Below are 56,229 nucleotides of genomic sequence, written 5' to 3'. Positions count from 1 at the left end.
CGGTGAAGATCTCAAAAACCCGATTTCCAGTAGACCGTAAGGCTGCTCCGCTTAAGTGAACAGCATTACGGGTTTTAACCGGGGTTTTTGTGTTTCAGCGATCCGGGTCGATCAGGCAACCAGTGCCTGACGAGTACGATCGATCACGGCCTGCAGCGGTTCTGCGCTGGAGTATTGATCGGGGTACAGGCGTTCGCTGTGACGAGCGATGCCGTGTTCGTTGACCAGGGTAAAGCTGAAGCAGCCTTTGCGAGCGGCCATGATCAGGCAGTTCATTGGTGCAAAAGCGTTGGTGAGGGTGCGAATGGCATCCTGAGTGTGGATTTGAGTGGACATATTATTGGTGTTCCTACAAATGACACGGTTAAGAACCGTGCAACGTTAAAACGTTCCAGTGACGTTGATCACCATTGATCGAACGAAGAACCCGACTGGAACAAAGCAGCCAGTTTGAAGCGCTATTAAGTTGGCGCGCTTGGGCTGGCAGGTAGGTACTTAGGAGGGCAGGCAACACAACAGGGGCAAAGGTTCTGGGCCCGGGGTGAAGATCCTGATCAATTTGCAGGTTGGTTCTTTCAGAGTATTGAGACTTCGCGACACCCTTTGCATTGTTCAAAGGCTGTGTCGTCGCAAGTGATACCTGGAAACCATCGAGGTGGTCGATCCCTTTTTGTCGGCGGTGCCGTGAGGGAGTTGTTCGACCAGAATTGACTTTCAGCTTGGTACTAACGCCGCGGATAGTAACGGATTGAAACGATGAAAGGAAGTGTGCTAGGTAAAAAACTTTTCTGGCCTCGGTGCGTCGGTAACATGCCTCAGCCGCCTTCCGACCAAAAAACGCGGTTGATATAACCGCCAGGTGGGTAGTTGTGCACATTGGTTGCGCCCTGTGTAACCGCACTGACATACGCCCTGCAATGTCCCCGGGTGCCTGCAACTAAAATTTAAGTCAATGAAAAATCGAGCTTTTTTTTATTGGTGAAAAAATCGTCAGTTTGAGCGCGGCCCCCGTTCCATGGGCCTTTGCGGGAGTTACGTAACGGTTGTCCACTGAGTTATCCACAGCTTCTGTGGATTGTCCCAAGCGCTTGCTCTAGAACGGGCGTGCAGGCTTTTTTCAGCTTTACCTGTACGAAAAAAAGAGTAGAGTGGCGCGCCTTCCGTTCTGTCCCACAGTGCTTTATGAAGTTTCGCTCAGTATCACCTTCTGTTACCGACATCCCTCAGGTTGTTACCGCACCCAAGCGTTTTTCTCTGAAAGTTGCCTTGTGGTTGCTCGACAGCCCACGCCTGGGCCACAGCCCCAACGTCAAACACTTCGCCGGGCATTTGCTCAAGCAACCCGCTCGTGCTGGCGTAGTAGTAGCGCAAAGCCGTCTGGGCCAGTTGATGTGCCGCGAGTGCGGCAATGCCCGCGACCGCCGTATCGGCCACGAACTGCTGCGCCAGGCAGCCCGCGCCGGCGACCGCACCGCCCAGCGTGAACTGGGCCAGATCGAAGACTGAGCTGTCCTCAATGCGCAGGCTTGGTTAACCTTCTTCTTTTCGGGTGACGGCAGGAATCGCTATGGCTTTTGACTGGACCAGTGTTGCGCTGGGTCTCGCCGGTGCTGGATTGCCGCTGTTGGGCCTGTGCTGGCAGATTCAGCGCCGACTGAGCGCGCGGATGGCCGGCTGGGAATTGCTCGAAGAGCGCCTGGCCACCGCGCAACTGGCCCAGGAAGGGCTGGCCGCACAGCTGGACGCCAGCCGTGACGAAATCAGCGACCTCAGTCAGGCCAACGCCGCCAAACAGGCTGACCTGGCTGCGGTGCGCCGCGAAGTCGAACTGCTGCAGATCGACCGCGACAACGCCCGCGATGCCGCCCACGCCTGGAACCTCGACCGTTCCGCCAAAGAAACCGAACTGCGCCGCCTGGACGCCTTGTCCGCCTCCCTGCGCGCCGAACTTCGCGAGCAACAGGAAAGCCATCAGCAACGCCTCAGCGACCTGCAAGGCTCCCGCGATGAACTGCGCGCGCAGTTCGCTGAACTCGCCGGGAAGATCTTCGACGAGCGCGAACAGCGCTTCGCCGAAACCAGCCAGCAGCGCCTCGGCCAATTGCTTGACCCGCTCAAGGAACGCATCCAGTCGTTCGAAAAACGCGTCGAAGAAAGCTACCAGAGCGAAGCCCGCGAGCGGTTCTCCCTGGCCAAGGAACTCGAGCGCCTGCAACAGCTGAACCTGCGCCTGTCCGATGAAGCCACCAACCTGACCCGCGCCCTCAAGGGCCAGAAAACCCAGGGCAACTGGGGCGAACTGATCCTGGAGCGGGTGCTGGAGCATGCCGGGCTGGAAAAGGGCCGCGAGTACCAGACCCAGGTCAACCTCAAGGGCCCGGACGGCGAGCGCTTCCAGCCTGACGTGTTGATCATGCTGCCGGGTGACAAGCAGGTAGTGGTGGATTCCAAGGTCAGCCTGACGGCCTATCAACAGTACGTTGCCGAGGATGACCAGGCGATCGGCCAGGTTGCCCTCAAGCAACACGTCCTGTCGTTGCGCAACCACGTCAAAGGCTTGGCCGGCAAGGACTACAAACGTCTCGAAGGCCTGCACAGCCTGGATTTCGTGCTGTTGTTCGTGCCCATCGAAGCCGCATTTTCGGCTGCACTCCAAGCCGAGCCGAACCTGTTCCAGGAGGCGTTCGACCGCAATATCGTGATCGTCAGCCCGACCACGCTGCTGGCGACTTTGCGGGTGATCGACAGCCTGTGGAAACAGGAACGGCAAAGCCAGAACGCCCGGGAAATCGCCGAGCGCGCCGGTTGGCTGTATGACAAGTTCGTGCTGTTTATCCAGGACCTGGACGAGGTGGGCAACCGCCTGCAGCAGTTGGACAAAGCCTACAGTGCAGCACGCAACAAGCTGACAGACGGACGTGGAAACCTGGTGAGTCGCACCGAGCAACTGAAGCTGCTCGGTGCCCGCGCCAGCAAAAGCCTGCCGGCCGACCTGCTGGAAAGGGCGATGACCGATGAAGACGGCGTGGCGCAGTTGCCCGAATAGTCACCGGTCTCTGTGGAGCTGGCTTGCCTGCGATGCAGACATCTCGGTCCTCCAGATACACCGAGGCGATGCCATCGCAGGCAAGCCAGCTCCCACATGGGCTAAAGCGGCAGGTGACGGCTCAACAAGGCCCGCAACGCCGCCGGCTTCACCGGTTTGGCCAGGTAATCCAACCCGGCCGCATGCACCTGGGCCACCATCTCCGGCCGTCCATCGGCACTGATCACCACGCCCGGAATCGGCTCCGCCAGTTGCGCCCGCAGCCAGCCCATCAACTCGGTGCCGGTTTCGCCGTGGTCGAGGTGGTAATCCACCAGGGCCAGTTGCGGTCGCACACCCTCAGCCAGCAGCGCGGCACATTGCGCCTGGTCGCGCGCGGTCCAGACTTCGCAGCCCCAGCGCGTGAGCAAGCTGCGCATGCCGATCAGGATGCTTTCTTCGTTATCCACACACAGCACCTGCGCGCCACTCAACGGCTGGCCGCTTTCCTGCGCTGGCTTGGCAGGCGCGCTGACCTGGGTGCGCGCCAACGGCACGCGCACGCTGAACACGCTGCCCTTGCCCGGCCACGAACGCACGCTCAAGCGATGCCCGAGCACGCGGCACAAGCCGTCGGCAATCGCCAGGCCCAGGCCCAGGCCTTTCTCGGCGCGGGTCTGGTGACTGTCCAGGCGTTTGAATTCTTCGAAGATGACTTTCTGTTTGTCCTGAGGAATGCCGGGGCCGCGGTCCCACACTTCAAGGCACAACTCACCGCGCCGCCGGCGTACGCCCAGCAGCACCGGCCCATCGGCATACCGGAACGCGTTGGTCAGGAAGTTCTGCAACACCCGCCGCAACAATTTGATGTCGCTGTCGACCCGCAAACGACTGCCCCGTAGCCGGAAGCGCAAACCCTGTTCCTGGGCCAGCGCCTTGAACTCGGCGCCCAACGTATCGAACAGTTCATTGAGCACGAAGGGTTGGCGCTGCGGATTGATCTTGCCGTTTTCCAGGCGTGAAATATCCAGCAGGTCGCTGATCAGGTCTTCCGCCGAACGCAGTGAACTGTCCAGGTGCTGCACCAGTTGTCGGGCATCCGGCGACATGCCGTCGTTCTGGTGGGAGAGGGCGGCCGAGAACAGCCGGGCGGCGTTCAACGGTTGCATCAAGTCGTGACTGACCGCTGCAAGGAACCGGGTTTTCGACTGGCTGGCCGTCTCGGCGACACCCTTGGCATCCGTCAGGGCGACGTTGAGTTGCGACAGTTCGTGAGTACGCTCGGTCACTCGCTGTTCCAGGCCTTCGTTGGCCTCGGTCAACGCCTGCTCGGCTTCGCGGAACGCGGTGATGTCGGTGAAACTCATGACAAACCCGCCGCCCGGCATCGGGTTGCCGATCAGCTCGATCACCCGGCCATTGGGGAACAGCCGCTCGGAGGTATGCGCACGGCCTTGGCGCATCCAATGCAGGCGGCGCGCCACGTGCACTTCGGCTTCGCCCGGGCCGCACAGCCCGCGTTCGGCGTTGTAGCGAATGATGTCGGCAATCGGCCGGCCCACACTGATCAAGCCTTCGGGGTAATTGAACAGCTCCAGGTAGCGCCGGTTCCAGGCCACCAGCCGCAGGGATTGGTCCACCACGCTGATGCCCTGGGTGATGTTTTCGATGGCGCCTTGCAGTAGCGCCCGGTTGAACTGCAGCACTTCCGACGCTTCGTCGGCGATGCGGACTACGTCCTCCAACTGCATTTCCCGGCCTTCAATGGCGGCTTTCACCACCGCCCGGGTCGACGAAGCGCCGAGCACACCGGCCAGCAGGCGTTCGGTGTGGGCGATCCAGTCGTTGTCAGCGTTCTGGTTGGGGTTAAAGCCTTTGCCCTGGCGATAGGCGAAGCGCACAAAACTCTGGTGAGCCCGCTCTTCACCGACAAACCGCGCCGCGAGGCTGAGCAAATCGTTGATCTGTACCGAAAGCATCGAGCGGGCGCTGGCCCGTTGATTGATTTCCTGGCCGATAAAGCGCCCGGCTTGCCAATGCTCCGACACCCGCGTGCGCGACAGCATCGAGACCCACACGAACAGTGTGAAGTTACCCGCGAGGGAAAATATGGTGCCCAGCGTCAGGGAAGTCACGGACAAACCCAGCGGGTGCGAATGCAGCCACGTCATGCCCGGGAAAAGGCTGAACGACCAGCCGAGACTTTTCGCAGTGACCGGTAGGACCAAGGTGTAGAACCACAGGAATGTACCCGCCGCCAACCCGGCAAAGACCCCGCGTCGGTTGGCTTGTTTCCAATACAGTGCGCCGAGCATCGCCGGTGCCAGCTGGGTCACGGCGGCGAACGCAATCTGGCCAATGGTTGCAAGGCTGGCGGAGGAGCCCAGCAGCCGGTAACTGACGTAAGCCAGCAGCAGGATGATGACAATGCTCACCCGGCGTACCGACAGCATCCAGTGACGGAACACTTCGAATGGCCGCTCGGCGCTGGAACGGCGCAGCAGCCAGGGCAGCAGCATGTCGTTGGAGACCATGGTCGACAGCGCGATACTCGCCACGATCACCATGCCCGTGGCCGCTGAAGCGCCGCCGATAAACGCCAGCACGGCCAGCGCCGGGTGGGCTTCGGCCAGCGGCAGGCTGATCACGTAGGAGTCCGGTAATACCGAACCCGGCAGCAGCATCTTCCCGCCGAGGGCAATCGGGATGACAAACAGGGCGGCCAGGATCAGATAGGCCGGGAACACCCACTTGGCCAGCCGCAGGTCCTGCGGGTCGATATTCTCCACCACGGTGACGTGAAACTGCCGGGGCAGGCAGATGATCGCCATCATCGCGACGCCGGTCTGCACCACCATCGAAGGCCAGTTGACCGTCTCTTTCCAGTATTCCTCCAGCCGTGGCGCGAGCATCGCCTGGCTGAACAGATCGTCGAAACCGTCGTACAGGCCGTAGGTCACAAACGCACCGACGGCGAGAAACGCGAACAACTTGACCAAGGATTCAAAGGCAATCGCCAGCACCATGCCCCGGTGGTGTTCCGTGGCGTCCAGGTTGCGGGTACCAAACACGATGGTGAACAGTGCCAGCACCAGCGACACAATCAGCGCCGTGTCCTGGGAGCGGGTGCCCGTGGTGTCGGCGCTGGCCCCGATCAGCAGGTTCACCCCCAGCACGATGCCTTTGAGCTGCAAGGCTATATAAGGCAGGACGCCCACCAGGCAGATCAGCGCCACCACCACGGCAAGGGATTGGGATTTGCCGTAACGGGCGGCGATAAAGTCGGCGATGGAGGTGATGTTTTCCTGCTTGCTGATCAGCACCATCTTTTGCAGGACCCACGGCGCCAGCACCAGGAGCAGCACCGGTCCCAGGTAGATCGGTAAAAACGCCCACAACTGTTCGGCCGCCTGGCCTACGGCACCAAAGAATGTCCAGCTGGTGCAATACACCGCCAGCGACAGGCTATACACCCAGGCACGCATCCGCGGCGGCAATGGCGCATGGCGACGGTCACCGTAAAAGGCGATGGCAAACATAATGGCCATATAGGCCAGGGCAACGGCGGCGATCAGCCCGCTGGACAGCGTCATGAGAACTCCAGACATAAGAACGCCCGGGCATTCCCGGCCCGGGCGAACAGTCTCGCATGATGCTTGGCGTTAGTCAGTGTCGACCAAGGTCGGAGCGTGGTGCGATGTCGCAGCTTGTGTTCAGGCGCCGAAACCGCCGTCGATGGTCAGACTGGCGCCGGTGATATAGCCGGCCTCAGGGCCTACCAGGTAGGCGACGAAACTGGCGATCTCTTCCACATGGCCATACCGGCCTACGGCCATGAAGCCGATCAGGCTCTCGGCGAAATCACCACTTGCGGGGTTCATGTCGGTGTCCACCGGGCCTGGCTGCACGTTATTGATGGTGATGCCACGTGGCCCCAGGTCGCGGGCCAGGCCTTTGGTCAGGCCGACCAGCGCCGATTTGCTCATGGCGTACGGGCCGCCACCGGCAAACGGCATGCGATCGGCATTGGTGCTGCCGATGTTGATGATGCGGCCACCTTCACCCATGTGCCGCGCGGCTTCCTGGGTGGCGACAAACACGCTGCGCACGTTGATGGCGAGGGTACGGTCGAAGTCTTCCAGGCTGAAATCTTCCAGCGGGCCGACGGCCAGCACGCCGGCGTTGTTCACCAGGATATCCAGGCGCCCGAAGGCTTCGACGGTGGCGTTGACGGCGCTGCGGATGGCGGCGGCATCGGCGCTGTCGGCATGGATCGCCAGGGCTTTGCCGCCTTCGCTGATCACGCTGTTCTGCAATGCTTCGGCCTTGGCGGCCGAGCTGACATAGGTGAAGGCGACGGCTGCGCCTTGGGCGGCCAGGCGCTTGACGATGGCGGCGCCGATACCGCGGGACCCGCCCTGGATCAAGGCGACTTTGCCGCTGAGGTTCTGTGTGGTCATGTCGATCTCCAAAGGTGTATTGAGGTTGGAGTCGAGTATCGACCTCGTAAGGCGCCCTCGGTAGACCGTGATTGCTATAGTCTGTGTAAACCAAAAGTATAGAGTGGGCGATATGGAAAGCTTTGGCAGTATCGAATGCTTTGTGCGCAGCGCCGAGGGTGGCAGCTTTGCCGAAGCCGCCCGGCACCTGAGCCTGACCCCGGCGGCCGTGGGTAAAAGCGTGGCCAAGTTGGAAGTACGTCTGGGTGTAAGGCTTTTTCAGCGCAGCACCCGGCGCCTGACCCTGACCGAAGCGGGCAAGCTATTCCTGGAAGAAGTCAGTGGCAGCCTCACCACTATTCAAAACGCCGTGGCCAACCTGGCCAGCGCCGAAGGGCGGCCGGTGGGAACGCTGAAGGTCAGCATGGGCACGGTGTTTGGCAACCGTTATGTGGTGCCGTTACTGGGGGAATTTCTAAAGCGCTTTCCTGATATCAACCCCGACTGGCATTTCGATAACCGCCAGGTGGACCTGATCGGCCAAGGCTTCGATGCCGCGATCGGCGGTGGTTTTGAGCTGCCCCAGGGCGTGGTCGCGCGCAAGTTGGCACCCGCGCATCGAATCCTGCTGGCCTCACCGGAATACCTCGCCAAACGCAAGCCGGTACTCGCGCCCGAGGATTTGTCGCTCTGCAACGGCATTCTGATCCGTTCACCGCAAACCGGGCGCGTGCGCTCCTGGCAGCTCACCCACCGCAGTCGCGAACAGCGGCCGCTGGTGCTCAAGCCGCGCATGACCATGAGCGACTCTGGCGCTGCCTGCTGTGCCAGCGCCCAAGGTTTGGGGATTGCGCTGGTCAGCATGCCGATGGCGGTGCCGTATCTGGACAGCGGCCAACTGGTGCGTGTGTTGCCCGACTGGTACGTCGACGACGGCAACATCTCGCTGTACTACGCCGAACACAAGCTGCTGCCCGGCAAGACCCGGGCGTTTGTGGATTTCATTCTGGAGCAGTTTGTCGAACGCGAGCTGGGGCGGCGGTTCAGTGCCATTTGATCCTTGTGGGGATCAAGTGTGGGAGCTTCAGTGTCCGAACTTTCCGGGCCAGCCGATCACTTTCTTCGGCCTTGGCGTCGCATAAGTGCGGATCTTCGAGGTCGACAGCCCCAACCGCACCAAGCCTTCGGCAATGGTGACCGCCGAGGTCACACCGTCCACCACCGGCACACCCGTGCGGTAGCGAATCTGCTCATCCAGCCCGGCCATGCCGCCGCAGCCCAGGCAGATCACTTCGGCCTTGTCTTCGCTGATCGCCAATTCAGCCTGGCGCACGATGGCCTCCATGGCCCGCAGCGGGTCTTCTTCCAGCTCCAGCACTGCCATGCCACTGGCCCGCACCGACGCGCAGCGCTGGTATAAGCCGGCCAGTTTCAGCCGGTCCTCGATCAGCGGCACCGTGCGGTCCAGGGTGGTCACCACCGAATAGGCATGCCCAAGAAACATCGCGGTGCTGGCCGCCGCTTCGGTGATGTCCACCACCGGTACGTTAAGCAACTCCTGCAAACCTTCGCGGCCGTGCTCGCCGTAACCCGCCTGAATCACCGCATCGAACGGCTGGTCGTAGGCCATCACCCGGTCCATCACCGCGATGGCCGCCAGGTAGCTTTCGAAATTGCCTTCCACCGATTCGGCACCGAAAAACGGGGTCAGCCCGACGATCTCGGTGCCGGGGGACGCCACCGCCCGCGCCTGCTTGGCAATGGCCTCGGTGATGGACTCGGTGGTGTTGACGTTGACCACAAGGATGCGCATGGAATGTCCTTACTTAATGACTGACGTTATCGACTGCAATGCTTTCGCCGCTCACATCGGCGTAATACGGCTGGCGCTTGGCGAACAGCAGGTACAGCAGCCCTGCAATACCGGCGCCAATCAACCAGGAGAAGGGCGAGACGTGAGCGAAACCCGGCAGCAGGGCGAGGAGAATGGCGATCACCGCCGCAGGAATAAACGCCGCCACCGCCCGCAAATTGATGCCGCGGCTGTAGTAATAAGCGCCATTCGGGTCTTCGCTATACAGCTGCGGCACATCCACCTGGCTTTTGCGGATCAACCAGTAGTCGACCATGATCACCCCGTACAACGGCCCCAGCAGAGCGCCGAGCCCCGAGAGGAAATACACGATCACCAGCGGGCTGTTGTAGAGGTTCCACGGCAGGATCAACACCGCCACGGTGGCGCTGATCAGCCCGGCGCGGCGGAAGTTCAGGTACTTGGGCGCCAGGTTGCTCAGCACAAAGGCCGGCGCGACGAAGTTGGCCATGATATTCACCGCCACGGTCACAATCAGGAACGCCAGGCAGCCCAGAACCAGGAAGAAGGTGTTCGGAATCGCCGCGATGATTTCGGTGGGGCTTTCGATCACCCGGCCATTGAGGTGGAACTGCCCGCCGCACAGCAGCACGGTGATGGCGGCGAACACCAGGATGTTCACCGGCAGGCCCCAGAAGTTGCCGACCTTGATGGTCTTGCGGCAGGGTGAGGAGCGGGCGAAGTCGCAGAAATTCAGGATCAGCGTGCCGTAGATTGCCAGCCACAGAGCGCCGCCGGCGAAGATATTGCGCCACATCTCGCCACCGGTGAGTGGTTCGCGGATCGACCAGGCGATCTGGCCGCCGGCCTGGAAATACATCCAGCCGGCGAGTGATGCCACCGTCAGCAGAATCACCGGCCCGGCGAAGGCTTCATAGCGGCGCACCATCTCCATGCCATAGGCGAGGATCGCGAGCTGCACAAACCAGATCGCCACAAAACACGCCCAGCCCAGGGTCGACAGGCCGAGGATAGAGTTGTGGTCGTAGTCGGCAAAACCTGGATGAACCGCCGTCAGCAGCACGCGGAAAACCACCGAGGCCAGGTAGGTCTGAATCCCGAACCAGGCAATCGCAATCACTGCACGAATCAGCGCCGGAATCTGCGCGCCATGGATGCCGAAACTGATGCGACTGATCACCGGAAACGGCACGCCCGTCTTCTGCCCCATATAGCCCGACAGGTTCATGAAGAAGTACACCAGCGCCGCGCCGATCCCGAGGGACAGCAGAATCTGCCAGCCACCCAGGCCCAGTGCGTACAGGCCGATGGCGAAGGAATAGTTGGCGATGTTGTGCACATCGTTGGTCCACAAGGCAAAGATGCTGTAGCGGCCCCAGCGCCGGCCTTCGGCCTTGGTGGGGGCAAGGTCCTTGTTGTGCAGGCGCGGGCTGAGGACCAGCGGGCCGGGGCTCGTGGCCTCGGGGTTCAGGGTGGAGGAGGGCAGATCCAGTGCGATGTTATTGGAGAGACTTGTACGCATTCCGGCAGGCTCCTGGACACCAGCAGGAGAACGGCTGATGTCAAAGTGTATGTATCTTTTTTATTAATTGTATACAAAGCGTGTTTTGCCTTAAGCCACATACGTGCCAGATTTTTGCCGTGAAAATTATCAATTGATTTGGTTTTAAGCGTGATTGGAAATAAATAGCTGAATTTAAAGCGATATAAATTGACCGCTTGAACAGCTATTTATTTTGTAGCGCAGAGAGGGGCGGGGATTTAAGAAGAGGTGTGACGAGGAAGGATGTAACTTTTCGGTGCAGGATTTTATAAGTGCACACAAAAATGGCACCGATGGTGACATTTCTGTGTACAGGTTTTTCGGCCCAGGTGTTACGCCTTGCTGATGATGTTCCCGGCGTGCAACCCGCATTCTTTCTGGGTTGCTTCTTCCCACCACCAACGGCCTTCGCGTTCGTGCTGGTTCGGCAGTACCGGGCGGGTGCAGGGCTCACAACCGATGCTGATAAAACCGCGCTCGTGCAGGCTGTTGTACGGCAACTCCAGCATGCGGATGTAACCCCAGACTTCCTCGCTGGTCATCTGCGCCAGCGGGTTGAACTTGTACAGGGTGCGTTCCGGGGTGGAGAAGGCCGTATCGATTTCCAGCGCGGCCACCTGGCTGCGGGTGCCCGGGCTCTGGTCGCGGCGCTGGCCGGTGGCCCAGGCGCTTACGCCGGAAAGCTTGCGGCGCAGCGGTTCGATCTTGCGCACGCCACAGCACTCGCCATGGCCGTCCTTATAGAAACTGAACAGGCCCTTTTCCTTGACGAAGGGTTCCAGCTTGCTCTGGTCTGGCGAGATCAGCTCGATGTCGATCTTGTAGAACTCACGCACCTGCTCGATAAACCGGTAGGTCTCCGGGTGCAGGCGGCCGGTGTCGAGGCTGAACACCTTGACGTTCTTGTTCAGCTTCCAGGCCATGTCGACCAGCACCACGTCCTCGGCACCGCTGAAAGAGATCCACAGGTCGTCGCCAAACTGGCTGAAAGCCAGCTTGAGAATGTCCTGGGCGGATTTGTTGGCATAAGTCGCGGCGAGTTCAGCGACGTCGAAGACTTGGTTCATCAGGACGGTTCCTACAGGTCAATGGCGCTTAGCGCTCTATAGGGGGGCGATGGTAACAAAATCCCGCCTGCGTTGCGGCGGCCAGCATGAATCGCTAGAGTTCGGCAGTCCTTTTGCTCGCTCAACTCAATAACTTTAAATGGGAGTGTCTTGTGGAAATTGCCTGTCTCGACCTGGAAGGCGTACTGGTCCCGGAAATCTGGATCGCCTTCGCCGAAAAAACCGGTATTGAATCCTTGCGGGCCACCACCCGGGACATTCCCGACTACGACGTGCTGATGAAACAGCGCCTGCGCATTCTTGATGAACACGGGCTGAAGCTCTCGGACATCCAGGAAGTGATCGCCACCCTCAAGCCACTGGACGGCGCCATCGAGTTCGTCAACTGGCTGCGCGAGCGCTTCCAGGTGGTGATCCTGTCGGACACCTTCTATGAGTTCTCCCAGCCGCTGATGCGTCAACTGGGCTTCCCGACCTTGCTGTGCCATCGGTTGATCACCGACGAGAACGACCGGGTGGTGAGTTACCAACTGCGCCAGAAAGATCCGAAGCGTCAGTCGGTGCTGGCCTTCAAGACCTTGTACTACCGAGTGATTGCCGCTGGCGACTCCTACAACGACACCACCATGCTCGGTGAAGCGGACCGTGGGATCCTGTTCCATGCGCCGGAGAACGTGATTCGCGAGTTCCCGCAGTTCCCGGCGGTGCATACGTTTGAGGATTTGAAGAAGGAGTTCATTAAGGCGTCGAATCGGCAGTTGAGCGTTTAAGTTATTTGGCGTGGCTGATGGCCTCATCGCAGGCAAGCCAGCTCCCACATGTTGACCGCGCTCCCGTGTGGGAGCCGGGCTTGCCCGCGATGGGGCCGGTGTGGCCACTGCACCGCCTAGACCCCTGCCAGCAAACTCTCATAAGGAATGCGCAAGCCTTCATGCAGGCGTTTGATCATGGACAAGCTCAGCTTGCGCTTGTGGTTCAGCACTTCAGAAACCCGCCCGCTCGGACCTATGAAAGGCTCCAGGTCACGGGCGGTCAGGCCTAGTTGCTCCATTCGAAATTTAATTGCTTCTACGGGATCCGAAGGCGGCATTGGGTAATGCTCTGCTTCGTACTTTTCGATAAGTATCGCGAGAATTTCCAGCTCGTCACCCTCAGGCGAGCCGATTTCCGCTTCCCAAAGCTGCTCGACGCGCGCGAGCGCAGCGGTCAGGTCTTCCTGGGAATGAATAGGTTTGATGTTCATCACACGGTCTCCGCATTGATCTGATCGTACTGCGCGTGGGTCCCCACGAAGCGTATGAACGCAAGCTGTCGCTGATAATTGATCGCCATGATCACTCGATACTTGTTGCCGCCTATGTTGAATACAACCCTGCCCCCTTTGAGGATGCTCGCTGTCCTTAGCTCTGCTTTGAGGGCTTGTGGTGTTGGGTAGACTGCTTTTTCCATATGGCGATACAGCTCGACCAGCGGCGTTTTGGCATCCCTGTAACCGGGTTGGCTTTCCCAGAATATTCGCAAGGCAGACAGAGCGATTATCCGCATTCCTGCAACCTCCCAATTTGGGAGATAATAGGTGTGGTTAAGGGCAGATGCAATCTCGGAAATCTTTCCTGACAAGTAGGCAGTCGTTTCATGTGATCCTTCACAGACGGCTGGTGGACGGTTGAAGCCGGACGCTATCGTCCGACTTCAGCTCCGTCCACTTTGGTACTGATTCAGGTCTTTTCTGCTGCTTGGCTCCGCGTCGCAGAGCCAGGGAGGGGCTGCGTGCTACAGGCTTTCCAAGGTTTGTAACAACACCCGCACCTTGGTCATCGACTCCTGGTACTCCGCCTGCCACTCCGAGTCAGCGACAATCCCGCCGCCGCCCCAGCAGCACACCTGCCCATCCTTGACCAGCAGGCTGCGGATCGCGATGGAGCTGTCCATCTCGCCGCGCACGTCCAGGTATAACAACGAACCGCAATACAAGCCGCGTCGGGTCGGCTCCAGTTCGTCGATGATCTGCATCGCGCGGATCTTCGGTGCGCCGGTGATCGAGCCGCCGGGGAAGCTGCCGGCGATCAGGTCGAGGGCGTCTTTGTCGTCTGCCAGTTCACCGGTGACGCTGCTGACCAGGTGATGCACATTCGGATAGCTTTCGAGGCTGAACAGCTCTGGCACTTTCACCGAGCCGGTACGGCAGGTGCGGCCCAAGTCGTTGCGCAGCAGGTCGACGATCATCAGGTTCTCGGCACGATCCTTGGGGCTGGCCAGCAATTCAGCGGCGTTGGCCGCATCTTCCGCAGGCGTTGCACCTCGTGGCCGGGTGCCTTTGATCGGGCGAGTTTCCACCTGGCGCTGGCTGATTTTGACGAAGCGCTCCGGCGATAAACTCAATACCGCGCCATCATCCGGCAGGCTCTGGAACCCGGAAAACGGCGTCGGGCAGGCTTCGCGCAAGGCGCAGTAGGCCACCCACGGATCGCCGACGCACGGGGCGCGGAAGCGTTGGGCAAAGTTGACCTGGTAGCAGTCACCGGCCTGGATGTAGTCCTGGATGCGGGCGAGGGCGTGTTTGTAGGTGTCGGCTGTCACGTCCGGGGCCATTGGGCCTTGCAGCTTGAAGGCCGCCGATACACTGATGACCGGCTGGCCAAACAAGGTGATCAGGCGTTGCCGTTCGCTTTCCGCCAGTTTGGGATGGAACACCAGTTGGCTGGTCTGCGCCTGGTGATCGCTGATCAAGGCCCAGGCGTAAAGGCCGAACCGCGCATCCGGCAGGTGCAGGTCGTCCACGGCCAGGTGCGGCAGTTGTTCAAGATGGCGACCGAAGTCATAGCTCAGGTAACCGATCAGGCCACCGGCAAACGGCAGATCGTAGGGCGCAGGAATCGTGGCTTCACCCAGCAACGTCAGGTTTTCCCGCAAGCGTTGCAGAAAATCGCTGCCGCTTTCGTCCGGCAGTACCGCCAGTGTCGTCTCTGGCCAGGCGCTCAGCAGGTCATACCGACCACGCTCGGCAGCCGGTCGGCCGCTGTCCAGCAGCACCGCGCCGGGGGCATGGCGGATCGCTGCAAAGTATTCGGCAGGGTTGGCCCGGTAGGGCAGCGGGTGTACGGAGCAGGTCACTGGGTTTATCCCTCGACCGCCGGAATATGCCCAAACATCTCCTGCACAAACTTCACCCGCTCTTCCGGCGTTTCCGTCACGCCTGCGGCCTTCAGCTCTTCCAGTCGAGCCTCCACCGCATGGGTGCGCAAGGTCAGGCCGCAGTCGTTGGCGATCTGGATGTTCAGCCCCGGGCGAGCGTTAAGCTCCAGGATCAGCGGACCTTTCTCCTGGTCCAGCACCATGTCCACGCCGATGTAACCCAAACCGCACAGCTCGTAGCAGCCGGCGGCGAGCTTCATGAAACCGTCCCAGTTGGGCAGTTGCACGCCGTCCACCGCGTTGGTGGTGTCCGGGTGCTTGGTAATGATGTTGTTCAGCCAGGTGCCGCGCAGGGTCAGGCCGGTGGCCAGGTCGACACCGACGCCAATCGCGCCCTGGTGCAGGTTGGCCTTGCCGCCGGACTGGCGGGTGGGCAAGCGCAGCATGGCCATTACCGGATAGCCCATCAGCACAATGATGCGGATGTCCGGCACGCCTTCGTAGCTGATGCTTTTGAAAATCTGGTCGGGCACCACCCGGTATTCGATCAGCGCCCGGTCACGGTGGCCACCGAGGGAATACAGGCCGGTGAGGATGCTGGAAATCTGATGCTCGATCTCTTCATGGCTGATGATCTTGCCGGAGACGGTGCGATAGCGCCCTTCAAAACGGTCGGCGATCACCAGGATGCCGTCACCGCCGGCACCCTGGGCGGGTTTGATCACGAAGTCGCTGCGCCCGCCGATGATCTCGTCGAGCTTGTCGATTTCCTTCTCGGTGGAAATGACCCCGTACATTTCCGGTACATGGATGCCGGCGGCCATGGCCCGTTCCTTGGTGATGATCTTGTCATCCACGATCGGATACAGGCTGCGCTTGTTGTACTTGAGCACGTAGTCGGCATTACGCCGATTGATGCCCATGATCCCCCGCGCTTCCAGGGCCTTCCAGGTCTTCCAGAAGCCGAACATTACGAGTCAGCCTTGAGGAAGGCCTTGAAACGTACCAGTTCGGTGAGGCGGTAACCGCGATAACGACCCATGGCCAGCATGAAACCCACCAGGATCAACAGGATCGCCGGGAAGGTGAATACGAAGTAGATCAGCTCCGGCACGCTCATGATGATGTGGGCCAGGGATGCGGCGAACAGCGTACCGATCGCGACTTTCATCGCATGGCCGCCACCGCGTTCTTCCCAGGTGATCGACAGGCGTTCGATGGTCATGGTCAGGATCACCATCGGGAACAGCGCCACCGACAGCCCGCGCTCCAGGCCCAGCTTGTGGCTGAACAGGCTGATGGCCGCGATCAGCACCACCACGAAGGTCAGCACCACCGAGAGCCTCGGCAGCATCTGCAGCTTCAAGTGTTCCAGGTAAGACCGAAGCGATAGCCCCAGTGCCGTAATAATGGTGAACAGCACAATCCCGAAGCCCAACTGCGTCTCGCGGAACGCCAGGGCAATCAGCACGGGCGTGAACGTGCCGAGGGTCTGCAGGCCGATCAGGTTGCGCAGGATCAGGATCACCAGCACGCCAATCGGGATCATCACCATGATCATGAAGGTCTGCTGGGTTTGCAGCGGCAGGCCGTACAGCGAGTATTCGAGGAAGTTGGCGTCGGTGTTTTCGTCCGTCAGCTTAGCCAGGCGAATCGCGTTCATTTCGCTGTTATTGAGGCTGAAGGTCACCATGGCCTTTTTGCCGCCATCGACGGTGATCAGGTTTTCATCGCCGGTCCACCACAGCAGGCGGTCAGCCGGCAGGCCTTGTTCGCCGGTATCGGGGTTGAAGTACAGCCAGTCATTGCCATTGAAGCTGCGCAGCCAGAGTTCCGGGGTTTGCGGCTGGTCGGCCACCAGGCGGATGGTGTGCACCTTTTCCACCGGCACGTGGGCGATGGACAGCAGCAGCTCGACGATCTTGGCCTTGTGCGGCGTCGACGGGTCGCCTGCCAGCAGCAGCTTCACGTTGTCGTCACTGAGGTTGTTGGTGCGCTTGATGGCTTCGCTGATGAAGGTCTCGACGTCGGCCGAGTGCTGGCGAATCGGCGCCAGCAGGGCTTCGGCGGCAATCTTTTCCGGGCCTTCGACGGCGATGCTGTCGCGGAAGGTCGGGCCCTTGATCTTGACCTTTTCACCGCTATAGCGCTTGGTCAGTACCAGGCGGTAGTAGAGGGTCTGGTTGCCCTTGGCCCGGCGGGCCGACCAGGTGACCTTGCGGTTCCCGTCGAGGCGATTGACGCTGACGCCATAGTTATTCGAGATGAAGCTTTCGTTCAGGCTGACGAAGTCGCGGCTCAGGGGCGGCACGAACATCTGGATTTTCACCGGGTCCTTGGCACTGGCGACGAACTCGACCTTGGCGTCGATGTTCCACAGGTCGTCGGTGGCGTCCTCGGTGACGGGAATCCCCAGCACGAAAATCTGATAGGCGGTGACCGAAATGCCCAATACCACCAAAACGGCGATCAGGATTTTCAGGTGCAGATTAAGAGAGCGCATTCAAATTACTCAGCGGTATGAGCGTCGGTGGCGCAGGCAGGTTTGCCCGCCGCGTATTTAAGACTGGGGTCGACCAGCGCATCAAAGCGTTTCAGCGCTTCGGAGCCGATCAGCAGCGGGTATTGGAAGGCGCTGCGGTCAGTCAAGTTCACTTCGATACTGCGTAAAGCGGTGCCCATGCAGATGTCCAGGGCAATCACTGGACGGGCGGTGTAGTTCTTGTCTTCATCGGGGTCGTAGTCACCGGCGCGGCGCTTGATCTTGCTCACGCGGGCCAGGGGACGCTCGATGGGGTGGGAATGTGCGGTGTCGATGGCCAGGTAGAAACGCACCCAGGATTCACCGTTGCGCTTGAAACGCTTGATGTCGCGGGCGCTTAAGGACGCAGTCTTGGCGCCGGTGTCGAGTTTGGCGGCCACTTCCAGGTCAATGCCGGCCAACTTGGCGTATTCATTGAGCCCATACACGGTCTTCTCGGCAGCAACGCCAAGGCCCGGCATAAGCAGTAGAAGCAAAAGGGGGAAGGGCTTGAGTCTCATAAATCCTGACGCGGTGCAGTGCGATGTTCAATTCAAGGCGACTGGCATTGCTGCGCAAGCTCCCTCGTGCGCCTTTTCATCCAGGGATGTGAGGCAAAAGTGGCCGGCATTCTAACATGAAGGTTTTCTTGCGCCAGCGCTGGCAGCCGGCCATGCCCTGATAGGGTGCAAGGTGGGTTATTAGACGATTGTCGACAATATGTATTTATTCTTTGACTATTAGGGGCTGATTGGCTAGTTTTTGCGGCATTGCTTTTAAAGGTGTCGACAATATGCTGGATCAACTGGAAACCCCAGTGATAGCGTCAGACGATTCCCAGACCATGTCGGAGAACGTCTTCCGGCGTATCCAGGCCGCCATCGTCAAGGGCGAGATCGCCCCCGGCAGCAAGATCTCCGAGCCGGAACTGGCGCGCACCTACGGCATCAGCCGCGGCCCGCTGCGTGAGGCGATCCACCGCCTGGAAGGCCAGCGCCTGCTGGTGCGCATCCCCCATGTGGGCGCGCGAGTGGTGTCCTTGAGCCATGAAGAGCTGATCGAACTCTACGAAATCCGCGAATCCCTGGAAGGCATGGCCTGTCGCCTGGCCGCCGAGCGGATGACCGACGCCGAGATCGAAGAGTTGCGCCAGGTGCTGCACACCCACGAACGCGACGCGGCCTTCCAGGCCGGTGTCGGCTACTACCAGCAGGAGGGCGACTTCGATTTTCATTACCGGATAATTCAAGGCGCCGGTAACCGCACCCTGACCCAAATGTTGTGCGGCGAGCTGTATCAGTTGGTGCGCATGTACCGCATCCAGTTCTCCGCCACCCCCAATCGTCCACGCCAGGCCTTTGCCGAGCATCACCGCATTCTTGACGCGATTGCCGATCGCGACGGTGAACTGGCCGAGTTGTTGATGCGCCGCCATATCGGCGCTTCCAAACGCAACATTGCCCGTCACTTCCCGGACGGCGCTCCCCAATCACGAGGTGAGTCATGAGTTCCAATAACAACACTACTCCAGGCCAACGTTTCCGTGACGCCGTGGCCAGCGAGCACCCATTGCAGGTGGTCGGCGCGATCAACGCCAACCACGCGCTGCTGGCCAAGCGTGCCGGTTTCAAGGCGATCTACCTGTCGGGTGGCGGGGTGGCTGCCGGCTCCCTCGGCGTGCCGGACCTGGGCATCACCGGCCTGGATGACGTGCTGACCGACGTGCGCCGCATCACCGACGTGTGCGACCTGCCGCTGTTGGTGGACGTGGACACCGGTTTTGGCTCCTCGGCGTTCAACGTCGCGCGCACCGTCAAGTCGATGATCAAGTTCGGCGCGGCGGCGATCCATATTGAAGACCAGGTGGGCGCCAAGCGTTGCGGCCATCGCCCGAATAAAGAAATCGTATCCCAGCAGGAAATGGTCGACCGCATCAAGGCCGCCGTGGATGCGCGCACCGATGACAGTTTCGTGATCATGGCCCGCACCGACGCACTGGCGGTGGAAGGTCTGGAATCCGCCCTGGAACGGGCCGCCGCCTGCATCGAGGCCGGCGCCGACATGGTGTTCCCGGAGGCCATCACTGAGCTTGAGATGTACAAACTGTTCGCCTCCCGCGTGAAAGCGCCGATCCTGGCCAACATCACCGAATTCGGTGCAACGCCTCTCTACACAGTCGATCAACTGAAATCTGCGGATGTTTCCATCGTCCTGTACCCGCTCTCGGCCTTCCGCGCCATGAACAAGGCGGCCGAGAACGTCTACACCGCGATCCGTCGCGACGGCACCCAGCAGAACGTGATCGACACCATGCAAACCCGCATGGAGCTTTACGATCGCATCGACTACCACACCTTCGAGCAGAAGCTCGACGCGCTGTTCGCCGCCAAGAAGTAACGCGAGCGCTCACTAATAACTACAAGATTGGAGATAACCATGGCCGAAGCAAAAGTACTCAGTGGCGCTGGCCTGCGTGGCCAGGTTGCCGGGCAAACCGCACTGTCCACCGTGGGCCAGGCCGGTGCCGGCTTGACCTACCGTGGCTACGACGTGCGCGAACTCGCCGCCGACGCGCAGTTTGAAGAAGTCGCCTACCTGCTGCTCTACGGCGAACTGCCGACCAAAGCCGAACTGGCCGCCTACACCGCCAAGCTCGGCAAGTTGCGCGACCTGCCCCAGGCGCTGAAAGAAGTGCTGGAGCGCATCCCCGCCGATGCCCATCCGATGGACGTGATGCGCACCGGTTGCTCGTTCCTGGGCAACATCGAGCCGGAGAAGGACTTCTCCGTGCAGCGCGACGTGACCGACCGCCTGCTGGCCGCGTTCCCGGCCATCATGTGCTACTGGTACCGCTTCAGCCACGACGGCCAGCGCATCAACTGCGTGACCGACGAGCCGTCCATCGGTGGGCACTTCCTGCACCTGCTGCACGACAAGAAGCCCAGCGACTTGCACATCAAGGTGATGAACGTCTCGTTGATCCTCTACGCCGAGCACGAATTCAACGCCTCGACGTTCACCGCCCGCGTGTGTGCGTCGACCCTGTCGGACCTGTATTCCTGCGTCACCGCCGCCATCGGCTCCCTGCGCGGCCCGCTGCACGGCGGCGCCAACGAAGCCGCGATGGAGATGATCGAGCGTTTCTCTTCCGCCCAGGAAGCGGTGGAAGGCACCCTCGGCATGCTGGCGCGCAAGGACAAGATCATGGGCTTTGGCCACGCGATCTATAAAGACAGCGACCCGCGTAACGAGGTGATCAAGGGTTGGTCGAAAAAACTCGCGGAGGAGGTGGGCGACACCGTGTTGTTCCCGGTTTCCGAAGCCATCGACAAAACCATGTGGGAGCAGAAGAAACTGTTCCCCAACGCCGACTTCTACCATGCCTCGGCGTACCACTTCATGGGCATCCCGACCAAGCTGTTCACCCCGATTTTCGTCTGCTCGCGGCTTACAGGATGGGCCGCGCATGTATTTGAACAGCGTGCCAACAACCGCATCATCCGTCCGAGCGCCGAGTACATCGGCGTTGAGCAGCGCAAGTTCGTGCCAATCGAACGTCGCTGAGTGGAGAAACCGCTGATCTCGGGGTGAAACCGGATCAAAAATGTGGGAGCGGGCTTGCTCGCGAAGGCGGTGTGTCATTCAACACACATGGCGACTGTCACACCGCCTTCGCGAGCAAGCCCGCTCCCACATTTAGACCGTGTTTCACACTGGATCAGCAACGGTTCTTCCTTTTGCAACTACCGTGACCGAGTCCTGACGATGAACACTGAACACCGCAAACCGCTCCCCGGCAGCCGCCTCGATTTCTACGACGCCCGCGCGGCGGTCGATGCAATCACCCCCGGCGCCTACGCCACACTGCCGTACACCTCCCGCGTACTCGCGGAAAACCTGGTGCGTCGCTGTGACCCAGCGACCCTCAACGCATCCCTGAGCCAACTGATTGAGCGCAAACGCGACCTCGATTTCCCGTGGTTCCCGGCCCGCGTGGTGTGCCACGACATCCTCGGCCAGACCGCCTTGGTGGACCTTGCCGGCCTGCGCGATGCCATTGCCCTGCAAGGCGGTGACCCGGCCCAGGTCAACCCGGTGGTGCCGACCCAACTGATCGTCGACCATTCCCTGGCCGTCGAAGCCGGTGGTTCTGACCCGGAGGCGTTCGAGAAAAACCGCGCCATCGAAGACCGCCGCAACGAAGACCGTTTCCACTTTATCGAGTGGACCAAAAAGGCCTTCAAGAACGTCGACGTGATCCCGCCGGGCAACGGCATCATGCACCAGATCAACCTGGAGAAAATGTCCCCGGTGATTCAGGTGCGTGACGGCGTGGCCTTCCCCGATACCTGCGTCGGCACCGACAGTCACACCCCTCATGTAGACGCGCTGGGCGTGATCGCCATCGGTGTTGGCGGCCTCGAAGCGGAGAGCGTGATGCTCGGCCGTGCCTCGTGGATGCGCCTGCCGGAAAGTGTCGGCGTGGAGCTGACGGGCAAGCTGCAACCGGGCATCACCGCCACCGATATGGTGCTGGCGCTGACCGAGTTCCTGCGCAAGCAAAAGGTCGTGGGTGCCTGGCTCGAGTTCTTCGGCGAAGGCGCCTCCGCGCTGACCCTGGGCGACCGCGCCACCATCTCCAATATGGCCCCGGAATACGGCGCCACGGCGGCGATGTTCTATATCGACCAGCAGACCATCGCCTACCTCAAGCTCACCGGCCGTGAAGACGAACAAGTCACCCTGGTGGAGCAATACGCTCGCCACACCGGCCTGTGGGCGGACGACCTCAAGGGCGCGCAATACGAGCGTGGCCTGAGCTTCGATTTGTCCAGCGTAGTGCGCAACATGGCCGGCCCGAGCAACCCCCACGCCCGCGTCGCCACCAGCGACCTGGCGGCCAAGGGTATCTCTGGCCAGTGGGATGACGTGCCGGGGCAAATGCCCGACGGCGCAGTGATCATCGCGGCCATCACCAGTTGCACCAACACCAGCAACCCGCGCAACGTGATTGCCGCCGGCCTGCTGGCGCGCAATGCCAACAAGCTCGGGCTGGCCCGCAAGCCGTGGGTCAAGTCATCCCTGGCGCCGGGTTCGAAAACCGTCGCCATGTACCTCGACGAAGCCGGGCTGACCACCGAACTGGAACAACTGGGTTTTGGTGTCGTGGCGTTTGCCTGCACCACCTGCAACGGCATGTCCGGCGCACTCGACCCGGTGATCCAGCAAGAGATCATCGACCGCGACCTGTACGCCACCGCCGTGCTGTCGGGTAACCGCAACTTCGATGGCCGTATCCACCCGTACGCCAAGCAAGCGTTCCTCGCGTCGCCGCCGCTGGTGGTGGCCTACGCGATTGCCGGCACCATCCGTTTTGATATCGAGAAGGACGTGCTGGGCCTGGATGCCAACGGCAAGGAAATCCGCCTGAAGGACATCTGGCCGAGCGACGAAGAAATCGACGCAGTGGTCAAGGCGTCGGTCAAGCCGGAGCAGTTCCGCCAGGTCTACATCCCGATGTTCGCGATCCACGAAGACACCGGCCCGAAGGTCACGCCGCTGTACGACTGGCGTCCGCAGAGCACCTATATCCGTCGTCCGCCGTACTGGGAAGGCGCCCTGGCCGGCGCACGTCCGCTCAAAGGCATGCGTCCGCTGGCGGTGCTGCCGGACAACATCACCACCGATCACCTGTCGCCGTCCAACGCGATCATGCTTGACAGCGCCGCCGGTGAATACCTGGCGAAAATGGGCCTGCCGGAAGTCGACTTCAACTCCTACGCGACCCACCGCGGCGACCACTTGACCGCGCAGCGCGCCACCTTCGCCAACCCGAAACTGTTCAATGAAATGGTCATCGAAGACGGCAAGGTCAAACAGGGTTCGCTGGCGCGCCTGGAGCCGGAAGGCAAGGTCACGCGCATGTGGGAAGCCATCGAAACCTACATGGAGCGCAAGCAACCGCTGATCATCATCGCCGGCGCCGACTACGGCCAGGGTTCATCCCGGGACTGGGCGGCCAAGGGCGTGCGTCTGGCGGGTGTGGAAGCGATTGCCGCCGAAGGTTTCGAGCGTATCCACCGCACCAACCTGGTGGGCATGGGCGTGTTGCCGCTGGAGTTCCTGCCGGGCACCGACCGCAAGACCCTGAAGATCGACGGCACCGAAACCTACGACGTGATCGGCGAACGCACCCCGCGTGCGCAGCTGACGTTGTTGATCAACCGCAAGAATGGCGAGCGTGTCGAGGTGCCGGTGACCTGCCGCCTGGACACGGCTGAAGAGGTGTCGATCTACGAGGCGGGCGGCGTGTTGCAACGCTTTGCCCAGGACTTCCTGGAATCGGCTGTTACTGCCTGACAACTGTGGCCGGGGTTTGTGCCCCGGCCCATGAGGACCACCATGGCACACGTACCGCAGATCAAGATTCCCGCCACCTACATGCGTGGCGGTACCAGCAAGGGTGTGTTTTTCAATCTCAAGGATTTGCCCGAGTCCGCCCAGGTGCCAGGCACGGCGCGAGATGCGTTGTTGTTGCGGGTGATCGGCAGCCCCGACCCGTACGACAAGCAGATCGACGGCATGGGCGGCGCGACGTCCAGCACCAGCAAAACCGTGATCCTCGCCAAAAGTACCCGCGCCGATCACGACGTGGACTACCTGTTCGGGCAGGTGTCCATCGACAAACCGTTCGTGGACTGGAGCGGCAACTGCGGCAACCTGTCGGCGGCGGTGGGTTCGTTCGCTATCAGCGCTGGCTTGGTAGAAGCCGCGCGCATTCCGCACAACGGCGTGGCCGTGGTGCGGGTGTGGCAGGCGAATATCGGCAAGACCATTATCGCCCACGTGCCGATCACTGACGGTGCGGTGCAGGAAACCGGCGACTTCGAACTCGACGGCGTGACCTTCCCGGCCGCTGAGGTGCAGCTGGAATTCATGGACCCGGCGGCGGAAGAAGAGGGCGGCGGTGGCTCGATGTTTCCTACCGGCAACCTGGTGGATGACCTGGAAGTGCCGGGTGTCGGCACGTTCAAGGCGACGCTGATCAATGCCGGGATTCCCACCATCTTCATCAACGCCCAGGACCTGGGCTACACCGGCACCGAGCTGCAGGGCGCGATCAATGGAGACCCCAAAGCGCTGGCGATGTTTGAAACCGTCCGCGCCCACGGTGCGTTGCGCATGGGGTTGATCAAGCATCTGGACGAAGCGGCCCAGCGCCAGCACACGCCGAAAGTCGCGTTTGTGGCACGGCCTGCGGATTACGTGGCATCCAGTGGCAAGGCGATCAAGGCGGGCGATGTGGACCTGCTGGTACGGGCGCTGTCCATGGGCAAGTTGCACCACGCAATGATGGGGACGGCGGCGGTGGCGATTGGCACGGCGGCAGCGATTTCCGGCACGCTGGTGAATCTGGCGGCGGGCGGTGTGGAACGCAATGCCGTGCGGTTCGGGCATCCGTCCGGGACGCTGCGGGTAGGCGCCGAGGCCAGCCAGGTCAACGGTGAGTGGGTCGTGAAAAAAGCCATCATGAGCCGCAGTGCGCGGGTGTTGATGGAAGGGTTCGTGCGCGTACCCGGCGACGCTTTCTAACCTTGCGCCGTGCGGGACGCGGAGCGTCCAAGGCGGCATTCCCACGCAGAGCGTGGGAACGATCACAGGCAGGCACCAAGACCTGCCTTTTATAAAACTTCAACCCTGACCCTGAGGATGGACCGCACCTAACCCATTTTGGAGTACTGCCATGAGCGCCAACGTCGACCAGAACAACCGCCCCGACTACGACCAGGTCCTGCAGGACATCGCCGACTATGTCCTGAATTTCAGGATCGAATCCCGCGATGCCCTCGACACCGCCCGCAACTGCCTGATGGACACCCTCGGTTGCGGCCTGCTGGCCCTGCGTTTCCCGGAGTGCACCAAGCACCTGGGGCCGATTGTGGAAGGCACGGTGGTGCCGTTCGGCGCACGGGTGCCGGGCACCTCGTTCCGCCTGGACCCGGTCAAGGCCGCGTGGGACATCGGCTGCATCGTGCGCTGGCTCGACTACAACGACACCTGGCTCGCCGCCGAATGGGGTCATCCCTCGGATAACCTCGGCGGTATCCTCGCGGTCGCCGATCACCTCTCGCAAAAACGCGTGGCCAATGGCGATGCGCCGCTGACCGTGCGGGCCGTGCTGGAGGCGATGATCATGGCCCACGAAATCCAGGGCGTGATCGCCCTGGAAAACTCCTTCAACCGCGTCGGCCTTGACCATGTGTTGCTGGTGAAAGTCGCCTCCACTGCCGTCACCGCAAAACTGATGGGCGCCAACCGTGAGCAACTGCTGTCGGCACTGTCCCAGGCGTTTGTCGATGGCCAGGCGTTGCGCACTTATCGCCATGCGCCGAACGCCGGTTCGCGCAAGTCGTGGGCAGCGGGGGATGCGTCGAGTCGCGGGGTACGGCTGGCCGACATCGCCATGCGTGGCGAGATGGGTATTCCCGGTGTCCTGAGCGCGCCGCAGTGGGGCTTTTATGACGTGCTGTTCAGCCACACCAACAAGGACCTGGCGCTCAAGCCCGAAGACAAGCGCGCCTTCAGCCTGTCCCAGCCCTACGGCACCTATGTGATGGAGAACGTGCTGTTCAAGATCAGCTTTCCTGCCGAGTTCCACGCGCAAACCGCCTGTGAAGCGGCGGTCACCTTGTACCCGCAAATGAAGACTCGCCTGCATGAGATCGACAGGATTGTCATCACCACCCACGAGTCGGCGATTCGCATCATCTCCAAGGTCGGGCAGTTGGCCAATGCGGCCGACCGTGATCACTGCCTGCAATACATGACCGCCGTGCCGCTGGCGTTTGGCAATCTGGTGGCCGAGCAATACGAAGATGAGTTCCACGCGGCCCATCCGATCATTGATGAGCTGCGGGAGAAGATGGTCATCGTCGAAGACCCGCGCTATAGCCGCGAATACCTGGAGGCCGACAAGCGCTCCATCGCCAATGCGGTGCAGGTGTTCTTCAAGGATGGATCCAGCACCGAACAGGTGGCCGTGGAATACCCGATTGGCCACCGTCGCCGTCGGGTGGATGGTATTCCGTTGCTGGAAGACAAGTTCAAGGCCAACCTGGCGACCCGGTTTACCGCGCAGCGCAGTGCCGAGATTTTTGCGCTGTGCAAGGATCAGGCACGGCTTGAGGCCACTCCGGTAAACCGGTTTGTCGACCTGTTCGTCATCTAAAAATGATCGTTACTGATCGTTCCCGCGCTCTGCGTGGGAATGCATCCTGTGACGCTCCGCGTCACCATTGCGCAGGACTCAAGCCTTGCGCCAGCAGTGGAACGCGGAGCGTCCCTGGCGGCATTCCCACGCAGAGCGTGGGAACGATCAATGTGTCGAGATCACGCCGTTACATGCTGCCTTCCACATCATCCAGGCTGAATGTCTCGGTATGGTCGTCATAGGAGAAAATCTCCGCATACCGTCCCCACGCCACCACGCTTTCCAGGGTCTTTTCCACAAAAGCTTCCGTCATCGAGTCTTCCAGTTCCTGCTCGAAGCGCACCCGTGGCGCCCGATGGCCGCTGCGTTCAAGCAACACTTGGTGAATGCGCGCGGCCAATGGCACGTGGCGGATCAAGTGTTCGGCGAACAGGGTTTTACGCTCCTGGGTGCCGTAGTCGGCAAACAGTTTGCCGGCGTCGGTGAGGGTGATGTCGGCACCCTTGAGCTCGGCGAAGCCCAGATGCTCAAGCATCTCCGCCACCGGGAACAGATCATCGACTTCCAGCAAGCGCCGTTCGGCCACGGTCGGCAGGCCGGCATGGCCGTTGTAGGGCTCGGCGGCCAGGGTTTCGATCAAGCCGGCCATGAGGTTGGTGGAGACTTCCGGCAACAGGCTGCCCATTTTCAGCTCAGGCAAACCTCTGCTCGCGTCGGCGCTACGGCGGTCGGTCATCAGGGCATAGATGTCGTCGACCATTTGCCGGAAGGTCGGGTCCAGGCGGTTGCGCGGGTGCGCAAACGGCACCTTGATCTCGGCCACTACCCGTCCAGGGTTGGACGACAGCACCAGGATGCGGTCGCACATCAGCACCGCTTCTTCGATGTTGTGGGTCACGATCAGGATTGATTTGATCGGCAACTGCTTGCCGCTCCACAGATCCAGCAGGTCGGTGCGCAGGGTTTCAGCGGTGAGCACGTCCAGCGCCGAGAACGGTTCGTCCATCAGCAGCAGGGTCGGGTTGACCACCAGTCCGCGGGCGAACCCCACGCGTTGGCGCATGCCGCCGGACAGTTCACGGGGGTAGGCGTTTTCAAAACCGTCCAGGCCGATCAGGTCGATGGCCGCCAGGGCGCGCCTGCGGGTTTCCTTGCGCTCCACCTGCAAGGCTTGCAGGCCTGCTTCAACGTTTTCCAGCACGGTCAGCCACGGGAACAGCGCAAAGGTCTGGAACACCATGGCCACGCCTTCGGCCGGGCCGTTGAGCGGCGCGCCGTTGTAGCGTACTTCGCCCGACGACGGCTGGATCAGCCCCGCGATGATGCGCAGCAAGGTCGACTTGCCCGAGCCGGAGCGACCAAGCATGCCGACAATCTCGCCCTCGTGCAGGCTCAAGTCCACGCCGCTGAGGACTTGCAGCTCGTCTTTACCTTTGCCGAACACCCGGTTCACGTTTTTCAACGAGTAGATTTCCGGGGTGTCGGCGGCGTGCTCGGTATAGGTAGTCATCACAGCGAATCCCATCAATTCAGACGAAGTTTGTTTTCAGCCATGGCGTACATCGGCCGCCACACAGCACGGTTGAACGCCACCACGAAGATCGACATCACCACCACGCCCAGGGCGATCTTCGGGAAGTCGCCGGCCGCGGTGGTTTGGGCGATATAGGCGCCCAGCCCGTGGGCGACCACATTGTCCTGGCCCCAGGACACGTACTCGGACACGATACTGGCGTTCCAGGCACCGCCCGAGGCGGTAATCGCGCCGGTGACGTAGTACGGGAAAATCCCCGGCAGCATCACTTTGCGCCACCACAACCAGCCGCGAATGCGGAAGTTGGCGGCGGCTTCCTTGAAGTCATTTGGGAAGGCGCTGGCGCCGGCGATCACGTTGAACAGGATGTACCACTGGGTGCCCAGCACAATCAGCGGGCTCAGCCAGATATCCGGGTTGAGGTTGTAGTGCAGGATCACGATGACGAACACCGGGAACAGCAGGTTTGCCGGGAAGGCCGCGAGAAACTGCGCCAGCGGCTGGATTTTTTCCGCCAGGGCCGGGCGCAAGCCGATCATCACGCCCAGCGGCACCCAGATCAGTGAGGCGATCAGGATCAGGCCAGCCACCCGCAACAGGGTGATCAGGCCCAGCACAAATACATGGCCGACTTCGGCGAGGGTCACTTCGGTGCCGACGTACTGCACGATGTGATACAGCGCATAGGCGGCCAGCAGCGCGATGAGTGCGCCCCACACCCAGTCGATCACTTTTGACGCCCTTGGTGTTTCTGCCGGCAATGCCTTGAGTGCACCGCCCGCCAGGCTGAAGCGTTTGTTGCCAATGCGGCTGATGGCGCGGGTGACAGGCCGCAGGATGCGCTGGACGATGCGCGTGCGCTGGATCAGGTTCAGCAGCCAGGATTGCGGCGCGGCGCCCTGGGAGGCGGTGGTTTCCATGCGGAATTTATCGGCCCAGGCCACAAGCGGGCGGAACAGGAACTGGTCGTACATCAGGATGACGACAATCATCGCCAGGATCACGTAACCCACGGCGTGCAGGTCTTTCTGGGCAATCGCCAGGGCCAGGTACGAACCTACGCCCGGCAAGGTGATGGTCTTGTCGCCGACGGTAATGGCCTCGGAGGCGACCACGAAAAACCAGCCGCCGGACATGCTCATCATCATGTTCCACACCAGCCCCGGCATGGCGAAGGGCACGTCGAGCTTCCAGAACCGCTGCCAACCGGAAAGTCGCAGGTTGGTCGACACCTCCACCAGGTCGTGGGGCAGCATGCGCAGCGACTGGTAGAAGCTGAACGTCATGTTCCAGGCCTGGCTGGTGAAAATCGCAAAGATTGCGGCGAACTCCGCGCCGAGCACGCGCCCGGGGAACAGCAGCAGGAAGAACGTTACCGTAAACGAGATGTAGCCCAGTACCGGTACCGATTGCAGGATGTCGAGCACGGGCACCAGCAGTTTTTCGGCGCGCCGGCTTTTGGCGGCCAGGGTGCCGTACAACAGCGTGAACACCAGTGCTGCAACCATCGCCGCCAGCATGCGCATCGTGGTGCGCATCGCGTACTCCGGCAGGTTGGCCGGGTCGAGGGAGATGACTTCACTTTGCAAGGTGGCGATGGGCGCCCAGGTTTCCCGGGCCGTGATGGAGAAAAACAGTAAAAAGCCGATCACCAGGGGCAGGGCGACCAAGTCCCAGCGGTTGGGCAGCAAGCGCAACGTGGACGCAGGGATATAGTGGCGGAACACTCTGTTCATAGGCAGTCAGTCCTGCAGCGTTCAGGTTCAGGGGCGTGATGGGAGTGAGCTTAGCTGCTGCACGAATGACCCACCGAGAAGGAAGGGCGCTGTTTTCGCGAGTCAGGGGCAACGAGGCGTTGCTGGCGGGATTGTACGTTTCTGAATGTTACAAGCACATAAATTTGCTGTCAGTTTCCTGTACGAACGGCGTCTAGGGCGTTGGCACCCTAGCCGCCGCACGGCCGCTATTCGAACCGCAGAATCACCCGGCGGTTGTGCTTGCTCTTCTTCTCGATTTTTTCACAGAACACCCGGCCGATTTCCTCGGTATTGGTCACATGGGTGCCGCCACAGGGCTGGATGTCGATACCGGCAATTTCGATCACCCTTACTGAGCCCTGGATCACCGGTGGTGCCACCGCCTGGGTGCGGGTGATCTGCAGCAGGGTCGAATACTCCGAGGCGGGCATCGACAGGGTTTTTACCGTGTGAGCCTGTTCGATCAAGGCATTGAGGTCGCGGGTGATGCTCTCTTTGTCGAGGGTCATTTCCGGCAGGTCGAAATCCAGGCGACCCTTGTCGGCACCGATGCTGCAACCGGTCACCGGGGCATCGATGATCGAGCACAGCAGGTGCAGGCAGGTATGCATTTTCATGTGCTGGTAGCGGCGCTCCCAGTCCAGGCTGGCGTCCACCTGCATTCCGGCGACCAGTTGTTCAGGGCACTGTTCTACCTGGTGCCAGATGATTGAGCGCAGCACCGGGTCGCGCACGGTGCCGGTGATGTCGACGCGGCTGCCGTCGGGCAGGATGAAGTGTCCGGTGTCGCCCGGCTGACCGCCACCTGTGGGGTAGAACAGCGTGTGCTCCAGGGCGATCCCCTGTTCGCTGACGGCAATCACCCGCGCACTGAAAGCATTCTGGTAAGGCGCGCTGTCGAACAGCGCGAGGGTTTCCATGGTGTGCACAGACATGTTCAACCTCCGACGATCAGTGGGCTGGCTTGCAGCAGGCGACGAACCATCGCGCTCAAACCAGGGGGAGATAGCAGGGTGATTTCAAATTCGGGCCCGGTCACTTTCAGGTTCAGCGGCAGGCGCGGCGGGTAGGCCGTTGTCTCGATATGGCGCAGGCGGAACTGCAGGTGATGGCGTTCCTTGACCGTCGGCTCCAGCAGCAGGCCGGGCAGGGGATGGAAGTCGGCGTCCAGCACCGTCACTTTGTGGCTCGCATTGACCTCGCCTACCACATGCAGGCGTTCGTCGAGGGCAAACGCGCCGAGGTAATTGCTGTGGTCCGACTCATCGTTTTTCTGGAGCTGGATCTGGTTGACCACCTTGACCTTGGTGCCGGCCGGCACGTCCTGGGTGATCACGCAGGATGGGCTGATAAACACGTTGTCGCCGATCAACACATAACCGAGTACCCGAGCGCCGGAACCGACTTCCACGTTGTTGCCCAGCCGTGGGTGACGCTTGCCGTCCGGGTTGTTGGCGATCCCCCGGGCGCCAAGGGTCACGCCGCAGAGGATGTAGCAGTCGTTGCCGATCTCGCAGGTTTCACCGATGACCGTGCCGTAACCGTGGTCCAGCACAAAGCGTCGGCCGATCCGTGCGGCGGGGTGAATTTCGGCGCCGGACAGAATCTTGCCCTGGTTGCTCAGCTTCAGGGCGATGGTGGAAAACACGCCGTTGTTCGTGTCCGGGAAATTCCACACCAGGTGCGCCAGCCGGTAGTACAGCACGGCCTTGAACGAGGCGTAGGACTCCAGGATCAGCTCACCGCGCCCACGGGACGCCGGGTCGCGCCAGGCATAGGCGATCAGATCTTCGGCCACCGCCTGGGCCGCTGCCTGGATCAGCGGCGCAAGATGCGCCTCCAGCTGCTTCAACTGCGCAGGCGTAAGCGTGGTGATGAGGTGGGTGAGCAACTCATCGTGCAGCTGTTGCATGTCGATAAAGCCCCCCATGGAGGCACCCCCGCAATAGTTGTTATTCAAAACAGGGCAAATAGCTGTCGGCACTGTCGTAGACCATGGTCAGCACAACGGTATCGGTGGGCAGCTCCGGCGCCAGCTTGGCGATGGCTACCATGTTGGCGGCCGACGACAGCCCGAGGCTGATGGCATCGGTGCGCATGATGCGTTTGATCATATCGAGGCATTCCTGACGCGACACCTTGAGCATTCCGTCAATGATCGCGACGTTGAGAATGCTCGGGATCAACCCGATGGACAGGCCCTGGATATGGTGCGGCGCGTGGCGGTCGCTGAGCAGGTCACATTCTTCCGGCTCCACCCCCATCACGCGGATTGCCGGCCAGGTGCTCTTGAGGGTTTCGCCGATGCCGGTGATATGGCCGCCGGTGCCGATGCCGCTGACGAAGTAGTCGACCCGCAGCTCGCCGAAGGCGCGGATGATTTCCCGGGCGGTGGTGTCACGGTGGGTCTGCGGGTTGGCGCCGTTGCGCTGCTGGTTGAGCATCACGTAGCTGGGGTTTTCCAGCTGCAGCTCCATGCACTTTTCGCCGTGGGAATTGTTGCCCTGGCGGCTGTCTGACAGCACCACCTTGGCACCATACAGCCGCAGCAGTTTCTGCTTCTCCGGGCTGTAGTTGTCGGGGATCACCAGCACCACTTTGTAGCCCAGCACGTTGCCGGCCATCACCAGGCCGATGCCGGTGTTGCCGCCGCTGGGTTCGATAATGGTTTGCCCGGAGCCGCGAATCAGAATGCCCCGGCGCTCGGCGTCGAGGATCATCCCCAGGGCGATGCGCGCCTTGTGGCTGCCGCCGGGGTTGAGGGATTCCAGCTTGGCGTAGACCTCGATGCCAAGGTCTTCGGAAAACTGTTCCAGGCGCACGATGGGCGTTTGGCCAATGGCGTCGAGTATCGAGTTATGCAACATCAAGTAAGAACCCATGGCCGCTGATCAGTACAAAGGCATGTCGGGTTCGACGTCGCGAACCCAGTGTTTCATGCCGCCTTGCAGTACTTTGGTGTTGACGAATCCGGCGGCCAGCAACGTGCTGGCGGCTTGCTCCGCGCGGGTTCCGGCGTAGCAGATGAGGTAGTGGGTGTTGTCACGGCTGAGGTTGGCGAGTTGCCCGTCGAGTTCGGCCAGCGGGATATGCACCACCCCCGGCAATTTGCACACTTCCAGCTCGCTGGCGTCGCGCACATCCAGCAGTACGTCGGCCTTACTGTGTTGTTCCAGCAGTTGCTTGAGCACCCGAGGCTTGATGTAGCGCTCTTCGGCCAGGGACGGTTGGCTTGGCATCGCATCGGCGCAGACGGCGGGTGCGATGCTTTGGGTGTGGCGCAGTTCGGAACAGCACGGGCAGTCGGCGCGGCGCTTGAAGCGGATCTCGCTGAACTTCATCGCCAGCGCATCAAAGCGCATCAGCCGGCCCGAGAGTGGTTCGCCAATGCCGATCAACAGCTTGATCGCCTCGGTGGCCTGGATCATCCCGACCACCCCGGGTAATACGCCGATGACACCGCCGGCGCTGCAGTTGGGCGCCAGTTCCGCCGGCGGTGCCTGGGGAAACAGGCAGCGATAGCACGGCCCGCCTTTATAGTTGAGCACGCTGATCTGCCCGTCGAAGCGATAGATGGCGCCGTACACCAACGGCTTGCCCAACTGCACGCAAGCGTCGTTGACCAGGTAGCGGGTTTCGAAATTGTCGGTGCCGTCGATCACCAGGTCATAGGCGCCCACCAGTTCCAGGGCGTTGTCGGTGTTGAAGGCGGTGTCGTAGGTGTTGATCTGAATGTGGCTGTTGAGGTCCTGCAAGCGTTGCTTGGCGGACTCCACCTTGGGCAGGCCCAGGGTGCTGTTGCCGTGGACGATCTGGCGTTGCAGGTTGCTGCTTTCCACCACGTCGAAATCCACCAGCCCCAGGGTGCCGATGCCGGCCGCCGCCAGGTACAGGCTGATGGGCGAACCGAGGCCGCCGGTGCCGATGATCAGCACCTTGGCTTTCTTCAGGTTCAGTTGGCCTTCGCGGCCGACGCCGGGCAGGGTGATGTGGCGCACGTAGCGCTGCACTTCCTCGTTGCTCAGTTGGTCGACGTCCATGCCGCCGGAGGTGGCCAGCAGCACTTCGATTTTGGCCTTTTCGGGCAACCGGTCGTTGGCGTCGATCAGTTCCTCTTCGGCGGTGAACAGGAAGTGTTCCTTGAGCTGGTTATTCTCGTAGAGCAGGTGCGCCCGCAATTGCGGGTGCTCGATGCAGAGGTTTTCAATGACTTCGCGCAATGTCGATCCGGCACCCTCGAGGGTCGATGCTGGCAGCTTGGCCACGCGGACCAGGATGTCGGGGAAAGAGACAGCGTTCATGCACAACTCCGTTTGCAGGTCGTTGAAGGGGGTTTGGGCGAAGCGCTTGCCATCCCAGGCAAACAGTTTTGAACCTTGGGTCTTGCCCTGGCGAACATCGACCACCAGGTAACTTACGGGGTAGATCGGCTCGCCCATGAAGAGGGCCTTGTCCTGGTCTTCGTCGCTGAAATACGCGCCGACGTCAGGGTGGGAGTGGTAGATCACCACCACCGGGTTATCACTGCGAAACGCCTTGTTCATCATGAGCGTGTCGGCCACCGAAAAGGTGTAACCGTTGGCTGCACTGCGTGAATACATCTCGGGGTTCTTGCGGTGCAGCTCGTTCTGGATGTTGCTGCCCAGGTGCACGGTGCCATCGGCGAAAACGAAACCGCAGCATTCCTCGGGGTAGCTGCGGTCGGCGTGGGCGTAAATCTGCTCCAGGGCGGTTGGGCTCAGGACCTTCATCTCAGTTTTTCTTCGCCAGGAGCTTTTCGATGGGCAGCTTGGTGATGGCAAAACCGGCCAGCAGGATCGCCGAATACATCATCAGGTCCTTGGAGATCTGCACGCCTTCGTACCAGGCACCGATGATCACCGCGAACACCGGGAAGATGATGAACACGAAGGACAAAATGATCGGGCTCAGGCGCTTGAGCAGCATGAAATACACGATAAACCCGCCCACCGACGCCACCAGGCCAAGGTAGAACAGCGCACTCCAGGAGCGCAGAGTGATGTCTTCGAACGTCGGGGTTTCAAACCACAGCCCGGCGACAAACAGCATCAGCCCGGCGATGCCGATGGGCAGGGTGTTGTAGGTGATCACGCTGATGGCGCTGCCTTGTTTCTTGGTAATCACGTAGCACAAGGCATGCATGATCGCGGCGGCCAGGATTGCCAGCACCCCGAAGAACTCGGCATGGTCCAGGTGCAGGCCCTGGCTCTTGATGATCATGTACAGGCTGCCGAAACCGATGGCGATACCGACCACTTGGGAAAAGTAGATGCGCTCGCGCAGGAACAGCGCGGAGAAAATCAGGATAAACACCGGCATGCAGCTGAACAGCAGCGCGGTGAGTCCAGACGAGACATGCATCTCGCCGTAGTTGAGCAAGTAATACGGAACGCTGAAGTAGGACAGCGTCACAAACACGAAGAACCAGCGGCTTTCCCGGGGAAACAGAATCGGCTCGCGGCGCACCCAGGCGAAACACAGGAACAGCGGAAACGCGATCAAGAACCGCAGCCCGGCAGAGGTCAGCGGCGGCACGCTCTCCACGGCGATCTTGATGCCCAGCCAGGTGGTGCCCCAGCTCAGGCACACGATCAGGAACATCACACTGGTTATCAGCCCAGCCAACCACTGCTTGTGAGTTTTTGTTTTTTCAGCATTTTCGAGAACGGCGGACATTGGCATCGTGACATTGCTTCCATGAGACCGAATTGACCTCTATATTGAGTGCCTTGATTCGGTGATTGAACCCGTAAAAGCACACTATTAGGGCGAAAGATGGCTGTCAAAACAAATATTGACATGGTGTCAATTATGCGAGAAGGACTCTCCAACGGGCAGGGTGTGAAGTACAAGCGCCTGTCCGATGTCATGGAGCGGGGCATTCTTGAAGGCTTGATTGAACCGGGAAGAAAGCTGCCGCCTCATCGGGTGCTTTCCGACAATCTGGGGGTCACTATCGGCACCATCAGCCGAGCCTACGGTGAGCTGGAGCGGCTGGGGCTGGTGGTGGCGCGCGTGGGTGACGGCACCTTCGTGCGCAAGCGTGGGATGGAACGCCAGCGGGATGAAGGCTTTCGCAACTTCAGCGACGAGCCGCGGCAATACTTTGATATGAGCCGCAATATGCATATCCCGGGGCAGGAGACCACGTTCCTGGCCCAGAGCTTCCAGACGCTGGCCACCAACGCCAAGTTTTTGCAGGACATCAGTGCCTACACCCCGGATGCCGGCCTGCCGCGCTACCGGGCAGCGGGTGCCCAGTGGCTGGTGCAGCGGGACTTCCATCCGATTCCCGAGCAAGTGATCTGCGTGAACGGTGGCCAGCATGGGCTGCTGTGCGCACTGATGGCACTGTTACGGGCGGGGGACACGGTGGTCACCGAACAGTTGACCTACCCGGGGCTGATCACCGCCGCGCGCATGCTGGGAATACGCCTGATCGGCCTGGAAATGGATGAAGAAGGGCTGCTGCCAGGGGCGCTGGATGAAGTCTGTCGCAATCACCGGGTTTCGGCGTTGTACTGCACGCCGACCATCCAGAATCCTACGACAGCGGTGCTGTCGGTCGCGCGCCGTGAGGCGCTGGTCAAGGTCTGCCGTGAACACAACCTGCTGATTCTTGAGGACGAGGCCCACGGTGTGCTGGTGGAAGACCGCCCGCCGCCCCTGAGCCATTTCGCCCCGGAGCGTACGATTCTGATCAGCAGCCTGAGCAAGGCGGTGTCGGCGGGGTTGCGCGTTGGGTACGTACACGCACCGCCGGCGCTGGTCAGCCGGATTTCTGCGGCCTTGCGTTCCACCTGTTGGATGGCCACGCCGGTCACCCTGGAATTGGCCACGCAGTGGATTGAGAACGGCACGGCAGAACACCTGCTGCACCAGCAGATTCAGGAAATCAGCCGCCGCAAGGCGTTGGTTGAAGGGTTGTTGATCGGGCTGGAGTACCGCACTCACCTGAACAGCCCGCACTTCTGGATCGAAGTCCCGGAGCCGTGGCGCGCGTCGGAAATCGAGGCGGAGTTGAAGCAGAACAATTACCTGATCGCGACAGCCGAGGCGTTTGCGGTGGGGCAGACGGCGGTGCCGCAGTTTATCCGGGCGAGTATCTGCAATACGTCGGGAGATGATCAGTTGCTGCTGGATGGGTTTGATGCGCTGGCGACAGCGCTGGGGCAGGGGGGAGGGCGGTTTCACCTGTGAACCCAACAGCTTGTTGTGAACATGGCCTCTGTGGCGAGGGAGCAAGCTCCCTCGCCACACAAGCACCTTGGCCAGAGAGCGTATTTACTTAAACCGCCGCTCCACCCCTTTCTCCACCAGAATCTTCGCCGAAATCTCTTCCACCGAAAAATGCGTGGAATTGATGTGCGCAATATTTTCCCGGCGGAACAGGTTTTCCACTTCCCTCACTTCAAATTCGCACTGCGCATAGCTGGAGTAACGGCTGTTGGGCTTGCGCTCGTTACGGATCGCCGTCAGCCGGTCCGGGTCAATGGTCAGCCCGAACAGCTTGTGCTGGTGCGCGCGCAGGGCGCTTGGCAGTGTCAGGTGCTCCATGTCGTCTTCGGTCAGCGGGTAGTTGGCCGCGCGAATCCCGAATTGCATGGCCATATAAAGGCAGGTCGGCGTCTTGCCGCAGCGGGACACGCCCACCAGGATCAAATCAGCCTTGTCGTAGTAGTGGGTGCGGGCGCCATCGTCGTTGTCGAGGGCGAAGTTCACCGCCTCGATCCGCTCCATATAGTTGGAGTTGTGGCCGATGGAGTGAGATTTTCCGACGGAGTATGACGAATGTTCACTTAACTCTTGTTCCAGCGGCGCCAGGAAGGTAGAGAAGATGTCGATCATGAAACCATTGGAGGTGGCGAGGATCTCACGAATGTCCTGATTGACGATGGTGTCGAAAATGATCGGACGAAATCCGTCTTTTTCGGCGGCCAGATTGATTTGTTGTACCATGGCCCGCGCTTTATCCACGCTATCGATATAGGGTCGCGTGAATTTGCTGAAGGTAATGTTTTCGAACTGCGCCAGCAGGCTTTGACCCAGGGTTTCGGCTGTAATGCCGGTGCCGTCGGAGATAAAGAAAGCAGATCGTTTCATTTGAGCCTTGGGCCTTAAGCTGATGACGAATCTTGGATATGATAGGCGCGATTTTGCCGTCCCGCAGTGGGCCGCATTCTCACTTATTTTCCAGGTCCAGGCCACAAACGCCGGTAACTGCTCCTACTGAGCCGCCGGCGTCCTGAGCTTTTCCAACACAGAAAGTGGAGAGATCACCTTGGTAGAGTACGTAGTTTCCCTCGATAAGCTCGGCGTCCATGATGTAGAGCACGTAGGGGGCAAGAACGCATCCCTGGGCGAGATGATCAGTAATCTTGCGGGCGCCGGTGTATCGGTGCCAGGTGGTTTTGCCACCACCGCCCAGGCTTACCGTGATTTCCTCGAGTTGAGCGGCCTCAACGATCAGATCCACGCCGCCCTCGATGCGTTGGACGTCGATGACGTCAACGCCCTGGCCAAGACCGGTGCCCAGATCCGTCAATGGATCATGGAAGCCGAGTTCCCCGAGAAGCTCAACGCCGAGATCCGCACCGCGTTTGCCACGCTGTCGGCCGGTAACCCGGACATGGCCGTCGCCGTGCGCTCCTCGGCCACCGCCGAAGACTTGCCAGACGCCTCCTTTGCCGGCCAGCAGGAAACCTTCCTGAACATCCGCGGCGTGGAAAACGTGATCCGCGCGGCCAAGGAAGTATTTGCCTCCCTCTTTAACGATCGCGCCATTTCCTACCGCGTACACCAGGGTTTCGACCACAAGCTGGTGGCCCTGTCTGCCGGTGTGCAGCGCATGGTGCGTTCGGAAACCGGCACCGCCGGCGTGATGTTCACCCTGGACACTGAATCGGGCTTCCGCGACGTGGTGTTCATCACCGGCGCCTACGGCCTCGGCGAAACCGTCGTACAAGGCGCGGTGAACCCGGACGAATTCTACGTCCACAAACACACCCTTGAAGCCGGCCGCCCGGCCATCCTGCGCCGCAACCTGGGCAGCAAGGCGATCAAGATGATCTACGGCGACGAGGCCAAGGCCGGTCGCTCGGTGAAAACCGTTGATGTCGACAAGGCCGAACGCGCGCGTTTCTGCCTGACCGACGCCGAAGTCAGCGAGTTGGCCAAGCAAGCGATGATCATCGAGAAGCACTACAAGTGTCCGATGGACATCGAATGGGCCAAAGACGGCGACGACGGCAAGCTGTACATCGTTCAGGCCCGTCCTGAAACCGTGAAGAGCCGCACTTCGGCCAACGTCATGGAACGCTACCTGTTGAAAGAAACCGGCACCGTGCTGGTGGAAGGCCGTGCCATTGGCCAGCGCATCGGCGCCGGCAAGGTGCGGATCATCAAGGACGTGTCCGAGATGGACAAGGTCCAGCCTGGCGACGTACTGGTCTCCGACATGACCGACCCGGACTGGGAACCGGTGATGAAACGCGCCAGCGCCATCGTCACCAACCGTGGCGGGCGCACCTGCCACGCGGCGATCATCGCCCGTGAACTGGGGATTCCGGCAGTGGTGGGCTGCGGCAACGCGACCCAACTGTTGAAAGACGGCCAGGGCGTGACCGTATCCTGCGCGGAAGGCGACACCGGCTTTATCTTCGAAGGTGAGCTGGGCTTCGACATCAAGCAAAACTCCATCGACGCCATGCCGGACCTGCCGTTCAAGATCATGATGAACGTCGGCAACCCGGACCGCGCCTTCGACTTCGCGCAGTTGCCGAACGCCGGTGTGGGCCTGGCCCGCCTGGAGTTCATCATCAACCGCATGATCGGCGTGCACCCCAAGGCGTTGTTGAACTACGACGGCCTGCCGCCGGACATCAAGGAAAGCGTCGACAAGCGCATCGCCGGCTACAACGACCCGGTGGGCTTCTACGTCGAGAAACTGGTGGAAGGCATCAGCACCCTGGCGGCGGCGTTCTACCCGAAAAAGGTCATCGTGCGGCTGTCGGACTTCAAGTCCAACGAATACGCGAACCTGATCGGCGGCAAGCTCTACGAGCCGGAAGAAGAAAACCCGATGCTGGGCTTCCGTGGCGCCTCGCGTTACATCAGCGAAGCCTTCCGCGACTGCTTCGAGCTGGAATGCCGTGCTCTCAAGCGCGTGCGCAACGAAATGGGCCTGACCAACGTCGAAATCATGGTGCCGTTCGTACGCACCCTGGGTGAGGCAAGCCAAGTGGTGGACCTGCTGGCTGAAAACGGCCTGTCCCGTGGCGAGAACGGCCTGCGCGTCATCATGATGTGCGAGTTGCCGTCCAACGCCATCCTGGCCGAAGAGTTCCTGGAGTTCTTCGACGGCTTCTCCATCGGCTCCAACGACCTGACTCAGCTGACCCTGGGCCTGGACCGCGACTCGGGGATCATTGCCCACCTGTTTGACGAGCGTAACCCTGCGGTCAAGAAGCTGTTGGCCAACGCCATCCAGGCGTGCAACAAGGCTGGCAAGTACATCGGGATCTGCGGCCAAGGCCCTTCCGATCACCCGGACCTGGCCAAATGGCTGATGGAACAGGGCATCGAAAGCGTCTCGCTGAACCCCGATTCCGTACTGGAAACCTGGTTCTTCCTGGCTGAAGGCCAAACGCCGGCGTAAAACGCAGCACCCAAAAGTGCCGGTCAACCTTGCGGTTGGCCGGCATTTCTCATTCTGTACAGGGCGGAACTCCTTCCGGACGCCGCCCTTTTTTGTGCAAGAGCATTATGCAAAGCAGCAGCAACCTGTTTCCCGTCGCCTTGATCAGCGCTGAGCGTCGTGGCGACCTGAGTGAAGACGTGTATCGGCTGAAACCCGGCAACAGCCCCGACGGCACTGTCGAGCTGGCCGTGACCCGCCTGGGCCTGGCTGATGTCCCGGAAAACCGGGGCGTGCCGGTGGTTTTGTTGCACGGCAGTTTCTCCAACCGACGCTTCTGGTATTCGCCCAAGGGCATCGGCCTGGGTGCCTACCTGGCGCGCGAGGGGTTCGACGTCTGGATCCCGGAAATGCGCGGCCATGGGCTGTCCCGGCGTAATCAGGCCTATGCCAAAAATCGCGTCGCCGACTATGCGCGCTACGATTTGCCGGCTATTGCGGCCTTTGTGCGTGAGCAAAGCGGGCAGATTCCCCACTGGATCGGGCATTCCCTGGGTGGCACGACCTTGGCTGCCGCCCTGGGTGGACAGCATCTGGGCGCGCCGGCGGTGGCCTCGGTGGCGCTGTTTGGCTGCCAGGTCAGCCGCACCCATTGGCCGTTGAAACTGCCACCGGTGGAATGGACCGGCCGGCTGCTCTTGAAGCGTTTTGGCGAGTTGTCTGGCTCCCGGCTGAAACGTGGCCCAGAGGACGAGCCGGCGGGCGTTTTGATTGAAGCCATGCGCTGGAATGGTCTGTTCGGCCGTTTTGGCGAAGGGAAGCAGGACTGGTGGAAAGGCCTGGCAGATGTTGACGTGCCGCTATTGGCGGTGGGCGCTGCCGGCGATCACCAGGACCCGGACTGGGCCTGTCGCAAGCTCTTCGAACAGATCGGCTCCGAGCATCGCCAGTACCTGTGCCTGGGGCGTCAGCAAGGGTTCAGCGGGGATTTCGGGCATGTTGAGATGCTTGTCAGCAAGGCCGCACAGGCTGAGGTGTGGCCGTTAGTGAGGCGTTGGTTGAACGATCCGCTCACACCTTTGATGGAGGCGCAGTCTCAGGAACTCGCAGCAGTTTGAGCGCAAGGCTCTATCAGGGGCGTTTCGCTTGTTTGCCGTAGCGGCTAAGATATGACGCGTTGGGTGGTTCTGGTCATATTCAGTCGTGCAGTGGGTCTTGCGTTGCTGTCCGATGGGCCCGACTATTCGACCCGGATTAAAGAACCTTCACGGCAAAGCGTTTCCAGATGTAAGTAAACAGTGGGATGTTTGACACCTTCTTTCACCTACAGGAGTTTCTCGATGAACCATTACCTTACCCCCGACCTGTGCGATGCCTACCCGGAGCTGGTGCAGGTGGTTGAGCCGATGTTCAGCAATTTCGGCGGCCGAGACTCCTTTGGTGGCGAGATCGTGACCATCAAGTGCTTTGAAGACAATTCCCTGGTCAAGGAACAAGCCGAACTCAACGGCACCGGCAAGGTGCTGGTGGTCGATGGCGGTGGTTCCCTGCGCCGCGCGTTGCTGGGCGACATGATCGCCGAGAAAGCCGCGAAAAATGGCTGGGAAGGGCTGGTGATCTACGGCTGCATCCGTGATGTCGACGTGATCGCCCAAACCGACCTGGGCGTGCAGGCCCTGGCCAGCCATCCAATGAAGACTGACAAGCGCGGTATCGGCGATTTGAACGTGGCGGTGACATTCGCCGGCGTTACTTTCCGCCCAGGTGAGTACGTGTACGCTGACAATAACGGCGTGATCGTGTCCCCCAGCCCGCTGAAAATGCCTGAATAAACAGCAGTAGCCGACAGGGGTGAGGATGTTCGAGGAAGAAAACGCGCAGTGGGGGCTGGTGCATGCCCTGGTGCTGGACGGTAAAGGTGGTGCGCGTTCGATTGCCCGGACAGAGCTTGATGAGCTGCAACTGCAGCCTCAGGAAAGCCTGTGGCTGCATTGGGATCGTAGTCACCCGCAGACCCAGACCTGGTTGCGCAAATCCAGTGGCTTGAGCGAGTTCGCCTGTGACCTGCTGCTGGAGGAGAACACCCGTCCGCGCCTGTTGCCACTGCCGGACGCTGAACTGCTGCTGTTTTTACGCGGGGTGAACCTCAATCCCGGCGCCGAACCGGAAGACATGGTCTCGGTGCGGATCTTTGCCTCGGCAGCGCGGGTGATTTCCCTGCGCTTGCGCCCGTTGCGCGCCACCGACGAGTTGCTGGTGCAACTGGCGGACGGCAAGGGGCCGAAGACGTCCTCGGAACTGGTCCTTTATATGGCGCAGTACCTGACCAACAAGGTTCAGGATCTGGTCAGCGACCTGTCCGAAATCGTCGATATCGAAGAAGAAAAACTGGATGCCGACGAACGGTATACCCCGGAGCATGGCAGCGTTTTGCAGATCCGTCGGCGTGCCGCCGGGCTGAAACGTTTCCTGTCGCCGCAGCGGGATATTTTCGCGCAGTTGACCCGGATCAAGTTGCCCTGGTTCTGTGACGACGATGCTGACTACTGGAACGAATTGAACAACAGCCTGACCCGTTACCTGGAAGAGCTGGAATTGGCTCGGGAGCGCGTGGGGCTTGTGCTTGAGACCGAAGACCGGCGTTTGAGCCTGCGCATGAACCGCACCATGTACCGCTTCGGAATCATCACCGGGATCTTCCTGCCGATGAGTTTTCTCACCGGTTTGCTGGGGATCAATGTGGGGGGGATTCCGTTCTCTTCCAGCCCTTATGGATTCCTGATTGCCTGCCTGATGATGGTCTCGGTGGCGCTTGGGCAGTGGTGGTTGTTTCGACGGTTACGTTGGGTTTGAGCTGAATGTGACCTGAACATGGAAAGAGGTCATGTGACCCGAAGAATTTTACCCTCGTCTTTTAAATCACTTGCGAGAGGTCTTTTATGCACGATCCGTTCGAACAGTCTTTGCGTGACATGCTGAATGCCTCGCCGTCCAACCGGGACGACGATGCTTGCCTGGGTCGCGTTTTGAAAACCGCCAACCGCCAGGTCGGGGCGGGGGACCTGTTCGGTCTGCTTGGTCGCTGGTTGCCGGCGTTGATGATGGCCTTGAACAATGGTTCGGCCCATGTTTCACCGGTTTCCCGTCGTAAACCTCTTGCTCGCACTGCTGATAAGGCTGAATGAATATGGAACTCGATCTCTGGACTCAGAGTCTGGTAACTGCAATGACTGCGTTGTGGACCAAGGTGGCGAATTTCATTCCCAACCTGTTTGGTGCACTGGTGGTGGTGCTGCTGGGTTTCGTCGTGGCCAAGCTGCTCGACACCCTGCTCTCCAAATTGCTGGCTAAACTGGGTCTTGATCGATTGATGGGTGGTACCGGCCTGACCAAGATTCTGGGGCGTGCCGGGTTGCAGGTACCGATCTCGACATTGATCGGCAAGATCGTTTATTGGTTTGTTTTGCTGATTTTTCTGGTTTCTGCGGCTGAATCCCTTGGACTTGAGCGAGTTTCAGCTACTCTCGACATGCTGGCGCTGTATTTGCCGAAGGTATTCGGTGGCGCGCTGGTGTTACTGGTAGGGGTTTTGCTGGCACAACTGGCCAATGGCCTGGTGCGCGGTGCGGCTGAAGGCGTAGGGCTGGATTACGCCAGTGGCTTGGGTCGAATTGCCCAGGGCCTGGTGATTATTATCAGTATTTCGGTCGCGATCAGCCAGTTGGAGGTCAAAACTGACCTGCTGAACCACGTGATTGTGATTGTTTTGATTACCGTTGGTCTGGCCGTTGCGCTGGCCATGGGGTTGGGAAGCCGGGAAATTGCCGGGCAGATTCTTGCGGGAATCTATGTGCGTGAGCTATATCAGGTTGGGCAACAAGTGCGTGTGGGCGAGGTCGAAGGGCAGATCGAGGAGATCGGCACGGTCAAGACGACAGTGCTGACGGATGATGGCGAACTGGTGTCGCTTTCAAACCGGATCTTGCTGGAACAGCATGTGACTAGCCGCTAACCCGGCGAATCCTGCTAATGTACGCCGCCGCGAACCTGGGTATCCAGGCTGTGGCGGACATTGACCTGACTGTCGGCACGATTTGTTTTGAATAAAGCCCAAACGCTGTCCACGCGCTATGACCCCCGTGAGCTCTCTGATGAGGAGTTGGTCGCGCGCTCGCACACGGAGCTGTTTCACGTAACACGCGCGTATGAAGAATTGATGCGCAGGTATCAACGCACTCTGTTCAACGTTTGTTCAAGGTATTTAGGGAACGATAGAGATGCGGATGATGTCTGTCAGGAAGTGATGCTCAAGGTGCTATACGGCCTGAAGAACTTCGAGGGCAAATCGAAGTTCAAGACATGGCTCTACAGCATCACGTACAACGAGTGCATCACGCAGTATCGGAAGGAACGGCGAAAGCGTCGCTTGATGGACGCTTTGAGTCTGGACCCCCTTGAGGAAGCGTCTGAAGAGAAGACGCCAACCTCGGAAGAAAAGGGCGGACTCGATCGCTGGTTGGTGCATGTGAATCCGATTGACCGGGAAATTCTGGTGCTACGATTTGTCGCAGAGCTGGAGTTTCAGGAAATCGCTGACATCATGCATATGGGTTTGAGTGCTACAAAAATGCGTTACAAACGCGCTCTTGATAAATTACGTGAGAAATTTGCGGGCAGTACTGAAACTTAGTGCGTGGCAAATATCTCTTACGTGTAGGCAAGTTCTGTTAGACTTGTCGCCGAGTTGTCCCCCGGTATGTGGGACTGCTTTACAATCACCAGATGGGGATTTAACGGATGAAACTGAAAAACACCTTGGGCTTGGCCATTGGTACTCTTATTGCTGCTACTTCCTTCGGCGCTCTGGCACAAGGTCAAGGCGCAGTTGAAGGCCAGCTGTTCTACAAAAAGCAGTTCAACGATAGCGTCAAGCATATCGAAGACGGCTACAATCCTGGCGCAAGCATCGGTTACTTCCTGACCGACGACGTGTCGATCAACCTGAACTACGACACTACCAACCACACCCGTTCGAACGACGGTACTGGCAACCAGAAGATCAAAGGTGATACCGGCAGCGTTACTGCCCAGTACCACTTCGGTCAAGCTGGCGTCGACTCCCTGCGTCCATACGTAGAGGGCGGTTTCGGCCACCAGAGCCGTACCAACGTACAGGCTGATGGTCACAGCGGTCGCGATCAGTCGACTCTGGCTATCGCTGGCGCTGGTGTGAAGTACTACTTCACCGACAACCTGTTCGCACGTGCTGGCGTTGAAGCTGACTACGCTATCGACAACGGCAAGTGGGACTACTCCGCACTGGTTGGCCTGGGCGTAAACTTCGGCGGCAACGCTGGTAAAACTGCTCCAGCTCCTACCCCAGCACCAGCTCCAGAGCCAGTTCCAGAGCCAGAAGCTCCGGTTGCTCAGGTTGTTCGTGTTGAGCTGGACGTGAAGTTCGACTTCGACAAGTCGGTTGTTAAGCCTAACAGCTACGGCGACGTGAAAAACCTCGCTGACTTCATGAAACAGTACCCACAAACCACCACCGTTGTTGAAGGTCACACTGACTCCGTCGGTCCTGACGCTTACAACCAGAAGCTGTCCCAGCGTCGTGCTGACGCTGTTAAGCAAGTCCTGGTCAAAGACGGTATTGCTCCTAACCGTGTAAGCTCGGTTGGTTATGGCAAATCCCGCCCAGTTGCTGACAACGCAACTGAAGCTGGCCGTGCTATCAACCGTCGCGTAGAAGCCTCGGTAGAAGCACAAGCAGCTCAGTAATTACTGAGTTGTAGAAAAAAGCCCGGCTTAGGCCGGGCTTTTTTTCGCCTGCAATTTACCTCAGGCGGTGGCGCTGGCCAGGGCCTCAACCGCTTGTGTCGCCTGGGCAACCCGGCCAATCACCAGGATCGCCGGGCTCTTGAGCGCAAATTCGTGCGCATCTTCCTGCATCCGGGCAAGACTGCTGCGGCACTCACGCTGATGTGGCAACGAGGCGTTTTCAATCATCGCCACCGGCATGTCATCGCTCATGCCACCTTCCAGCAACTGCTGGCGAATCTCCCCCAGCTTCGCCACCCCCATATAGATCACCAGCGTCGTGCCGCCCTCGGCCAGTGCCCGCCAATTGATGCTGCTGTCGTCCTGAGTGTGGGCCGTAACCAGCGTGACGCCTCGGCTGACACCCCGCAACGTCAGCGGGATATCACAGTTCGTCGCCCCGGCCAGCCCCGCAGTAATGCCGTTGACCAACTCCACTTCCACCCCTTGCTGCCTGAGCCACGTCGCTTCTTCGCCGCCGCGACCGAAAATGCACGGATCGCCACCCTTGAGCCGCACCACGCATTTGCCTTGTCGGGCATAGCGCAACATCAGGCGATGGATAAACGCCTGCGGCGTGGAACGACAGCCGCCGCGCTTACCCACGGTGATCAGCCGTGCAGTGGGGCAATGCTCCAGTAGCGCCGGGTTGACCAGGTCATCAATCAGCACCACATCGGCTTCCCGCAGGGCTCTCACCGCTTTGAGTGTCAGCAACTCCGGATCGCCGGGACCTGCGCCCACCAGCCAGACTTTTGCGCTCATATGCTTCCCTCACACTGTGATCGCGATTGGCTGCGTGCCGCTCGCCAATAGCCGTTTGATTTCCGGCACACAGGAGCCGCATTGCGTACCGCAACCCAACTCCTGCTTCAGCCCATTCAGGTCCAGGCCCCGGGCAATGCCGGCGCAGACCGCGTTTTCGCTGACGTTCTTGCAGTTGCACAATGTCTTGTTGCTGGTGGAACCACCCCCCGGTGGCGCACTCAATGGCGCCAGCAGCCAACGTCGTAACGTGTCATCGGTGCGGCCTTCCAGCCACAGGCTTTGCAACCAGTGGCGAGCCAGGGTTTCGCCGGCCAGGCGGATTGCGGTGATACGGCCCTTTTCAATTTTTACCCGCTTGCCAATGGAGCGCCGCGGGTCGTCGTAGGCCATGACCGGACCGTCATTGAGGCCCAGCAACTGGTCAATCTGCTTGAGCAGCTCAAGTGCAGGCGCCTCGTGATGCGCCGCACGAATCAGCAGGGCAGGCCGCTCGCGCCCGGTCAGGCTCAGGCTGACGTAGGCAAAGCCCTCACATAGCGGTCGCAATGCTTCGAAGTGTTGCTGCACATCGCCCTCGATCAGCGCAAACAAGTGCCAGGCCAGTTGCACCGCCTCCAGGCGCACGCCGCTATGTTTGAGCTCCGGCTGCTTGGACAGCGGATCGAACGCCGGCTGGGTGAGCGCATTCACACCGCCTTTGAGAAAGCGGTCGCCCCAGTGCATCGGCAGGAACGCCTGACCGGGACGCACGCTGTCATCACTGCCGACGGCGACAATCACGCTGCCGCGCCGACTTTTCAGGTTGATCAGGTCGCCTTCCTTCAAACGATGCCGGCGCAGCTCGTCCGGGTGCAGGCTGAGCAACGCTTCACTGACATGCCCGAACAGCTGCGCAGCGGTACCAGTGCGGCTCATGCCATGCCATTGGTCTCGAAGGCGCCCGGTGATCAGGGTCAGAGGGAAGCGCGCGTCACGCTGCTCCTTGGCGGCGCGATAAGGGTCGGCGATAAAGTGCGCCCGGCCAGTCTCCGTAGGGAAAATCCCGTCGGTGTACAGCCGTGGTGTTCCGCTCACCGCGTCGGCCGGGAAGGGCCATTGCTGGGGGCCGATCCGGTCCAGCAGGGCGTGACTGATACCCGAGAGGTCCAAGTCGCGCCCACAGGTCAGCAATTTGTATTCATCAAAGATCTGCGCCGGTTGCTCAAAGGCAAAAAGACCCGGTTTTCCGGGACGAAGACGCCGCTCCAGGCGCTGGGCAAAATCCACGGTGATTGCCCAGTCCGGCCGCGCCTCTCCTGGTGGGACGATGGCCTGCCGGACGTGGGAAATGCGCCGTTCAGAGTTGGTGACCGTCCCTTCTTTCTCGCCCCAGCTCGCTGCGGGCAACAACAGGTCGGCGAAACGCGCTGTCTCGGTTGTACGAAAGGCTTCCTGTAGCACCACGAACGGACATGCCTCCAAGGCCTGGCGTACGGTGTTCTGGTCGGGCAGGGATTGTGCGGGGTTGGTGCAGGCGATCCACAGGGCCTTGATCTTGCCAGCCTGCATCTGTTCAAACAGTTCGATGGCTGTGAGCCCGGTGCTGGCGGGAAGTTGTTCTACACCCCAATACGCAGCCACTTCTGCCCGATGTTCAGGATTGGCAGCCTCGCGATGGCCCGGCAACAGATTCGACAAGCTTCCTGTTTCCCGTCCACCCATGGCATTCGGCTGACCCGTCAGGGAGAAAGGTCCACAGCCAGGACGGCCGATGGTGCCGGTCGCCAAATGCAGGTTAATCAGCGCACTGTTCTTTGCGCTGCCTGCGGTGGACTGGTTCAGCCCCATGCACCACAACGACAGGAAGCTCGCCGAGGTGCCGACCCATTCTGCGCACAGCCGCAATTGCTCGACACTGATCCCGCACAGCTGCGTAACCATCTGCGGCGTGTAGTCGTGAACCAGGCGTTTGAGCTCCACCAGGCCGTTGGTGTGGGCCTGGATAAAGTCGCGGTCGATCCAGTCTTCCCACAACAACAGGTGCAAGATCCCATGGAACAACGCGACATCCGTACCCGGCAGGATCGCCAGGTGCAGGTCCGCCAGGTCGCAGGTGTCGGTGCGCCGGGGATCAATCACCACCACCTTCATCTGTGGCCGACGAGCCTTGGCTTCCTCCAGGCGTCGGAACAACACCGGATGTGCGTAGGCCATGTTACTGCCGACGATCATCACGCAGTCGCTCGACTCCAGGTCCTCATAACTGCAGGGCGGCGCATCAGCCCCCAGGCTGCGCTTGTAGCCGACCACCGCCGAAGACATGCACAGCCGCGAGTTGCTGTCGATATTGTTGGTGCCCACCAGCGCTCGCGCGAGTTTGTTGAAGCTGTAGTAATCCTCGGTCAGCAATTGCCCGGAGATATAGAACGCCACGCTGTCCGGCCCGTGTTCGGCGATGGTTTCGGCGAACACATTGGCCGCGTGCTCCAGGGCGGTGTCCCAGTCCGTGCGGGTACGGGCCAGGCCCTTGCCGAGTCGCAGTTCCGGGTACAACGCACGGGCCGTAAGGTCCCCGGTGAGGTGCAGGCTGGAACCCTTGCTGCACAATTTTCCGAAGTTGGCCGGATGGCTCGGATCGCCACTGACACCGAGAATTTGCGAGCCATCATGTTCGATCAGCACGCCGCAACCGACCCCGCAGTAGCAGCAGGTGGACGCGGTGGTCTGGCGGTTCATCAACCGGCGTCCCGCAGCGCCAGCATCACCCGGCCGTTTTCCACGCGGGCCGGGTGGTGATGGGCGCAGCCGACGTCCGGTGCCTGGGCTTCACCGGATTCCAGGTCGATCTGCCAATTATGCAGCGGGCAGGCGACGCGCTTGCCGTAGATCAAACCCTGGGACAGTGGGCCGCCCTTGTGGGGGCAGCGGTCGTCGAGGGCGAAAACTTCGTCGTCACTGGTACGAAAAATCGCGATGTCGCCTTTGGGCCCGGTGATGATGCGCGAACCCAGGGCGTTGATTTCTTCGAGGGCGCAGATATCCAGCCAGTTCATGCCGGCACCTCCAGCAGTTTGACGGGGATGGTGTCGAATTCCTTTTTCAGCAGTGGCTGTTCCAGGCGTTCTTTCCACGGGTCTTGTTCGAACGACAGGGAGAATTGCAGGCGTTCGTTAAGCGCCTGACGCCGCGCCGGGTCTTCCAGTACGGCCTTCTTGATGTGCTCCATACCCACCCGTTGCAAGTAGTGCACGGTGCGCTCCAGGTAGAAGGCTTCTTCCCGGTAGAGCTGTAGGAAAGCGCCGTTGTATTCGCGCACTTCTTCGGCGGTTTTCAGCTTCACGAAGAACTCGGCCACTTCGGTCTTGATCCCGCCGTTACCGCCGATGTACATCTCCCAGCCGGAGTCGACGCCGATAATTCCCACGTCCTTGATCCCCGCTTCCGAGCAGTTGCGCGGACAGCCGGACACTGCCAGTTTCACCTTGTGGGGCGACCACATATTGAACAGGTCATGTTCCAGCTCAATCCCCAGCTGTGTGGAATTCTGCGTACCAAAGCGGCAGAACTCGCTGCCCACGCAGGTCTTCACGGTGCGGATGGATTTGCCGTAGGCATGGCCGGACGGCATGTCGAGATCCTTCCATACACCGGGCAAGTCCTGCTTCTTGATGCCCAGCAAGTCGATACGCTGCCCGCCGGTGACCTTGACCATCGGCACGTTGTACTTGTCGGCCACATCAGCGATGCGCCGCAGTTCTGACGGATTGGTCACACCGCCCCACATCCTCGGGACTACCGAGTAGGTGCCATCTTTCTGAATATTGGCGTGGGCCCGCTCGTTGATCAGGCGCGATTGCGGGTCGTCTTTCGCCTCGCCGGGCCAAGTGGAAATCAGGTAATAGTTGAGTGCCGGGCGGCAGGTGGCGCAGCCGTTCGGGGTGCGCCAATTCAGGTAGCTCATGGTGCTGGCGATGGTCAGCAGGTGCTGGTCGCGGATGGCCTGGCGGATTTGCCCGTGGTTGAGGTCGCTGCAGCCGCAGATGGCTTTTTCGCTTTTCGGTTTGACGTCGGCAGCGCCGCCCACGGTGTTGATCAGGATCTGTTCCACCAAACCGGCGCAAGAGCCGCAGGAGCTGGCGGCCTTGGTGTGCTTCTTCACGTCGTCGACGCTGAACAGCCCATGTTCCTGAATCGCCTTGACGATGGTGCCCTTGCACACGCCGTTGCAGCCGCAGACTTCAGCGCTGTCGGCCATGCTCATCGCCTTGTCCTGGCCCTGGTGGCCTACATCGCCAATGGCGTTTTCGCCGAACATAAGGTGATCACGAATCTCGCCAATGGCGTGGTTCTCACGAATCTGCCGGAAATACCAACCGCCGTCAGCGGTGTCGCCGTACAGGCAGGCGCCGACGAGAATGTCGTCCTTGATCACCAGCTTCTTGTAGACGCCTCCAATCGGGTCGGAAAGGGTGATGGTTTCCATGCCTTCGCCGCCCATGAAATCCCCGGCGGAGAACAGGTCGATGCCGGTGACTTTCAATTTGGTGGAGGTCACCGAACCCTGGTATCGCGCGAAACCCAACTGAGCGAGGTGGTTGGCGCAGACCTTGGCCTGCTCGAACAGAGGTGCCACCAGGCCATAGGCGATCCCGCGATGGCTGGCGCATTCGCCGATGGCATAGATGCGCGGGTCGTAGGTTTGCAGGGTGTCGTTGACCAGAATCCCGCGGTTGCACGGGATGCCGGATTTTTCCGCGAGTTCGGTGTTGGGGCGGATGCCCGCAGCCATCACCACCAGGTCGGCGGGGATCACATCGCCATTCTTGAATTGCACCGAGCCGACGCGACCGTTGCCGGCATCATGCAAGGCCTGGGTCTGTTCCTGCAGGCGGAACACCAGGCCGCGGCTTTCCAGTTCGGTTTGCAGCAACTGGCCGCTGGTCTTGTCCAGTTGCCGCTCCAACAGCCACTCGCCGATGTGCACCACGGTCACGTGCATACCGCGCAGCATCAGGCCGTTGGCCGCCTCCAGCCCCAGCAGCCCGCCGCCGATCACCACTGCGTGCTTGTGGGTTTTGGCGGTGTTGATCATGGCTTGGGTGTCGGCGATGTCGCGGTAGCCGATCACACCCTGCAACGTATTGCCGGGGATCGGCAGGATAAACGGCGTGGAGCCGGTGGCGATCAGCAGGCGATCGTACTCGGCCTCGCTGCCGTCTTCGGCGATGACCTTGCGTTTGACCCGGTCGATCTGCACCACTTTGCGGTTGAGCAGCAACTTGATGTTGTTATCGAGGTACCAGCTCAAATCGTTGAGCACGATCTCTTCGAAGGTCTGCTCACCGGCCAGCACCGGCGAGAGCAGGATGCGGTTGTAATTGGTGTGAGGCTCGGCGCCGAAGACGGTGATGTCGTACAGGTCGCTGCTCAGCTTGAGCAATTCTTCAAGGGTGCGAACCCCGGCCATGCCGTTGCCGATCATCACCAGTTTGAGTTTCTTCATGTCGTTCTCCGCAGTGGCTCGACAAATCGTGCGCAACAAAAAAAGGCGTCCCCGCTAGGTAAGTAGCGAGGACGCCTTTGTCCTGGTCCCGTTCTCTCGGGAAGCGCGACCTTCGACGTTGAAGGTGCGGCTATATGTGTGTTGATGGAAAAGTTAATGCAGTGGTTGTGCCAAGTGGCGGTTTGGCCGGATTTGTTTGGTCTGGCGGAGATGTCTCGAGATATTTCGCCTCTTAGTTGTGCAGCAGCCAGTACAACAGCACCAGATTGATCAGCAGCGACAGCACGGCCAACGTCTGCCAGACCTTCAGCGGTTCGCGTTCCAGCAGCGGTTTTGGCCGAATGCTCAACTCACGGCGGTCCGCCTGCTCTAACACCAGCAACCATTCCTCGGCGGTTTCATAACGTTGCTCGGGTTGCGCGGCGACCGCGCGCTCCAGACTTTGTTGCAGCCAGTCGGGCAGGTCGGGGCGGTAACGACTGGCGCTGACCGGCGCGGTGAACCTGGGGCGTTGGAAAGCTTCGATTTCGCCGTAGGGATAATGCCCGGTGAGCAGGTAATACAAGGTCACCCCGACGCTATACAAATCCTGTTGCGGGGTAGGGCGTTCGCCGTTGAAGGCTTCCGGGGCGATAAAGCTCGGCGTGCCAGGCAGCAGGTGCGCGCGATCCTCGGAAAGCCCGGGGCAGTAGGCCAGGCCGAAGTCCAGCACGCGCAATTCGCCGTCTTCCCCCAGCAGCAGGTTTTCCGGCTTGATGTCACGGTGCAGGATTTGTCGGCGGTGCAGCATCCCGATGGCACGCAACTGGCGCTCGGCCAGGGACTGCCACTGCGCCAAGGGCAATGGGCCCTGGTGCTTGAACAATTCGGCCAGGGTTTGCCCGGCGTATTCACGCATCACGTAGTACAAATGCTGGCGACCACTGGCCGGATGGACTTCAGGAAACGCACGGCCGGCGACCCGACGCAGGAACCATTCCTCCGACAGCAATGCCTGGGCGGCGAATACGTCATCGTCGTGGCTGACCGGCAAGGTCTTCAGCAGCCACGCCTGTTGCTGGGCATCGCGTACCCGGTAGAGCAGGGATTGGCGACTTTGCCCCAGCAGCGCTTCCACCTGCCAGCCTTCGAAGCGCTGTCCGACTTTCAGGGGCGGCGGCAGCGGCCATTGCTGCAGCTGCACCAGTGCATCACCCAGGGTGGCAGCGCCGAGCTGGTCGACGCGCACCAGCAGGGCACTGGCATTGTCCTGGCTGCCCGCCAGATGCGCGGTGCTGACCAAGGTGTTGACCACGAGGTTCAGATCCGACTGTTCCCGCAGGATTGCGCTGATGCGGTTGTCATCCAGGGTTGCCCACACGCCGTCGCTGAGCAGTAGAAAACACTCACCTGCCCGCAACTCGCCGTCGAGGAAATCCAGTACCAGATGCTGATCCAGGCCCATGGCGCGCTTGAGCACATGCTGCATGCCCGGTTGCTCCCACACGTGTTCTTCGCTGAGGCGTTGCAGCTTGCCATCGAGCCAGCGATACACCCGGCAATCACCCACATGGGCCAGGGTGAAACGCTGGCCGCGAAATACCAGAGCGCTCAGGGTAGTCAGCAACGGCTGGCCGCCGCCGTTGGCTTGCAGCCAGCGATTCTGTGCCACCAGCAAGCGTTCCAGCGCCTGGGCCACGCCCCAGGTTTGCGGCGTGGCGTAGTAGTCCAGCGCCAGGGCTTGCAAGGTCGAACGAGCAGCCAGTCCGCCATCGGCGCATTGGCTGACGCCGTCTGCGATGGCGCACAGGTAGCCTTTGCTGGCGGCCAGCTCCGGGGCCGGCGTGACCAGGCGCAAGGCGTCCTGGTTTTCCTGCCGAGGGCCGGTGGCGCTGGCTTGGGCGAAGCTCAGTTGCAGGCTCATCAGACCCGGGCAGCCGTCACCGCTGCCGAGCCCCAGGTGGTTCTCCAGCGACGCTTGACGCCGTACAGGCCGAACCACGCCAGCACGCCCAGGCTGGCGAACAACCACAGTGCCAGTTGATAGCTGCCGGTGCTTTGCTTGATCGCACCCATGCCCGCCGCCAGGGCGAAACCGCCGATGCCGCCGGCCATGCCGATCAGCCCGGTCATCACACCAATCTCCCGATGAAAACGCTGGGGCACCAGTTGGAACACTGCGCCGTTACCCGCACCCAAACCGAGCATGGTGCAGACGAATAGCGCCAGGGCGGCGTAGGAACTTGGCAGGTTGAAACCCACCGCCGCGATGCAGATCGCGGCCACGCCGTACATGCCGAGCAGGGTGCGAATCCCGCCGAAACGGTCGGCCAGGGCGCCGCCCAAAGGCCGCATCAGGCTACCGCCGAACACACAGGCGGCGGTGTAGTAACCGGCGGTGACCGGGCTCAAGCCGTATTGGTCGTTGAAGTAGCCGGGCAGGGCGCTGGCCAGGCCGATAAAACCGCCGAAGGTCACGCTGTAGAAGAACATGAACCACCAACTGTCGCGGTCGCCCAGGGCCTTGAAGTAATCGGCCATGGACTTGGCTTTGGGCCGTTGTGGGGCATTGCGGGCGAGCCAGGCGAAGACGATCAGGGTCAGGATCAGCGGGATCAGCGCAAAGCCGAACACATTGCTCCAGCCAAACGCGGCGGCCAGGACGGGGGCCAGCAAGGCTGCGAATACCGTACCGGAGTTGCCGGCGCCGGCGATCCCCATGGCCTTGCCCTGATGCTCGGCGGGGTACCACTGGGACGCCAGGGGCAGCGCGACGGCGAACGAGGCGCCGGCCATGCCGAGGAACATGCCCAGCAGCAGGGCTTGTTCGTAACTGTGAATCCCGAGTTTCCAGGCGCCGAAGAGGGCGCAGATGACGATCACCTGACCAATCAGGCCTGCGGTCTTGGGGGAGAGCTTGTCGGCGAGCATGCCCATCAGGAAGCGCAGCACTGCGCCGGCGAGGATCGGCGTGGCGACCACTAGGCCGCGTTGTTGGGTGGTGAGGTGCAGGTCGGCGGCGATTTGCACCGCCAGTGGGCCTAACAGGTACCAGACCATGAAACTCAGGTCGAAATACAGGAACGCGGCGAACAGGGTTGGGGTGTGGCCGGATTTCCAGAAGCTTGATTTCATCACGCACCTCAGCGGTAAAGGGGTCTTATGAGAAGGCCTGGTGATGGAACGGCTGTGGCCGCCCCACCGGCCCCGGGCTATGGGGCCAAAACGAAAAAACGCCGCCACCGGGTTCGCGAGGGCAAACCGGGTGTGCGACGTCTTTGTCGTGGAGGGGGCAACCGCCGTTGGCTACCTGTGGGGATTCTTTAGCAAGAGGTGGGCCAACAGGGGTTGGGTTTTGTGTACATATCCGTTGCTGCGGTAACGGCTACTTATGGTTCCGCTCTTACAGCGGGTCACTTTTGGCAAACGCCCCAAAAGTAACCAAAAGGTCTTTGCC

The 56,229-nt window shown here is 60.7% G+C and carries 45 protein-coding genes; 19 read left to right on the top strand and 26 right to left on the bottom strand.

The window, feature by feature from the left end:
- Window positions 1–111 precede the first annotated feature (111 nt).
- Complete coding sequence (locus K0H47_RS07520; RefSeq protein WP_003214941.1) at window positions 112–336, bottom strand: hypothetical protein; 225 nt, start codon at window positions 334–336, stop codon at window positions 112–114.
- Window positions 337–1,182: 846 nt separating this feature from the next.
- Between K0H47_RS07520 and K0H47_RS07515 the strand changes: the two genes are divergently transcribed.
- Window positions 1,183–1,506, top strand: coding sequence for a sel1 repeat family protein (locus tag K0H47_RS07515; protein ID WP_219272302.1), 324 nt, complete (start codon window positions 1,183–1,185; stop codon window positions 1,504–1,506).
- A gap of 175 nt (window positions 1,507–1,681) precedes the next feature.
- Window positions 1,682–3,046, top strand: coding sequence for a DNA recombination protein RmuC (rmuC, locus tag K0H47_RS07510; RefSeq protein WP_167410189.1), 1,365 nt, complete (start codon window positions 1,682–1,684; stop codon window positions 3,044–3,046).
- A 101-nt stretch (window positions 3,047–3,147) separates the two neighbouring features.
- Here rmuC and K0H47_RS07505 read toward each other — a convergent pair whose 3' ends face one another.
- Window positions 3,148–6,618 carry a PAS domain-containing hybrid sensor histidine kinase/response regulator gene (locus K0H47_RS07505; protein WP_219272300.1) on the bottom strand — a complete coding sequence of 1,157 codons (3,471 nt, stop codon included), beginning with the start codon at window positions 6,616–6,618 and terminating at the stop codon, window positions 3,148–3,150.
- Between the two features lie 120 nt (window positions 6,619–6,738).
- Window positions 6,739–7,485 (bottom strand): 3-oxoacyl-ACP reductase family protein, encoded by a 747-nt coding sequence (locus tag K0H47_RS07500; protein WP_063032408.1) that lies wholly within the window; start codon window positions 7,483–7,485, stop codon window positions 6,739–6,741.
- A gap of 112 nt (window positions 7,486–7,597) precedes the next feature.
- On the opposite strand from K0H47_RS07500, the gene K0H47_RS07495 reads away from it, so the two are divergent.
- Entirely contained in the window at window positions 7,598–8,521 is a 924-nt protein-coding gene (locus K0H47_RS07495; RefSeq protein WP_063032406.1) for a LysR family transcriptional regulator, read from the top strand.
- A gap of 27 nt (window positions 8,522–8,548) precedes the next feature.
- Here the strand turns inward: K0H47_RS07495 and K0H47_RS07490 are convergent, their stop codons facing one another.
- The 3 genes from K0H47_RS07490 to K0H47_RS07480 all read right to left on the bottom strand — a co-directional run bounded on the left by K0H47_RS07490 (window position 8,549) and on the right by K0H47_RS07480 (window position 11,908).
- Complete coding sequence (locus K0H47_RS07490) at window positions 8,549–9,277, bottom strand: aspartate/glutamate racemase family protein (RefSeq protein WP_003214954.1); 729 nt, start codon at window positions 9,275–9,277, stop codon at window positions 8,549–8,551.
- 13 nt (window positions 9,278–9,290) lie between these two features.
- Window positions 9,291–10,820, bottom strand: coding sequence for an NCS1 family nucleobase:cation symporter-1 (locus K0H47_RS07485; protein ID WP_063032402.1), 1,530 nt, complete (start codon window positions 10,818–10,820; stop codon window positions 9,291–9,293).
- Between the two features lie 353 nt (window positions 10,821–11,173).
- Window positions 11,174–11,908, bottom strand: a complete 735-nt coding sequence (locus K0H47_RS07480; protein WP_219272299.1) for a phosphoadenylyl-sulfate reductase — start codon at window positions 11,906–11,908, stop codon at window positions 11,174–11,176.
- A gap of 152 nt (window positions 11,909–12,060) precedes the next feature.
- Here K0H47_RS07480 and thrH point away from each other — a divergent pair, with 152 nt between their 5' ends.
- Window positions 12,061–12,678, top strand: coding sequence for a bifunctional phosphoserine phosphatase/homoserine phosphotransferase ThrH (gene thrH, locus K0H47_RS07475; protein WP_177027069.1), 618 nt, complete (start codon window positions 12,061–12,063; stop codon window positions 12,676–12,678).
- A gap of 116 nt (window positions 12,679–12,794) precedes the next feature.
- On the opposite strand, the gene K0H47_RS07470 is transcribed toward thrH, so the two are convergent.
- From K0H47_RS07470 to K0H47_RS07445, 6 genes are all read right to left on the bottom strand, one after another.
- On the bottom strand, window positions 12,795–13,151 hold the full coding sequence (locus K0H47_RS07470) for a type II toxin-antitoxin system HigA family antitoxin (protein ID WP_026078186.1): 357 nt from the start codon (window positions 13,149–13,151) through the stop codon (window positions 12,795–12,797).
- A complete protein-coding gene (locus K0H47_RS07465) occupies window positions 13,151–13,453 on the bottom strand; it encodes a type II toxin-antitoxin system HigB family toxin (protein ID WP_063032397.1) in 303 nt (100 codons plus the stop codon). Before K0H47_RS07465 ends, K0H47_RS07470 begins: the two co-directional genes overlap by 1 nt.
- A 228-nt stretch (window positions 13,454–13,681) precedes the next feature.
- On the bottom strand, window positions 13,682–15,022 hold the full coding sequence (gene pabB, locus K0H47_RS07460) for an aminodeoxychorismate synthase component I (protein WP_093200489.1): 1,341 nt from the start codon (window positions 15,020–15,022) through the stop codon (window positions 13,682–13,684).
- Between the two features lie 5 nt (window positions 15,023–15,027).
- On the bottom strand, window positions 15,028–16,014 hold the full coding sequence (locus K0H47_RS07455) for an alpha-L-glutamate ligase-like protein (protein WP_003214969.1): 987 nt from the start codon (window positions 16,012–16,014) through the stop codon (window positions 15,028–15,030).
- Window positions 16,014–17,546: an inactive transglutaminase family protein gene (locus tag K0H47_RS07450; RefSeq protein ID WP_063032393.1), complete on the bottom strand. Its 1,533-nt coding sequence runs from the start codon at window positions 17,544–17,546 to the stop codon at window positions 16,014–16,016. The genes K0H47_RS07455 and K0H47_RS07450 overlap by 1 nt, the downstream gene beginning before the upstream one ends.
- Window positions 17,547–17,551: 5 nt before the next feature.
- Entirely contained in the window at window positions 17,552–18,085 is a 534-nt protein-coding gene (locus tag K0H47_RS07445) for an ATP-dependent zinc protease (protein ID WP_063032391.1), read from the bottom strand.
- 272 nt (window positions 18,086–18,357) lie between these two features.
- On the opposite strand from K0H47_RS07445, the gene K0H47_RS07440 reads away from it, so the two are divergent.
- The 6 genes from K0H47_RS07440 to prpD all read left to right on the top strand — a co-directional run bounded on the left by K0H47_RS07440 (window position 18,358) and on the right by prpD (window position 26,793).
- Entirely contained in the window at window positions 18,358–19,071 is a 714-nt protein-coding gene (locus K0H47_RS07440) for a GntR family transcriptional regulator (RefSeq protein WP_026078184.1), read from the top strand.
- Window positions 19,068–19,961: a methylisocitrate lyase gene (gene prpB / locus K0H47_RS07435; protein ID WP_003214976.1), complete on the top strand. Its 894-nt coding sequence runs from the start codon at window positions 19,068–19,070 to the stop codon at window positions 19,959–19,961. Before K0H47_RS07440 ends, prpB begins: the two co-directional genes overlap by 4 nt.
- Window positions 19,962–20,000: 39 nt before the next feature.
- The gene (gene prpC, locus K0H47_RS07430) at window positions 20,001–21,128 is read left to right on the top strand and encodes a 2-methylcitrate synthase (protein ID WP_219272297.1); all 1,128 of its coding nucleotides are present in this window, start codon (window positions 20,001–20,003) and stop codon (window positions 21,126–21,128) included.
- A 201-nt stretch (window positions 21,129–21,329) separates the two neighbouring features.
- Window positions 21,330–23,924, top strand: a complete 2,595-nt coding sequence (gene acnD / locus K0H47_RS07425; RefSeq protein ID WP_219272296.1) for a Fe/S-dependent 2-methylisocitrate dehydratase AcnD — start codon at window positions 21,330–21,332, stop codon at window positions 23,922–23,924.
- A gap of 42 nt (window positions 23,925–23,966) precedes the next feature.
- Entirely contained in the window at window positions 23,967–25,157 is a 1,191-nt protein-coding gene (prpF, locus tag K0H47_RS07420; RefSeq protein WP_093200478.1) for a 2-methylaconitate cis-trans isomerase PrpF, read from the top strand.
- A gap of 151 nt (window positions 25,158–25,308) precedes the next feature.
- On the top strand, window positions 25,309–26,793 hold the full coding sequence (prpD, locus tag K0H47_RS07415) for a 2-methylcitrate dehydratase (protein WP_219272294.1): 1,485 nt from the start codon (window positions 25,309–25,311) through the stop codon (window positions 26,791–26,793).
- A 169-nt stretch (window positions 26,794–26,962) separates the two neighbouring features.
- Here the strand turns inward: prpD and K0H47_RS07410 are convergent, their stop codons facing one another.
- From K0H47_RS07410 to K0H47_RS07380, 7 genes are all read right to left on the bottom strand, one after another.
- Entirely contained in the window at window positions 26,963–28,285 is a 1,323-nt protein-coding gene (locus K0H47_RS07410) for an AAA-associated domain-containing protein (protein WP_017479087.1), read from the bottom strand.
- A 14-nt stretch (window positions 28,286–28,299) separates the two neighbouring features.
- Entirely contained in the window at window positions 28,300–30,045 is a 1,746-nt protein-coding gene (locus K0H47_RS07405) for an ABC transporter permease subunit (protein ID WP_063032381.1), read from the bottom strand.
- 227 nt (window positions 30,046–30,272) lie between these two features.
- Window positions 30,273–31,001 carry an alanyl-tRNA editing protein gene (locus K0H47_RS07400; RefSeq protein ID WP_219272293.1) on the bottom strand — a complete coding sequence of 243 codons (729 nt, stop codon included), beginning with the start codon at window positions 30,999–31,001 and terminating at the stop codon, window positions 30,273–30,275.
- A gap of 2 nt (window positions 31,002–31,003) precedes the next feature.
- Entirely contained in the window at window positions 31,004–31,996 is a 993-nt protein-coding gene (locus tag K0H47_RS07395; RefSeq protein WP_063032377.1) for a serine O-acetyltransferase, read from the bottom strand.
- A 22-nt stretch (window positions 31,997–32,018) separates the two neighbouring features.
- Window positions 32,019–32,933 carry a PLP-dependent cysteine synthase family protein gene (locus K0H47_RS07390; protein ID WP_063034033.1) on the bottom strand — a complete coding sequence of 305 codons (915 nt, stop codon included), beginning with the start codon at window positions 32,931–32,933 and terminating at the stop codon, window positions 32,019–32,021.
- 24 nt (window positions 32,934–32,957) lie between these two features.
- Window positions 32,958–34,817, bottom strand: coding sequence for a molybdopterin-synthase adenylyltransferase MoeB (moeB, locus tag K0H47_RS07385; protein ID WP_177027075.1), 1,860 nt, complete (start codon window positions 34,815–34,817; stop codon window positions 32,958–32,960).
- A 1-nt stretch (window position 34,818) separates the two neighbouring features.
- Window positions 34,819–35,712, bottom strand: coding sequence for a DMT family transporter (locus K0H47_RS07380; protein ID WP_167410167.1), 894 nt, complete (start codon window positions 35,710–35,712; stop codon window positions 34,819–34,821).
- Window positions 35,713–35,862: 150 nt separating this feature from the next.
- Between K0H47_RS07380 and K0H47_RS07375 the strand changes: the two genes are divergently transcribed.
- The gene (locus K0H47_RS07375; RefSeq protein ID WP_017479080.1) at window positions 35,863–37,287 is read left to right on the top strand and encodes a PLP-dependent aminotransferase family protein; all 1,425 of its coding nucleotides are present in this window, start codon (window positions 35,863–35,865) and stop codon (window positions 37,285–37,287) included.
- 84 nt (window positions 37,288–37,371) lie between these two features.
- Here the strand turns inward: K0H47_RS07375 and K0H47_RS07370 are convergent, their stop codons facing one another.
- On the bottom strand, window positions 37,372–38,190 hold the full coding sequence (locus tag K0H47_RS07370; protein ID WP_003215001.1) for a pyruvate, water dikinase regulatory protein: 819 nt from the start codon (window positions 38,188–38,190) through the stop codon (window positions 37,372–37,374).
- A gap of 178 nt (window positions 38,191–38,368) precedes the next feature.
- Between K0H47_RS07370 and ppsA the strand changes: the two genes are divergently transcribed.
- From ppsA to K0H47_RS07330, 8 genes are all read left to right on the top strand, one after another.
- Window positions 38,369–40,744 (top strand): phosphoenolpyruvate synthase, encoded by a 2,376-nt coding sequence (ppsA, locus tag K0H47_RS07365; protein ID WP_063032371.1) that lies wholly within the window; start codon window positions 38,369–38,371, stop codon window positions 40,742–40,744.
- A 107-nt stretch (window positions 40,745–40,851) separates the two neighbouring features.
- Window positions 40,852–41,841, top strand: a complete 990-nt coding sequence (locus tag K0H47_RS07360) for an alpha/beta fold hydrolase (protein ID WP_219272291.1) — start codon at window positions 40,852–40,854, stop codon at window positions 41,839–41,841.
- A 222-nt stretch (window positions 41,842–42,063) separates the two neighbouring features.
- Window positions 42,064–42,555: a ribonuclease E activity regulator RraA gene (gene rraA / locus K0H47_RS07355; RefSeq protein ID WP_093200463.1), complete on the top strand. Its 492-nt coding sequence runs from the start codon at window positions 42,064–42,066 to the stop codon at window positions 42,553–42,555.
- A gap of 25 nt (window positions 42,556–42,580) precedes the next feature.
- Window positions 42,581–43,576 carry a zinc transporter ZntB gene (locus K0H47_RS07350; protein ID WP_063032365.1) on the top strand — a complete coding sequence of 332 codons (996 nt, stop codon included), beginning with the start codon at window positions 42,581–42,583 and terminating at the stop codon, window positions 43,574–43,576.
- 86 nt (window positions 43,577–43,662) lie between these two features.
- Window positions 43,663–43,908, top strand: coding sequence for a hypothetical protein (locus tag K0H47_RS07345; RefSeq protein ID WP_003215011.1), 246 nt, complete (start codon window positions 43,663–43,665; stop codon window positions 43,906–43,908).
- 2 nt (window positions 43,909–43,910) lie between these two features.
- On the top strand, window positions 43,911–44,735 hold the full coding sequence (locus K0H47_RS07340) for a mechanosensitive ion channel domain-containing protein (RefSeq protein ID WP_008432650.1): 825 nt from the start codon (window positions 43,911–43,913) through the stop codon (window positions 44,733–44,735).
- A gap of 87 nt (window positions 44,736–44,822) precedes the next feature.
- Window positions 44,823–45,413: an RNA polymerase sigma factor SigX gene (gene sigX / locus K0H47_RS07335; RefSeq protein ID WP_063032363.1), complete on the top strand. Its 591-nt coding sequence runs from the start codon at window positions 44,823–44,825 to the stop codon at window positions 45,411–45,413.
- A 107-nt stretch (window positions 45,414–45,520) separates the two neighbouring features.
- Window positions 45,521–46,504, top strand: a complete 984-nt coding sequence (locus tag K0H47_RS07330; protein ID WP_201142812.1) for an OmpA family protein — start codon at window positions 45,521–45,523, stop codon at window positions 46,502–46,504.
- 60 nt (window positions 46,505–46,564) lie between these two features.
- On the opposite strand, the gene cobA is transcribed toward K0H47_RS07330, so the two are convergent.
- The 6 genes from cobA to K0H47_RS07300 all read right to left on the bottom strand — a co-directional run bounded on the left by cobA (window position 46,565) and on the right by K0H47_RS07300 (window position 55,907).
- The gene (cobA, locus tag K0H47_RS07325; protein WP_219272290.1) at window positions 46,565–47,308 is read right to left on the bottom strand and encodes a uroporphyrinogen-III C-methyltransferase; all 744 of its coding nucleotides are present in this window, start codon (window positions 47,306–47,308) and stop codon (window positions 46,565–46,567) included.
- Between the two features lie 9 nt (window positions 47,309–47,317).
- Window positions 47,318–50,026, bottom strand: a complete 2,709-nt coding sequence (locus K0H47_RS07320; protein ID WP_219272288.1) for a nitrate reductase — start codon at window positions 50,024–50,026, stop codon at window positions 47,318–47,320.
- Window positions 50,026–50,343, bottom strand: a complete 318-nt coding sequence (gene nirD, locus K0H47_RS07315) for a nitrite reductase small subunit NirD (RefSeq protein WP_063032355.1) — start codon at window positions 50,341–50,343, stop codon at window positions 50,026–50,028. The genes K0H47_RS07320 and nirD overlap by 1 nt, the downstream gene beginning before the upstream one ends.
- Entirely contained in the window at window positions 50,340–52,793 is a 2,454-nt protein-coding gene (nirB, locus tag K0H47_RS07310) for a nitrite reductase large subunit NirB (protein ID WP_219272287.1), read from the bottom strand. The genes nirD and nirB overlap by 4 nt, the downstream gene beginning before the upstream one ends.
- A gap of 232 nt (window positions 52,794–53,025) precedes the next feature.
- Entirely contained in the window at window positions 53,026–54,696 is a 1,671-nt protein-coding gene (locus tag K0H47_RS07305) for a bifunctional protein-serine/threonine kinase/phosphatase (RefSeq protein ID WP_219272285.1), read from the bottom strand.
- Complete coding sequence (locus tag K0H47_RS07300) at window positions 54,696–55,907, bottom strand: NarK/NasA family nitrate transporter (RefSeq protein ID WP_093200446.1); 1,212 nt, start codon at window positions 55,905–55,907, stop codon at window positions 54,696–54,698. Before K0H47_RS07300 ends, K0H47_RS07305 begins: the two co-directional genes overlap by 1 nt.
- Between the last annotated feature and the right edge of the window lie 322 nt (window positions 55,908–56,229).

Origin of the sequence: Pseudomonas sp. Xaverov 83, from assembly GCF_019352905.1 — a bacterium.
Taxonomy (GTDB): domain Bacteria; phylum Pseudomonadota; class Gammaproteobacteria; order Pseudomonadales; family Pseudomonadaceae; genus Aquipseudomonas; species Aquipseudomonas yamanorum.
Note: the sequence above shows the minus strand (reverse complement) of the source record. Positions and strands in the feature narration are given on the sequence as shown.

Bases quoted from the DNA above. Each gene is read 5' to 3' on its own strand.
- K0H47_RS07495 (WP_063032406.1), top strand. From the start codon at position 7,598: ATGGAAAGCTTTGGCAGTATCGAATGCTTTGTGCGCAGCGCCGAGGGT.
- K0H47_RS07515 (WP_219272302.1), top strand. From the start codon at position 1,183: ATGAAGTTTCGCTCAGTATCACCTTCTGTTACCGACATCCCTCAGGTT.
- K0H47_RS07505 (WP_219272300.1), bottom strand. From the start codon at position 6,618: ATGACGCTGTCCAGCGGGCTGATCGCCGCCGTTGCCCTGGCCTATATG.
- K0H47_RS07330 (WP_201142812.1), top strand. From the start codon at position 45,521: ATGAAACTGAAAAACACCTTGGGCTTGGCCATTGGTACTCTTATTGCT.
- K0H47_RS07345 (WP_003215011.1), top strand. From the start codon at position 43,663: ATGCACGATCCGTTCGAACAGTCTTTGCGTGACATGCTGAATGCCTCG.
- K0H47_RS07305 (WP_219272285.1), bottom strand. From the start codon at position 54,696: ATGAGCCTGCAACTGAGCTTCGCCCAAGCCAGCGCCACCGGCCCTCGG.
- K0H47_RS07470 (WP_026078186.1), bottom strand. From the start codon at position 13,151: ATGAACATCAAACCTATTCATTCCCAGGAAGACCTGACCGCTGCGCTC.
- K0H47_RS07485 (WP_063032402.1), bottom strand. From the start codon at position 10,820: ATGCGTACAAGTCTCTCCAATAACATCGCACTGGATCTGCCCTCCTCC.
- K0H47_RS07500 (WP_063032408.1), bottom strand. From the start codon at position 7,485: ATGACCACACAGAACCTCAGCGGCAAAGTCGCCTTGATCCAGGGCGGG.
- K0H47_RS07455 (WP_003214969.1), bottom strand. From the start codon at position 16,014: ATGTTCGGCTTCTGGAAGACCTGGAAGGCCCTGGAAGCGCGGGGGATC.
- K0H47_RS07340 (WP_008432650.1), top strand. From the start codon at position 43,911: ATGGAACTCGATCTCTGGACTCAGAGTCTGGTAACTGCAATGACTGCG.
- K0H47_RS07390 (WP_063034033.1), bottom strand. From the start codon at position 32,933: ATGTTGCATAACTCGATACTCGACGCCATTGGCCAAACGCCCATCGTG.
- prpD (WP_219272294.1), top strand. From the start codon at position 25,309: ATGAGCGCCAACGTCGACCAGAACAACCGCCCCGACTACGACCAGGTC.
- K0H47_RS07520 (WP_003214941.1), bottom strand. From the start codon at position 336: ATGTCCACTCAAATCCACACTCAGGATGCCATTCGCACCCTCACCAAC.
- K0H47_RS07370 (WP_003215001.1), bottom strand. From the start codon at position 38,190: ATGAAACGATCTGCTTTCTTTATCTCCGACGGCACCGGCATTACAGCC.
- K0H47_RS07395 (WP_063032377.1), bottom strand. From the start codon at position 31,996: ATGGGGGGCTTTATCGACATGCAACAGCTGCACGATGAGTTGCTCACC.
- K0H47_RS07375 (WP_017479080.1), top strand. From the start codon at position 35,863: ATGGCTGTCAAAACAAATATTGACATGGTGTCAATTATGCGAGAAGGA.
- K0H47_RS07450 (WP_063032393.1), bottom strand. From the start codon at position 17,546: ATGCGCTCTCTTAATCTGCACCTGAAAATCCTGATCGCCGTTTTGGTG.
- prpC (WP_219272297.1), top strand. From the start codon at position 20,001: ATGGCCGAAGCAAAAGTACTCAGTGGCGCTGGCCTGCGTGGCCAGGTT.
- acnD (WP_219272296.1), top strand. From the start codon at position 21,330: ATGAACACTGAACACCGCAAACCGCTCCCCGGCAGCCGCCTCGATTTC.
- prpB (WP_003214976.1), top strand. From the start codon at position 19,068: ATGAGTTCCAATAACAACACTACTCCAGGCCAACGTTTCCGTGACGCC.
- nirB (WP_219272287.1), bottom strand. From the start codon at position 52,793: ATGAAGAAACTCAAACTGGTGATGATCGGCAACGGCATGGCCGGGGTT.
- prpF (WP_093200478.1), top strand. From the start codon at position 23,967: ATGGCACACGTACCGCAGATCAAGATTCCCGCCACCTACATGCGTGGC.
- K0H47_RS07360 (WP_219272291.1), top strand. From the start codon at position 40,852: ATGCAAAGCAGCAGCAACCTGTTTCCCGTCGCCTTGATCAGCGCTGAG.
- K0H47_RS07405 (WP_063032381.1), bottom strand. From the start codon at position 30,045: ATGAACAGAGTGTTCCGCCACTATATCCCTGCGTCCACGTTGCGCTTG.
- nirD (WP_063032355.1), bottom strand. From the start codon at position 50,343: ATGAACTGGCTGGATATCTGCGCCCTCGAAGAAATCAACGCCCTGGGT.
- K0H47_RS07350 (WP_063032365.1), top strand. From the start codon at position 42,581: ATGTTCGAGGAAGAAAACGCGCAGTGGGGGCTGGTGCATGCCCTGGTG.
- moeB (WP_177027075.1), bottom strand. From the start codon at position 34,817: ATGAAGGTCCTGAGCCCAACCGCCCTGGAGCAGATTTACGCCCACGCC.
- K0H47_RS07320 (WP_219272288.1), bottom strand. From the start codon at position 50,026: ATGAACCGCCAGACCACCGCGTCCACCTGCTGCTACTGCGGGGTCGGT.
- K0H47_RS07480 (WP_219272299.1), bottom strand. From the start codon at position 11,908: ATGAACCAAGTCTTCGACGTCGCTGAACTCGCCGCGACTTATGCCAAC.
- K0H47_RS07445 (WP_063032391.1), bottom strand. From the start codon at position 18,085: ATGAGACTCAAGCCCTTCCCCCTTTTGCTTCTACTGCTTATGCCGGGC.
- K0H47_RS07490 (WP_003214954.1), bottom strand. From the start codon at position 9,277: ATGCGCATCCTTGTGGTCAACGTCAACACCACCGAGTCCATCACCGAG.
- cobA (WP_219272290.1), bottom strand. From the start codon at position 47,308: ATGAGCGCAAAAGTCTGGCTGGTGGGCGCAGGTCCCGGCGATCCGGAG.
- rraA (WP_093200463.1), top strand. From the start codon at position 42,064: ATGAACCATTACCTTACCCCCGACCTGTGCGATGCCTACCCGGAGCTG.
- K0H47_RS07410 (WP_017479087.1), bottom strand. From the start codon at position 28,285: ATGACTACCTATACCGAGCACGCCGCCGACACCCCGGAAATCTACTCG.
- K0H47_RS07440 (WP_026078184.1), top strand. From the start codon at position 18,358: ATGCTGGATCAACTGGAAACCCCAGTGATAGCGTCAGACGATTCCCAG.
- K0H47_RS07400 (WP_219272293.1), bottom strand. From the start codon at position 31,001: ATGTCTGTGCACACCATGGAAACCCTCGCGCTGTTCGACAGCGCGCCT.
- K0H47_RS07300 (WP_093200446.1), bottom strand. From the start codon at position 55,907: ATGAAATCAAGCTTCTGGAAATCCGGCCACACCCCAACCCTGTTCGCC.
- K0H47_RS07465 (WP_063032397.1), bottom strand. From the start codon at position 13,453: ATGCGGATAATCGCTCTGTCTGCCTTGCGAATATTCTGGGAAAGCCAA.